Below are 56,773 nucleotides of genomic sequence, written 5' to 3' on the forward strand. Positions count from 1 at the left end.
GACGACCATGCCCTGCGGGACGTGCTGGTGCGCGGGCTGCGTGACGAGGGCTTCGAGACGGTGCCCGCCCGGGACGGAGCCACCGCCCTGCGGCTCGTCGGTGATACCGCGGATGCGGTGGTGTTGGACGTCGGCCTGCCGGATGCGGACGGGCGGGACGTGTGTCAGGCCATGAGGGCACATGGGTTTCTCGGCCCGGTCGTCTTCCTCACCGCCCATCACCGGCTCTGCGACCGTCTGAGCGGTTTCTCCGCCGGTGGTGACGACTACCTCCCCAAGCCGTTTCATCTTTCCGAGCTCACCGCCCGGCTGCGGGCCGCCCTGAAACGTTCTGGCTCTGCCGCGCCCACCGTGGCCGGGGATCTGGTCCTGGATCCGGTGCACCACAGCCTCCGTGCAGGAGGTACCGAGGTGGCGCTGACGCCCACCGAATTCCGGCTGCTGGCCACGCTGATGTCCGGTCTGGGGGCTTTCGTGCGTAGACGGGAGCTGGTGCGGGCCGGGTGGCCGGACGGCGCACAGGTCAGCGACAACACGCTCGACCAGTATCTGAGCCGACTGCGGCGCAAGATCCGTGACGCCGGCAGCGGCCTGACGATCAACACCGCTCGAGGGATCGGACACCGCCTGTCATGAACCCCTCCCGGTCCCGGCTCGCCACGATGGCTGCCCGCTGCTGGCCACGCACCCTGCGCGGCCGGCTGTCGCTGGTGGCGCTCACCACCGCCACGCTGGTCATGGTGATCCTCACCGTCGCCTTCAACGCGATCGTCCGCCAGCACCTCCTGCAGCAGGCGGACGACGAGCTGCGCACCCGGGCGGTCGCGGTGGCTGCGACCGTCGACACCCGCCATGATCCGGTACGCGTGCTGGAGACGGGGGACGACGCGGTCCTCGACACGAACGTGTGGATCTACGCGGGCACACGCGTGCTCGAACACCCCGCCTCCGTCCCCTCCGGTGGAACGGTCGCCCGGGCCGCCGCACGTCTTGCCGCACATGCCGGCCAGGGGTGCGACACCCTCGAATCCGAGGCCCCCATACGTCTGTGTGCCGAGCCTGCGGGGCACACCCGGGAGGGCGCTGTGCCCGTCGCCGTCGTCACCGCCATGGACCTCAGTCCGTACCGTTCCTCGGCAGGCACCCTGCTGATCGCTTCACTGGCCCTGGACGGCACCGTCCTGGTGTGCACCTATGTCCTGACCCGGCTCGCCGTGGGACGTGCCTTGCGGCCCGTGAGGGCGATGACCGACCAGGCCACCCAGTGGAGCGCGGTCGCCTCCGGGGAGCGCTTCGGCGGCACGGGCCGTCCCGTCGAACTCGCGCGGCTCGGCGCCTCCTTGGACGCACTCCTGGACCGTATTCGCGCCGTACTGCGCCACGAACAGCAACTCACCAGGGAGTTGTCCCACGAACTGCGCACCCCCCTGGCGCGGATCACGGCCGAACTCGACTGGTGGCGGGCACGGCCCCGCACAACCGCCGATACCCGCGCAACGCACTCGGTCATCTGCGACGCCGCCGAGTCCATGCGGACCATCTGCGAAACCCTCCTCGACGAGGCACGCGCGACCACACACACCGCTCCAGGCACCACCGACATCATGGGTGTGCTGCGGCGGCTCCCAGACCTGCTCCGCACCCCCGGGGAGGTTCCCGTCACGGTCACCGGCCCGGAGACGCTGGTGGTCGGAGTCCCGGCGGCACTGCTGGAGCGCATGGTGGTCCCGTTGGCCGACAACGCACTGCGCTACGCCCGCTCGTGCGTCGGCATCCGGGCCGCCCAGGAGCCCGAAGGCGTACGGGTGGAGGTCGTCGATGACGGCCCGGGCGTGCCGTCCACGTTCACGGGGCAGCTGTTCCAGCCAGGCAGGCGGGCCGATCCGGCGGACGGACATGGCGGAGCGGGCCTCGGGCTGCCGCTGGCGCGGCGCCTGGCCCGCTCGGCCGGTGGTGAGGTGAGCCATGACCCCGGGCACACGCCCGGGGCGAGGTTCGTGGTCGACCTGCCTGCTGGGTGACCTTCTTCATGGCGGTGGCGGTGGCGGTGGCGGTGGCGATGGCGGTGGCGGTGGCATCGGCGGGCGACGAACCGGCCGCCCCGATCCTCTGCCCACGCTGATCAGGAAGCGTCGGCCAGGGCCTCTTTCCGCGGGACGGTGTTCCTGCGCTCTTGCCTGTGGGCGTATCCCATGAGGCCGATGAGGAGCGCGAGGAGTACGGCGGACGATCCGGCCGTGCCGAGGTCGAGGCCGCCCTTGGCGAGGGGCTTGGTGAGGAAGTCGCCGGCGGTGGCTCCGAGGGGGCGGGTGAGGACGAAGGCGATCCAGAACAGCAGCACGTTCGGTACGGCGGGCACCCGCATCAGGGCGACGAGGACCGCGAGCACGCCCGCGACGAGAAGGGCACCACCGGCGTAGCCGAGGCCGGAGCTGTCGGAGAGGAAATCTCCCATCGAGGTGCCGAGCGTGTTCGACACGAGGATCGCCGCCCAGAAGAGGGCCTCCGCGCGGAAGGTGACGATGTCGCGGATGGCGAACGTCAGCCCGGTGGACTTCCAGAGGATGAAGATGCCGAGCAGTAGCGAGATGAGGATCGCGGCGCCGGTCGGGTATCCGAGCCCCAGGCCCTGCGGCCCCCAGCCCAGCGACGTCGCACCGTCGGTGAGGAACGTGGCGCTGGCGTCCCGGTTCATGAAGTCGGACATCGTGGTGCCAGCCATGCTGGTGGACAGGATGACGGTCCAGTAGAAGAACGGGTTGTAGCGCGTGGACCGGAGCTGTACGCCCAGCGTCACCACGAAGATCAGGAACAGGGCGACGGTGGTGAGGAAGTAGCCGATCTTGAGGGTCTGGGCGAAGAGGTCACCGGCCGTCTCGCCGAGGGTGGTTGCGGCGATCTTCATGATCCAGAAGGCCAGGGTGACCTCCGGGAGTTTCTTCATCACGTACCGGTTGGTGCCTGCGACGTCCAGGCCGGTCAGGACTTCGGACTTCTCCACGGGCGCTCTCTCCTGGTCGGGCAGATGGTGAGGTGTCGTCCCGCACGGGTGCGAGGCATCTCTGTGCTGTAGTACGTGCACTTCGCCCGACGCTCTCAGCCCCACACTGAACGCATCCTGAATGCCGCCCTGCCGCCCCTGCCGCCCTGCCGCCCTGCCGCACTCCGCCAAGCCCCCCCCGGACGGCGGAACCGGCCGCTCGAATACGGCGGCGGAGCCCGCGTCCGGGGACAAAGCCGGTGGTCAGCCTGCCTGTGGGGTGCCCCTCTCCGACTGCGCCACGTCCCGGCGAGTGACCGTCAAGAACACCACCAGGCCCAGGATGACGGCCAGGAACAGCACGCTGGTGATCACGGTGCCCAGGCCGAGTCCGCCGTCGGCGGTCGGCTGGGACAGGTAGTCGCCGATCGACGCGCCCAGCGGTCGGGTCAGGACGTACGCGATCCAGAAGCTCCACACCGCGTCCAGCCCGAGGGTGAAGTGCGCCACCGCGACCGCGGCGATCGCCAGGGCGAACAGGCCGGCGGAGATCCAGTAGCCGAGGTCCATGCGCTCGGCGACCAGATCGCCGGCGGCGGTGCCCAAGGCGAAGGTGAACAGGACGGCGAGCCAGTAGAAGGACTCACGTCGCGTGGTGTCGATGTGGTGGATGGACAGGGTCCGTTCGCTGCGGTACCAGGCGACGAACACCACGGTGAGGACGATCGCGAAGGCGATGGTGCTCGTTTCGAGCGGTACGCCCAGGTTGTCGGTGAGGTTGTCGCTGATCAGCGTGCCCACGATGCTGATCAGTGCCACAGCGAGCCAGTAGATGCCGGGGCGGTAGGCGCGGGTGCGGAACTGCGCCACCAGCACCGCGACGAGCAGCGCGCTCATCAGCAACGACACTCCGGTCAGGCCCAGGCCCAGCTTCTCGTTCAGCAGGTCGGCCGCGGTCTCGCCGACCGTGGTGCACAGGACTTTGATCACCCAGAAGTACGCGGTGACTTCGGGGACCTTGTTCCAGCGGAAGCGAGGGCCGGAGGAGGCGGCGGCGGGGTCGGCGGACGCATACGTCTCGACCGTCACAGGGATATCAGCTGTCATGGCGCCCGACCGTGCCAGCTGAAACCTGAACGCATCCTGAGCGCGTGCGTTCTCGCCCCGCCGGACCGTCCCCGTGCGCCCGAACCATCTCCGTGTGCAGGCTGAACGGCCACGCGCGTCGAGCGAACAACGGCCCTGGTCAGACAAGAGCGAACAACGGCCCTCGTCAGACAAGAGTGACCGCATCCCCGAAACTCACCGGGCCGGGTGCCGCGACTGTGGCCAGGGCGTCGAGTCGGGCGTGATGAGCCTTCGCTATGGCTCGTAGCACCAGGGGGGAATGAGGCAGATCCTGCTGGGCCTCATTGGTCATGACGCACCGCTCGCTGGAGCGCACGAACTCCACGCACAGGGTGCTCCCGATCCGCGCCTTGCACCCGAACCAGTCGTCCTCGACGAACGGTCGGGTACCCGGTGGCGTGCGGATCAGGAGGTTCGGCCGGAAGCGTCGCTCGTCGACCGGAACACCGGGAACGGCCGCGCGAACCCAGTCGAGGGTGGCGGTGGTCAGGACGCTGAGGGGAAGCTGGTCGAAGTGGGATATCGCTTGCTCACGGGCCAGTTCGACGTCGTCCCGGCCAAGGTAGCGGCGAAGGTAGTCAGTTGGATCTGCGACGGCCGCGCCGTGCGGATCCAACAGCTCGGGCTGCTCCGTTCCGTCCGGGTAGCGGGAGCGCAGCTGTAGCAGGCCGGGCATCCGGCGGAATCGCCGGGTGTTCTTCCCCGAGCCGAACTTGCCCTCACCGTCGCGCACCGCGAACAGACGGTCGCCGACCAGACCACGGGCGTCAACGTCTGCCCGCCGTAGCTGTTCACCCCCCGTGGACTTGATCGGATACCGCCATATGCGCTCCACCGTTCCCACCGTGCACATCATTCACCGGATGCTACAAGAGATTCCTGCCCGATTTCGGGCAGGAAATGGGAAGTTGGCGACTCCGGCAGTACAGTGACCGCTCATGATCACTGCCTCCGCGCTGGGGTCCTTCGCGCTGATCGTGGGACTCCTGACCCTCACGCCCGGTCTCGATACCGCCCTCATACTGCGCACCGCTGCCCTGGGTTGCCGCAGACGCGCCTGGGGCGTCGTCCTCGGAATCCAGTCCGGCACCCTCCTCTGGGGTGTGCTCAGCTCGCTCGGCGTCACCGCCGTACTGACCGCCTCCCACCTCGCCTACGCGATACTCCGCTGGGCAGGAGCGGCGTACCTGGTATGGATGGGAAGCCGGATCCTGTTGCCCACCTTGCGCCGACGGTCCAGGGCGGATACCGCCCGGTCCGACGCCGCGGATGAGCCGGATACCCCGGAGGGCGCAGACAGCTTCGCCAGAGGCTGGCGCCGAGGCACCATGACGAACCTGCTCAACCCGAAGGTGGGCGCCTTCTACATGGCTGTGCTGCCGCAGCTCATCCCAGCCGGCGCCCCGCACCTGATGACCGGCACCCTGCTGGCCGGCGTGCACATCCTGCTCGCCACGCTCTGGTCGGGCGTACTGATCGCATTCGCTGGTGCGCTCCGCGGCGCCCTTCGACGCCCCTCGGCACGCCGAATCCTCGATCGGATCAGCGGAACGGCGATCGCCGGCTTCGGCATCCACCTCGCCCTCGACAGCTGAACATCACCGGCTCCAGTGCTCTGGTTGCAGATCGTGATCTTGTTGGGGAGATCCTGGTTGCTGGTGGGGCAGGCGCGAGATTGGCCTTGAAGGGGCGCATCACACATGAAGGCGGCCCCGACGAGTAAAGGCAGGATGAAGCCGTTTCGGAAAGTCAAACTGCGCCTCCGCAGCGGTAGTTGGAGCCGTCCGGCACGTCAGCCGGTGATGAAATACAGCTCTTCCATATGGCTGGTGGCGTCCTCGGTGTGCCGCACGCGCAGCGACGACATGTTCAAGCTGGCGATTCCCCACGGGCCGGCCTCACCCAGAGCCAGGCCGGCGAGCGCCCCCCAGTCGATCTGGTTCGGTTCGTCATCCAGGTCGATGTAGGCGTCAATGTCGTCCAGCATGTCCCTGGTGATCCCGAGGCAGGACAGGACAGCTTCGGGGTCGCCGGTCACGACGAACGGTTCATCCCCGGGCCAACCGGAGGCGTGGAACATGGTGCCGTCCGGAAGCCACACCAGATCTTCGGTGTGCTCGGCACCGCAGTGCACCTCAACACGCCCCACGATCCGGGCATCGGGGAACTTCTCACGCAGTCCCTTCGCCTCAGACAGCAGCGGGTTGCCGTTGCCGTCATCAGCCCAGGCCGGGTCACTCACGGCGAGGACGTCGCCCCACACGCCGGCCTGCACGATGTCCAAGTCGGCGCGTGTCCGAAAGTTCGGCGTACTGGATACAGGGCGCAGGCCGAGGTCTTCCATGACGGCGGCAACGGTGGACAGGGAGCCGGCGAACTCGGCTGCCTGGACAGGATCGTTGGCCGGAAAGTCCGCCACATCGATGGTGAAGGGGGGTTGCAGGACGGTCAGGTTGCAGTGGGCCACGGAGCCCCGGACCATCGTTTCGGCGGGTATGGTCCAGAAACTGTTGTCGGTGGTCATGGGCGCCACCGTAGCGTCGGCTTCCGACAGTCGCCCGGGAAGGGCCGGACACCTGCTGTCTCCCAACTGCCGGTCTTTGGTGCAGCGAACGGCCAGTCGGAGGGGGCGAGTAGGGCTGTGGTTGGGCCCCCGTTTCAGTCCTCACCCCCGCTGACCCGCGCTCACCCCCCGCTCTGCCTCGGTCGCTGCGGTTCTCTGATGTCGTCGAAGCCCCGACGACGATCCCCTGTGGGCCCCGCTTGCCTGGGCCGGGTTGTCAGGTGACGGTGCGGCCGAGGTGGGCGGCCAGACGGTCGAGCGCGGTCGCGTTCTGGGGTACGGGCTGGGGTGGGGCGAAGGAACCGCCTACGGTCCGGGGCAGGCCGGCGTAGATCTCCTGCGCCACCGGAAGGGCTGACGCGGCGATGTCTGGGACGAGGTCCCGCGGCTGCCCGATCGCCTTGGCCAAGTCCCAGCCATGGACCAGCATTTCCATGACCAACTGCTCGACGAGCCGTCGGCCCGGTGCGGGCCCGTACCGCTGATCGAGCATGCCGGGCCGACGGAAGGCGGTGAGCGTGCCCTTCGCGGCGGCCCGGAACGCCTCGATGTGATCGTCGCCCAGGTGATCCGAGGACCCGTCGGACCGGGGTGTGCCCTCCGCCAGGCTGGCCCACATCAGATTTTCCCAGACCAGATGGTCGAGCAGGGCACGCACGTCCCAGCCTGCGCACGGTGTCGGCCGGTCGAGAAGGCTCGGGTCAACAGCGCAGACGAGTGCGCCCACGGCCTGCAGGCGCCGGGCGCGGGCGCCGTCGCTGCGTACCTCGTCAATGGTCCCTGTCTGGGTGGGGAGCCAGGCAGGGACGACGGCCGCGATGACGGGGTCGGCCGCGGGCGAATCCGGCGCGATCCCTTCCTGCATGGCCTCGCGTACTCGCTGCGTCCAGTCGTCGGTGAGCTGCTGTGCGTGCTCGAGCGCGGCGTCGTCGTGTTCGCCGGGGGCGTGCTCGGCCGCGTACCGTGCCATGCGCCGCATCGCGGTGTGCAGGGCGGGATCGGCCACCAGCTCGCTCAGCTCGATCCAGGCGTCGACCTGCTCGTCCGTGGGGTCGTCGGGCAGCTCCGGGGTAGCGGCCAGCAGGCCACGGCGGTAGGTCGGTACATCGAGGTCCGCGAGGGTTCGGGTCACGAACTCGTGGATGATGGTGCGGCGTTCGGCGGCGGACAGTCGGGCGGTTCGGTTCATGAAGGCGAGTCCTTCGGCAGTGGTTGCGCGGCGGGTTGCGGAGCGCAGGACCGCCTGCTGCGTGCGCAGCGTGCGGATCTGTGCCTCCAGCGCGTCCACGTGAACCGCGGCCACCTCCGCCAAGGTGTGCTCGCGGTCGAGTACGTCACGGATTGCCGTCAGGCCGAGCCCGAGGTCCCGCAGTGTCCGTGCCAGCTCCAGGCGGGCCACGGACTCGGCGTCGTAGAGACGGTATCCGGCGGCCGTGCGTCGGGCCGGTGGCACGATTCCCGTATCGGACCAGTGCCGGATGAGCTTCACCGACAGCCCGGCTTTCTGCGCGACCTCTCCGATGCTCCACAGCACCTTTTCGTCGCTCCACAACACCTTTTCGTCGACGTGCATGCGCCCCACCCTCAGCTCTCCCACGATGGGAGAGTCAACCAGCCCGGCTGCTACCCCCTGACTTGCGCCGTCGCGGCCTCATGACACCGACCGCCGGGTGAACGGCCCAGCCGTGCCTGTCCCCATCACGTCGAGTCACGCGTCCAGGCGTGCGCGAATGAGCCTGTCGAGTTGCTGCCATGCCGGGGACGAGGCGTTGACCGTGCCTTGGATGAGGGCGGGGATCTCGGAGGCCGCATCCAGCTGGGGAAGTTCGTCGGGCCCGTAGCGTTCTCGGATGGCCTCGGCGATCCGGTGGGCGAGGTCGTCGATGCGGGGATCGTCGGCATCGAGGTCATACGCCTGGTCGTAGTCGAGGAAGAGTTGGCGCAGCACGGGGTCGGCCAAGGTCTCGGCCTGGTCCTGAAACAGTGTGGCCGCGCGGTCCGGGTGGGTGGCGAACACGAGGATCCACAGGTCACGTTGTAGCTCCACCCATCGAGGGGTGAATCCCCAGCCGGCCAGGTGCTTCAGATGGACATCGACCCCGGTGGGCAGCGGGGCCAGATGCCCGGCGGCGAGCTGGCGCAGGCGCCCTTGCGTTGTCCGCAGGCGACGGACGCGGGCGGTGAGTTCGTCGTCGATCTCGCGCAGCGCCTGTTGGAACTCCTCGTCCGTCGCTGATCGCAGGGCCCGGATACGGGCCAGAGGGACGCCGGCTTCGGCGAGGGTGCGGATCTTGATCAGGTCGATGGCGTCGTTCGCGCCGTATCGCCGGTAGCCGGACGTATCGCGGTCGGGCTCGGGAAGCAGTCCCTTGTCGTGATCAACGCGAATGGTCTTGGTCGACACTCCGATGTACTTGGCCAGCTGCCCGATGGTGATCACCCGGCCATCGTCCCACTTGACCTTTCCCTTGGGGCAGGGTTGCAGCATGGCGTTATGCCGAACCTGAATGTCGATCGGGCCACCCTGCGCGAGCTGGCCGATGAGGGCAACGAGACCGCTCTGGACAAGCTGGCCGACCTCGCCGACGAAGCCGGCGATCTTGAGGAGCTGAATGAGCTGTTGGACGAGGGGTGTATGCGCGCCGGATTGCTGCTCACTCGACGCGCGGTCGCGAACGGTGACCTTCGTGAGCTGCAACGAATCTCCGACGCTGGGTACGACGAGGCCGGGAACCAGCTGCACCGACTGCTGGCCGTACCGGCCGACGGGCACCGCGATTGATACCCCTGAACCGTCCAGGTCAGCGACGCCGGTGCGCCACGCGCCGGCGTCGCTGACGGCTGCCCGGGAGGCCCGGCCGCATGGGTGGCGACGGCGGCACCCTCCTTATGGATCTGTAACAGTCCGGCCGCAAGGAGTCACTTAAACGTTTCTCCAGATTCCTCTTGTGGTGCACTTGGCGCAGATGGGGTCGTTTCATGTACGGGGGAGCGATGACGCATTCGACTGCGTGCTCAGGATGCGGCGGGGACACGATCGCGGGGGCCGCTTTCTGCGGCAACTGCGCTACGGCCGTGGGCACTACAGCCGTGGACAGTACGGCCGTGGACGCCCGGGCGGCGGCCGCGACGGTTCCGGAGCCCGGTCCCTCGCCGGACGCGACGACCGTCTCCATGGCGCCCCCCACTGCACGCGCCGTCGATCCCCGCGTCGATCCCCGCACCGCCGTCCCACGGTGGGGTGACGGCCGGGACGTGACCCGGTACTTGTGCGCGGCCGCGTACCTGGACCGCGAGTACGCCAAATCGCTCATCAAACAGGTCGCAGCCGAACCCCACCTGGGCGTGGCGCCGGCGCCGGCCTGCGACGTTCCGGTGGTGCTCCGCCACGCCTACCTGGCCAACGCCCGCCGCCACAGCCGGGATCTCGTACTCACCGTGCTGTTCCTGCTGGCCTTCGTCTTCACTTTCTGGGTCGGCGACTCCGGGATCACCCTGCTCGTTCTCCTGCTTTCCTGGGTGACGGTGCTGTCCTTCGAGCTCTCGACCAAATACGGCCGCCACTTGCAAAGCCTCCGCCCGGACCGGTTCGATCCCGCGGCAGCGCCCCCGCCGCTCAATGAGGACATCGCGGCGCGTCTGCGCCAGATCGGCGATTACGCCGGCGGGAACACCACGACGTACAGCGGCTATTCACCGTTCATCGGTTATGGGTCCGAACTCAACACCTGGACCTTGACATTCGACGTCACCACATCGGGCCGACCGGGCGTCAAGCCGCAGGAATTCGACGTAACCGATCTCTACACCCATGTTGCCCGGCGACTGAGCACTCTGGTCCTGCCCTGTCTGGAAATCGAGGAACGGCTCTTCGTCGACGGATCAACGCTCCTGGAAGACCCGCGTTTCCTGCCCGATCCCCTCGGCCGGCCCGTCGCCGGGATTCCCTTCGCGCAGCTGGATGCGCTGAAACGGAATCCCGAGGAAGGGGCCCGCCCCTACCTGGCCGTGCACTCCACCGGCTGGCGCGGCGAACTGGTCACCTCGCTGTTCCTGCGCTTCGTCCGCTCGGACTCCAACCTCTCCGTGGAGGGCGTCCAGACGGTGCTGTACCCCCTGCTCGACCGCTACCGGGTCATCGACACCCTCATGCCCCGCCCGCCCCTGCGCGAAATCGTCACCCTGATGACGGAAACGCTGGTCAGTACCTTCTTCGTCCTGTTGGCCTCTCCGGTGCGCGCGGTCACCGGATTCTCGCCCGACTACGGAATGTCCCGACGCCGGCGCCGGCAGTACAAATTGATCACCAGGCTGCGCAGATTCGACTACGGTGCGCTGGTGAGCGTACGCCGCCAGGCCGCGGCCACACATCATCACCGCTACTTCCAGAAGGCCGACAGCGGGCTGGTCCTGAAGACGGTCGAAAAGCGGGCCCTGGACGCCCTCGTCGAATTCGCCGATGCGCGTGACATCAACGTGGGTGAGCTGATCCAGCGTCAGCAGATGATCATCAACAACGGCATCATCGCGGCCACCGGAGCGACGGTGGAATCCAGCTCCGTCGCCTCCGGCGAGAAGTCCCGGATCTCGATGAGCATGCTCAACAAGATCCCGCTACTGAACACCGACTGATGACAGAGAAGGGATGACGCATCACCATGCGGAGTAACGACGGGATCATCGCGACCGGCGGCTCGAACGTCGTCGGCAACGCCGTCGCCAGCGGCCGGAACGCGAAGGCCGAGGTCCGGAACGTGGCCCAGTCAGACGACGGGCGGCAACGGTCGCCCCAGGAGATCGCCGAACTGATCTCCCGGCTGATCGACGAACTCGGCCGGTCCGAGCACCCGGACCGCGCCGACCTGATCGAAGCCGCGGAGGACGCGCGCGAGGAGCTCGCGGCGGAGACGCCGCGTAAGGGCAAGCTGAAGTTGTTCGCCCGGGCGCTCGTGGGCGCGGTGCCGGGGTTCACTGCCCTTGCCTCCCTGGCGGTGACGATCGAAGAGGCGATCCGCGGCCTGTAGACGGCCTATAGACGATCTGTAGTCGGGCCATCACGCGAGCCCGGAGTTCAAAGGGCACGGAAACACCAGACACACGAGACGCACCAGACACACGAGACGTACGAGACGCACGAGACACACGAGAGGCATCGGGGGGAGATGACCATGCCATCCTGCATCCACTGCGGCGCGCACTTCGCGGATTCCAGCGCGGTCCGCTGTCCGAGGTGCGGAATGCCGCACCAGGGCGGTGTGCCGGGTGGCACCGGTCAGCCCGTCGGTACCAGTCACTCAGTCGGTACCAGTCAGCCCGTTGGGACCACCGGGTACGGCTACGTCCGCGTGGGGCCCACCATCCTCCCGCAATGGCTGCTGTGGCTGGTGGCGGCTCTGCTGGTGGCGGGGGGCGTGACGGCCTATGTGCTGCTCCACTCGTCCTCCTCCGAGACCTCGCAGCAGACCGTCGGCACCTTCGCCTCAGCCACTCCCTCGCAGAGCTCGGACCCCTACTCCACACCACCGACGGACCCGTACTCCGTGCCACCGACCGACGTCTACTCGCTGCCGCCCACCGACCTCTACACCCCCACCGCGCCGGAGACCACCGCGTCACCCGTCGGGGACGCGAGCGCGACCGTCCGGGAGTTCTACCAGGCCATCAACGACCGGGCGTTCTCCAAGGCCTGGGAGCTCGGTGGCAAGAACATCGGCGGCTCCTCCTACTCGTCCTGGGTGGCGGGCTACGACACCACGGCGAGCATCTCGCTCACCGCGGTGAACACCGACAGCCCGGGCAAGGCCAGCGCCGTCCTGTACGCGACCCAGCGCGACGGCTCGGTGAAGGTGTTCCGGGGCACCTACACGGTCTCCGACGGCGTCATCGTCAGCGCCGACATCTCGGAGCAGTGAGCGGCCGCCGGCTTCCCCGTCGGACCGCTCGACATCGAATTGCGGAAAACCGCAGTGCGGCCGGGCGGTCAACCGCATGGTGAGCCGTTGGCCCGCTGCCTAGCGTGAGCGGCATGATCGCCATGTCGGCCTTCGCGCCGCTTCTCGCATCCTCTGCCGAACCCGCCGGTGGTATCGCCGGGTGGGCCGTCGACGTCATGGGCGCCCTCGGTGCCGCCGGCGCAGGGGTGACCAACCTCGTTGACACCGTTCTGCCGTTCATTCCCAGTGAGATCGTCCTTCCCGTCGCCGGATTCGCGGCCGGCCAGGGCCGGCTGAGCCTGTGGGCCGTCATCGCCTGGACCACCGTGGGCTCCATCGTCGGCTCATGGATCGTGTACGGGGTGGGTGCCTTCCTGGGCCGCGACCGCACCCGCGCGCTCGCGGCCCGTATCCCCCTCGTCCGTCCGCACGAGATCGACCGGGCCGAGGCGTGGTTCCAACGGCGGGGCCGCGCCGCGGTGTTGCTGGCGCGGATGGTGCCGGTGGTGCGCAGCCTGATCTCCATTCCGGCCGGAATCCAGCGCATGCCGCTGCCGGCCTTCACCGCCCTGACCGCCGCCGGCAGCCTGGTGTGGAACACCGCGTTCGTGCTGTTGGGATACTGGCTGGGCGACAACTGGCGGCTGGTGGAAGAGTACGGGGGAATGGTGTCCAAGGCGGTGGTGGCGCTGGCGGTCCTGGCCGCTGCCCGGTGGTTCCTGGTGCGGCTGCGTCGCCGCCCGAGCGCCCGGCACCGCGCATGAGGCCCGTGCGCACGGTCGCCGGTCTCGTGCTCGGCACGGTCTCGGTGTGTGCCGCCCTCGCCGTCCTGGCCGCGTGGGGCGTGGCGCGGTGCAGCGGCCCGGTGGTCGGTGTGGCCGCTTGGGAACAGCGGCGAGTGGCCGTCCTTCTCGGCGGCGAGCCCGTCTGCCCGGAAGTCATCGAGCCGCGCCGCGCCGCCGCGTATCTGTGGTGCCGCATCCCTGTCGGGCTACTCGGCGGCGGGACGCTGGTGTTGTTGGCCGCGGGTGGCTGGACGGCCGTCGTTGGGCTTTCGCGCTGGCTGACCGGCCATGACGTCGACGGTATGGGCCCCACCTGGCCGATCGTCGGGTACCTCCTGACCGCCGGCCTGCTCCTGCTCTTCCTCGACCTGGCCGGTCTGGCCGCGGTCGTCGAGCTGGAACGACGGCTGGTGCGCCGCTTCCTCGGTCCCGACGAACTGGCTCGGATGCGTCGTCGGATCGACGAACTGACCGCCACGCGTTCGGGGATCGTGGAGGCCGTGGACGCCGAACGGCGCCGCATCGAGCGTGATCTGCACGACGGCCTGCAACAGCGCCTGGTCGTGGTGGCGATGCTGCTCGGACGTGCGCGTCGCAAGGACAGCGCGGAACTGTACCGGCAGGCACAGGCCGAAGCTGAGCAGGCGGTGGAGGAACTGCGTCAGGTGGCATGGCGGGTGTATCCCTCCACGCTGGACGAGTTGGGACTGCGCGAGGCCCTGGCCCAGGACGCCGAACGGTCACCCGTCCCGGTCCACATCAGCGGCGACCTGGTGCGCCGCCCTGCCCCGGCTGTCGAGACCGCCGCCTATTTCGCGGTACGCGAGGCACTCACCAACGCCGCCAAGCACGCCAGTGCCGGTCGAATCGATGTGGAGATCGGCCAGGAGTCCCGCTCGGTGCGCATAACGGTACGGGACGATGGCTGTGGCGGAGCCGACCCCAACGGTCCGGGACTGGCCGGGTTGGCACGCCGAATCCGTGCCCTGGACGGACACCTGAGTGTGGACAGCCCGCCCGGCGGTCCCACACGGGTGGTTGCGGAGCTGCCGTGCGATTGATGATTGCCGAAGACTCGGCGTTGCTGCGCGAGGGCCTGGTCCATCTGTTGGCCGATGAGGGACACGAGGTGTCCGCCGCGGTCGGCGATGCGGACGCGTTGCTGGCCGCGGTCGCCGCCACGCCACCGGACGTTGCCGTCGTGGACGTACGCATGCCGCCCAGTCACACCGACGAGGGCTTGCGGGCCGCGCTGCGGCTGCGGGTCGAACACCCCCGGGTGGGGGTGCTGGTGCTGTCCCAGTACGTCGAGCACAGATACGCCGCGGAGTTGCTGGCAGCGGACACCCGGGGCATGGGCTACCTGCTGAAGGACAGGGTCGCAAGGGTGGAGGAATTCCTGTCCGCACTGGAGCGGGTGAACGAGGGGCAGACCGTGTTCGACCCGGAGGTGGTGCGTCGTATGCTGACCCGCTCACGCCACGCCGACGAACTCGGCCTGCTGACCGACCGTGAACGGGCCGTCCTGGCCCTCATGGCCGAGGGGCACACCAACACCGCGATCGCACAACACCTGTTCGTGTCCAAAAGCGCGGTGGAGAAGTACACCAATGCGGTATTCGACAAGCTGCGACTGCCACGGGACAGCGGCACGAATCGCCGGGTCTTGGCGGTGCTCCGCTTCCTCGGCAGCTAGCGTCCTGTCCGACCCATCGGACAGGACCCAGGACGACGTTTCCTTCGGTGCAGTGACTGTCGCTGTACGGCGGCACCGCCGCCAAGACGGGACCGGTTGAACGGCTGGTGCCGGCGCGAGCTGCGCACGCCGGTCTGCTGTGTGGCGTTGCGAGCAGGGCAAAGGGCCTGGGCAGCACAGGTGTTGGCGCCCGGCCGCAGCCACGGCGAGACATCCACAGCCAACACCAGCCGGTCCCACAACTCCGTAAGCGGCCGGTGCAGTGGCGGGCCGGTACTACGGCAGGATCTCCAGCTGAACCAGGCTTTGGGTGTGGTTGAGGCCGGAGGTGAGGCAGTCCGTGGGCAACTGTTGGGGCAGTGAAGTCACGGTCCGGCGTACGAAGTGGCCCTCGCCACGTCCCTCCATGACCCTGCCCGACTGCAGGACGACCAGGACGCCCGCCACGCGGGCGGTGGTCGCGCCGTCAATAACGATCACTGATCGGCGGCCGTCGGCGTAGCGGACGATTTCCCTGCCGTGCGCGCCGGACAGCGAGACGCAGGATGCCGACGGCGCCTCGGCGTCGAAGGAGCCGGTGGCCGGGACGGCGGGGCCGGGGCCGGTGGTGCAGGTGTAGCGCACGTGCGCGTGGTTGTGGGTCTTCCGGGGCAGGAGGGTGAGCGGCGGGTCATAGCTGCTGTGGGCGTTGCCCGTGCAGTTGACCGCCCCGTCCGCGGCTGTCCTGGCCTGACCGGCCGGCGCGCACACCATCGAGGAGACCACCAGCGCCAGGGACCCCAGCGTCACTGTCATACCGCGCCTGCTCACCACATGCCCCTCCAGTAAGTCATCCGACGTATGTGGACACTTGCGTCCGACGTATATGGGCACTTGGCGGACTACCCCGGTGTTGCATCGGCTGATCCGGCGTCTCGAAGCGCGCCGCCGGCGCGCGCTCGCTCAACAAGCCGTCGCGCACGCCTGTCCTCCCGGGGGGACGCTTGGTATCCGGAAGGTGCCGGGTAGGAAGCGCCGGACGAGTCCTCGTCGAATCAGAGCAGGAACTGAGCTGGAGGAGACCCGAGTGAGCCGTATGACCGCCGCAGCCGCCACTGCTGCCACCGCCGCGAGAGTGCGCGTGTTCGCCATGATGGACTCCGACGGGGATCAGGTCATCACGCGGCACGACTATCTCTCCCGGATCGACCGGACCGTCCTGGCCACAGGTCGCACAGAGGACGACCCGCTCGTCGTCGCCGCCCGCACGGAAGGCATCAAAGCCTGGAGTGCGATGGACGCGAACAACGACGGGAAGCTGACCTTCGACGAGTACAACGCGTGGGTGGGGGCTGACAAGTTCGACAATGTCTGCCGGTTCGCGCTCGGCGCGCTCTTCGACCTCGTCGACGCGGACAGGGACGGCGCCTTGGACAGAGCCGAGTTCACCACGCTGCGTACTGCACTGAACAACCCGCCGGACAACGCCGCCGCCGCGTTCGACGCGCTGGATGCCGACGGCGACGGCCGGGTCGACCGCGACGCGTACCTGGCATCGATCCGCGCCTACATCGTCGGCGACAGCTCCCCGATGGGCGAGGCCCTGTACTAGCCAGGCCGTGCCCTTTTCACCAGACCTCACAGGGAGTTGGCCGACGGACCACCAGGCCGAAGCGTGGCCCGCCACGCATCGCGGGTCGGAGATCCGGCGTCAGGGAACGGGCTGACCGACGTCGGATGGCCAGTTGGGGCGGAAGCGTTCGACGAAGTCCGGGAGCCCGCCGTGGCATCGATGTAGCGATCTGGCGGACCTGCGGGTCAAACGGGTCGGGCCCTATCCGGGGCCGACCCCGTGCCGGTCGCAGGATCCCTGCGGGATGTTCTGACGGCTTGTCACCCGTCATCATCCCTGGGGCGCTGGCCCGTGAGGTCAGGGGGCACACGGCCGGTCATGGCCAGGACTCCTGCCATGACTCCCGCCACGACTCCCGCGTCCGACGGGCTACCGCAGCGGGCGCCCCTGACGGTCCGGGACGGCGGGGGAGTGAGGGCACCACCGAAGATCTCCGCGCTCGCCCGGGATAGTGCTCTCGGGTGGGGAAGGGCGCTGGTCACAGCCGGACGATGACCAGTGCGATGTCGTCGCGGCCGCCGCCGGCCAGGCCGAGGCGGGCCAGGAGGCTGTCGGCCATGCGCTCCGGGGAGAGCTGGCTGGACTGGCTGAGGGCGTCTGTCAGCCGGGCCAGGCCGGTGTCGATGTCTTCGTCGCGGCGTTCGATCAGGCCGTCGGTGTAGAGCACGAGGGCGTCGCCGGGGCTGTAGACGGCCGTTGCCTGGGGACGGGGGACGTGCAGGGCGCGAACCCCCAGGGGTGGGTCGGTGGCCTGGTCCAGCAGCTCGCAGATGCCGTCGGTGTGCACCAGGACCGGGGGCGGGTGGCCGGCGTTGCTGTAGATGATCAGGCAACTCGTGGGGTCGACCAGTGCTTTGACGACGGTGGTGTTCAGCGCGCCCTCGACCGAGCGGGCGTACAGCCCCAGTACCTCCAGCGCCTGGGCCGGCCGTTCCAGGGCGCGGATCGCCGCGCTCAGCGCGCTGCGGAGCATCCCCATGACGGCGGCGGCCTCCAGTCCGTGGCCGACGACGTCGCCCACCGCCACCGAGAAACGGCCGTCGGTCAGGTCTGCCACGTCATACCAGTCACCGCACACGTTCAGCGATCCGGCCGCGGGCAGATAGCGCACAGCGACGTTCTGGTGCCGCGCCAGGTCCGGTGACTGGAGCATGCCCTCCTGCAAGGTGACGGCCACCTGGCGCTCGCGGGAGTGGGCCTGCCGCAGCTCTTCGTTCAGCCGCTGCAGCTCCCGGGCCCGCGCGTACAGCTCGGCCTCCAACGCTTCGCGCTCGGTCAGCTGACCGGTCGGCGGCCGGGCACCGGCGGTGCGGGCCTGGACGAACGCGGTCACGTCCTCCACCCGGTGGATGATCCACACCACCGTGCCGTCCGGGGCGAGAATCGGCGTGTTGATCGGTGACCACCACCGCTCCTCGAAGACCCCCGGCCGACCCATGATGGGGATGTCGTACTTCTGCAGTGCCATCGGGTCGGGCTCGCGGGTGGTCAGGACCCGGTGCAGCGAGGCGCTCAGGTTCCGCACCCCGTCGGCCTCGGGGTCGGCCGGGTTGTCCGGGAAGGCATCGAAGACGTATTCCCCGATCAGGTCCTCCCGCGTCCGGCCGGTCGCGTCGAGGTATGCCTGGTTGACCTCCACGATCACCAGATCCGGCCCCAGCACCAGATACGGGCTCGGCGTGGCGGCGAACAGCGCCGCGTAATCCATCCCTGCCACGGCCACCGTCCCTTCTTCGCCCTCCCCCCGGCACACCCCTGCCCGGTCCTCTCACGCTACGGTCCGTCCCGCTCACCCGCCTGCCAGGACAGCGTCGGCCGCTCTCTTGCGCTCCGACGGCTCTCGGGGGCGGCCGAGCCGGCCCGAGCTCGCCGGCCGGTGGCTCAAGCCCGCGGCGGGGCGCACGGGGCGACGTGGGCAGCCTGTCCTGCGATCCTTGACCGTCACGGAACGCGCATGATCTGCCACAGGCTGTGCCGGTAGGTGTGTCCGGGGGTGAGCAGCTAGGGGCTGGACGTCGGGTGACCTGGGCGCCGTCCTCGGCACCGGATGACAAAGCCTGCCCCCTTCCCACGCCCCCTCAGCCCTTCACCGCTCCGGACGTCAGGCCCTGGACGATGTGCCTGCTGGCGACGGCGAACAGCAGCATCGTGGGCAGGATGGTGAGCACGGCCGCCGCGGACATCGAGCCCCAGTCGATGTTGAAGCTCGAGATGAAGCCGTTCAGGGCCGTGGGGACGGTCTTGTTGCGGTCGCTGTTCATCAGCGTCACCGACAGGAACAGCTCGTTCCAGCAGTTGACGAAGTTGAAGATGAACGCGGCCACGATCGCCGGACGCATCACCGGCAGCAGCACCCGGAACAGTGCCCCGAACCGGGACAGTCCGTCGATCATGGCGGCCTCCTCCAGCGCGTCCGGGATGTTCTCGAAGAAGCCGCGCAGCATCACCGTGCAGAAGGGGATGCACACGGCGATGTAGACGAGGATCAGTCCGAGACGGTTGTCGACCAGCTTCAGGTCGGTCATCAGCAGGTAGAGCGGTCCCAGCGCGATGAACGACGGGATCATCTGGGTGGCCAGGGCGGCCATCAGCAGCGCGGACTTGGTGCGGAACTCGAAACGGGCCAGCACGTACGCCGAGAGCATCGAGATCGCCGTGGCCACCGCGCCCGCCACGGCGGCGACCACCAGGCTGTTGGTGAGGTAGGCCCCGAAGTCGGCCTCGCCGAACAGGCCGCTGTAGTTCTGGAGCGAGAACTGCTCGGGCCAGTAGGCGAGCGGGAAGCGGAAGATGTCGCCCGGCGCCTTGAGCGACGTGACGATGATCCAGTACAGCGGGAAGACGGTGAAGAGCAGCCACAGGCCCAGGAAGCCGAACCTGACGGCCCGGCCGGCCGCGGTCTCCTTTCCGATCACGCCCTCACCCCTTTCTTCTCGCGCGTGGCCATGAGGAAGAACACCGCGAACACCAGCAGCGCGGAGACCACCAGCAGGCCGAGCGCGGAGGCCCTGCCGTAGTCGCCCTGCTGAGTGATCTTGATCATCCAGGTGGTCACGATGTGCGTCTCGTTGTTCGGCCCGCCGCCGGTCATCCCGAAGATCAGGTCGGGGAAATTGAAGATCCAGATCACCCGCAGCAGCACGGTCAGCGCCAGGGTGGTCCGGATGTACGGAATGGTGATCTGGAAGAGCGTGCGCACCTTGCCGGCGCCGTCCAGCGCGGCCGCCTCGTACAGCTCGTCGGGGATCGACTGGAGAGCGGCCAGGATCATGATCGTGAAGAAGGTGACGCCGTACCAGACGTTGGCGACCAGTACCGCCATCATCGCGGTGTCCGGATCCGCCAGCCAGGCGATCGGCTCGTCGATCAGCCCGGCCTTCTGCAGCAGGTCGTTGACCACCCCGAACTCGCTGTTGAACAGCCAGCGGAAGAGGATGCCGATGAGGAATCCGGAGATCGCCCAGGGGAAGAAGACCAGCGCCTGGTAGAGGCCGCGGAAGCGGAAGCGGCGGCGCAGCCACAGGGCGAGCGCGAAGCCGATCACCAGTTGGGGGACGATCGAACCGATCACCCAGACCGCGGTGTTGCCCAGAACGGTCCCCCAGGCAGGATCGGCGAAGACGTCGCGGAAGTTCTTCAGGCCCACCCAGGAGGTGTCGGTCAGGTCGGTCAACTTCCAGTTGCGGAAGGCCATTTGACCGCCCGCGAGCATCGGGTAGTACGTGAAGACCGCCACGAAGACGGCGGCCGGCGCCAGGTAGGCGGCGATCACCAGACCACGCCGTGTGGTGAACTCGCGCCTGCGGCGGCCTCCTCGGGCAGCGCCCCCCTTGTGGGAGACGCTGTCCGGGCCCGGCGTGGCCGCCTTCGTCGGAGTGGACGCGATGGACATGACTACGACTCCTGCTGCCACTTCTCGGTCCAGTACGCGTCCCAGCCCGCCAGCAGCTCCTTGGGCGTCGTCTTGCCGAGGATCATCTTCTGGACGTCGGCGTCGGCCTTCTGCTGCCACTCGGCCCACCACGCGACGCCACGCGGCTGGGTCACCACCAGGTACTTCTCCGGGTGCTCGGTCATGGTGACGTAGCTGGACCACGGGCCGGACCTGTAGAAGGGGTCACTGGCGGCCGACTTGAGGATCGGCACCAGGCTGTTCTTCTTGGTGAACGTCGTCGACGCCTTGCCCTGGGAGAGGAACGTGACCAGGTCGACGGCCTCGGCCTTGTGCTCGCTGCCCTTCGCGACCCCCCACCCGGCGGTGGCCAGCGGCTGCACGGTCTTGCCGCCGGGGCCGGCCACCAGCGGCGCGGTGCTCCACTGACTCTTCGCGATCGCCTTGGACTCCGAGACGGTGGCGATCACCTCGGGGTCCTGGAGCAGGAAGGCCGTGGAGCCGTTGGAGAAGGCCTCGACCATCTCCGGATAGCCCCAGGAGACGGACGACTTGGGGGACGCCTTCCGGAACAGCTTGAGGTAGGTCTCCAGGGCGTCTTCCGCCTCGGGCGCGGAGAAGATCGTACGGCCGCTCTTGAGTTTGTAGCCGTTGGCCGGGTCGACCTGGTCGGCGACGTACGCCTCGATGGCGGCGGTGGCGTTGCTGTTGCCGTTGGCGCCGCCGCGGAAGGCGTAGCCGTAGCGGCGCTTGGCCGGGTCGTTGATCGCGGAGGCCTGCTGCAGCAGTTCCTTCCAGGTGGCGGGCGGTTTGCTGAAGCCGGCCTTCTTGATCAGGTCGGTGCGGTAGAAGAGGCTCAGACCGTAGAAGCCGTACGGGATGAAGTACGTGCGGCCCTTGGCGTCCTTGGAGGCTTTGACGGCGTTGTCCGTCAGGGCCTGCCGGCCCTTCCAGCCGTCGAGGTCCTGCTTCATGTCGTAGAGCCAGCCGTTGTTCGACCAGGGCCCCACGGTGGTGTCCCGCACCTCCAGGACATCGACGCCGCTGCCGGACTGCAGCATCTGCTGGAGCTTCTGGTCGGCCTGCTCGGTGGGCGGGGAGACCAGGTTGACCTTGACCTTGGGGTGCTGCTGCTCGAAGTCGGCTATCAGCTCCTTGAGCACGTCGGTGCGGGCGGGGTTCGTCAGGCTCTCGACCATGTTGAGGGTGACCGTCCCGCTCGCGCCGGGGCTCATGGTGGAACAGCCGGCCAGGATCATCGTGGCGGCCGTACCGAGAGCGAGGGCTGCCGTACTTCTTCCCATCGTGCTTCTCCTCATCGTGCTGACCTCTTCCGTGGGGTTTCTCGGGCCCATTCGGCGAGGACGGGGGCGCATTCCTCGGCGAAGTACTCGTAGTCGGCGGCGGTGTTGTAGACGTGGGCGGACAGGCGCAGATAGCCGACGCCGGCGAAGCTGGTGAACGCCGTTTCCACGTGCAGTTCGCGGGCCACGCGGTCGCGCAGCGCGTCGGCCTCGATCCGGTCGGCCGCGAGGCCGTCCGGCAGTCGCACCAGGCGCATACCGGGCACCGGCATACCGACGTCGACCCGGCAGTCCTCGCCCGTCAGTTCGCCGAAGGCGGCACCGGTCACGGCCGCGCCGTAGTCGGCCAGGTCGTCCATGTAGCGCCGTGCGGTGGGCCAGCCCCAGGTGTCCTCGACCAGGGTGAGAGCCGTCGGGGCGGCCAGCTGGGCGGTGGCGTCGATCGTGCCCTGCTGGTCGAACCGGTCGGGGTACGGATCGCCCGCGCCCCACGAGTCGATCAGCGGGTGGAGGTCGTCGCGCAGCGTGCCGCGGGCGACCAGTGCCGCGGTGCCGCGCGGGGCACAACCCCACTTGTGCAGGTTGCCCGTCCAGAAGTCGTACGTCGCGTCGGCGAGCGGGCTCTCGACGAGTCCGGGCGCATGGGCGCCGTCGACGAGCACGGGGATGCCGCGCCGGCGCGCCTGGGCGCCGATCCGTTCCACCGGCAGTCGGCGCGCGGTCGCCGAGGTGATCTGGTCGACGACGACGAGGTCGGTGGCCTCGCCGAGTTCGGCGACCACGGCCTCATACGCCTCGTCCTCGTCCGCGTCCAGCGGGACCCGGGCGGTGCGGACCCGGCCGCCCCAGCGGCGGGCCAGCCGTTCCGCGCCCATCGTGACCGCGCCGTAGCCGTGGTCGGTGACGAGGACCTCCCCGCCGCGACGGCGGGTGAGGGCGGCGTAGACAACGCTGGCGCCGGCGCTGGCGTTCGGCACCAGGGCGAGGTCGTCGGCCGGTACCCGCAGGAAGGCGGCGAGCTCGGCGCGGGTGGCGGCGAGCCGCTGCGGCAGGGCCGGGAACCACACCACGGGCGAGCGTTCCATCTCCCCGCGCAGCAGTTGCTGCCGCTCCTGCGCCACCAGCGGGACCGCTCCGAAGGAGCCGTGGTTCAGGTGCCTCAGGGCGGGGTCCAGCGACCACGCCCGGTCGGCGGGCCGGCCGTCGGCCAGCAGTAGGGCGCGCGGCGCGGTCGTCACCTCGGTCTCGCTCACATGACTCCCATCCGCCGACAGGGGCGTGCCCTTGGACGTCAGATCATCCGCGGGACACATCTGATGACTCGGCATCCTGGCACGGCTTTTTCGGCGAAGACAAGGGTTATACAGTGAGAGTCATCAGATGTCTTTTGGGTAACGGGTACCAGACATCTGATGACTCACTAGAGTGGCCGCCGGGTGATCGCAGGCCCGCCATGGGAAGAAGAGGGGTTGGATGTCCGCAGTCGAGAAGGCGTTCCACGGCCTACGCCACATGATCGCTACGGGGCGCCTGGGTCCGGGCGAGCGCATCCCGCCCGAAGGCGAGCTCTGTGAGGAGCTGGGCGTCTCACGGGGGTCGCTGCGCGAGGCCGTACGGATGCTCGCCGCCCTGGGCGTCATCGAGCCGCGGCACGGCTCCGGCACGTACGTCTCACAGCTGAGGCCCGAGGATGTGATCGGCAGCCTCTCCCTGACCCTCGAACTCCTCCCGCTGTCCGGCCTGCTGGAGGTCTACGAGATCCGACGCGTCCTCGAGGTCCACGTCGCAGCCCAAGCCGCGGCCCGTTCCACACCGGAGACGGTGCGCACGCTCTTCGCCCTCATCGAGGAGATGGAAGCCACGGACGATCCCACCAAGGCCTCCGAACTCGACCATCGCTTCCACGCGGAGATCGCCCGGGTGGGCGGCAGCCCCACCCTGGTCTCCCTGCTGGCGGTCTTCCGCGCCCGCTCCCGCAAATACCAGGTCTTCACCCTGCCTGAAGGCCCTGAGCTGCGCAGCAAGAGCGACGACGACCATCGCGTCCTGGCCACCGCCATCGCCGACCGCGACCCCGTCGCCGCGGCCGGAGCCGCACAGGCGCACGTCGCGCAGACCGAGCGGTGGCTGCGCGCGTTCATGCCGCCCGTGGAGGAGACCGGCGACCGGGAGTGACCACCACTGCCGTCAGCCCGACCCCGACGCGTACGGATCGCGGTGGCACGCCCGGGAACCGTCACGGCCGCATGGCAGGCGGCTCCCGGCGTCCGACCGTCGGCTACCTGCCGTCCGTGGCGCGTCGCAGCAGCGGGGCGATGCGGTGGGGCACCAGTTCGCGCATGGCCAGGGCCGTCGTCGTGCGCTCGATCCCGGGTACCGCGAGGATCTGTCCCGCGATCCGGTACAGGTCCTCGGCGTCCGCGGCGACGACGCGGACGAGCAGGTCGGTCTCGCCGCTGAGTCCGAAGACCTCCATGACCTCGTCGATGGCCGCCAGGGCCTGGGAGATCTCCGCCAGCTGGTGCTGGTTGACCTGGGCGGTGACGAACGCGGTGAGCGGGTAGCCCAGTGCCGTCGGAGTGATCCGGCGTTCGAAGGAGCCCAGTGCGCCGCCCCGCTCCATCTTCGCCACCCGGGCCTGGACGGTGTTGCGGGACAGCCCCAATTGCTCGGCCAGGGCGACGACGGTGGCCCGTGGATCAGTGGCCAGGGCGAGCAGAATGCGCGCGTCGGTGCCGTCCAGGGTTCGCTCGTTGCTCATGATGCCCACTCGACGTCTCTCGTCCGGCTCGGAATCTGAGCAGAATGCTCAGTCCCAGAAGCACATCTTGTGCAGTTGCCGAGCCATCTGTCTACTGACGCATCACAAAGTCAATCGGCCGGCATGGCGCCGATCGGTGGAGGTGGTCTGTGATGATCTCGAACTCCCGGTTCAGGACGGCTGGCGGCAACGGCTCGGTCCTTGCCGGGGACGAAGAACTCGCCGTGCTGAAAGCGATCGAGCAACGGGTGCTGTGGCTGTCCACCGCGATCATCGACCACGCCAACCGGGTGCGGCCCAATCCCTCGGGGCTGAAGGTCGGCGGACATCAGGCGTCCAGTGCCTCGATGACGTCGATCGCGACGGCGCTGTGGTTCCACGCCCTGACCGCCGACGACCGGGTCTCGGTCAAGCCGCACGCCTCCCCGGTGCTGCATGCGATCAACTACCTGCTGGGCGAGCTGGACGAGTCCTATCTGACCACCCTGCGCGCCTTCGGCGGTCTGCAGAGCTATCCCAGCCGGTCCAAGGACCCCGACCCGGTCGACTACTCGACGGGTTCGGTCGGCATCGGCGCCACCGCCCCTCTGTGGGGTGCCCTCGCACGGCGCTACGTGGACGACCATTTCGGCGCGGCTGGTACGGGACGGCAGTACTCCCTGCTGGGCGACGCGGAGTTGGACGAGGGCGCGGTCTGGGAGGCGATACAGGACCCCATGGTGCCGGGCCTGGGCGAGGTGGTGTGGGTCGTCGACCTCAACCGGCAGTCCCTGGACCGTGTCGTGCCCGGCATCGCCGCGGACAGGTTCCAGGGAATGTTCGCCGCGGCCGGCTGGCAGGTCCTCACCCTCAAATACGGGTGTCTGTTGCAGGAGTTGTTCACCCGACCGGGCGGCGAGGCACTGCGTGCCCGTATCGACGCCATGGGCAATCCCGAATACCAGCGTCTGTTGCGCTGTTCCGCCGGTGAGCTGCGCGAGCGCCTGCCCGGCACCGGCTCCACCGCCGGGCCGATCGCCGACCTCATCGCACCCCTCGACGACGCTTCCCTGCTCGCCGCGCTCCGCAACCTGGGCGGCCATGACATCGGCGCGCTGACGGGCGCGTTCGACGCCGTCGACGACACCCGCCCGACGGTGATCTTCGCGTACACCGTCAAGGGCTACGGGCTGCCCACCGAGGGCCATCCGCAGAACCACTCCTCGCTGCTGACCGCTGATCAGATGCGGGCACTGGCCGCCCGCCTGCGAACCGACCTCGACCGCCCATGGGCTGCGTTCGCCGACGGTTCGCCGGAAGCGGCCCGGTGCGCGGCGGCCGCCAGGCGGCTGCACCGCCCCCGGCAGACGTCGCAGCCGGTCCCGCCCGTCCCCACCGACCTCGCTCGACCGGCACCGACCGGCACCGCCCACACCCAGCAGGCCCTCGGACGGGTACTGCTCGACCTCACCCGGAAGGCGCCGGAGGCGGCGAGCCGGATCGTCACCGTCAGCCCGGACGTCAGCTCCTCCACCAACCTCGGCGGCTGGCTCAACAAGGTCGGTGTGTGGTCGTCGACCGAGCGCCCCGACTGGTTCGCCGACGACGCCGAGACGATCCTGCACTGGCGGGAGCTGCCGACAGGTCAGCACGTGGAGCTGGGCATCGCGGAGACCAACCTGGTCGGCCTGCTCGGTGAGCTGGGTGCTACGTGGAGCCGCTGGGGCCAGCCGCTGCTGCCGATCGGCGTCGTCTACGACCCCTTCGTCACTCGCGCTCTGGAGCCGTGGTCGTTCGGCATCTACGCCGGCGGCCGCTCGATCCTGGTCGGTACGCCGTCCGGCGTCACACTCGCCCCGGAAGGCGGCGCCCACCAGTCGATCATCACCCCCTCACTGGGCATCGAGCAGCCCGGTTGCGTCACCTACGAGCCCGCGTTCGCGATCGACACCGAGTGGTGTCTGCTCGCCGCGCTCGGCAACCTCGGCCGTCCGGACGGGAGTTCGGCCTATCTGCGACTGTCCACACGACCCGTCGACCAGTCCCTGGCCGCCGTCCCCGGCGACCCGGCCGCACGCGAGCGCCGCCGCCGGCACGTGACCGCGGGCGCCTACCGGCTGCGCCAGGAGGAGAGGCCGGTGGTGACCCTGGCCGCGATGGGCGCCCTGGTACCCGAGGCCCTGGCCGCCGCCGACCGGCTGGCCGCCCTCGGCCACCACGCCGACGTGGTGTGCGTGACCAGCCCGGACCTGCTGTTCCGCGCGCTCCAGGCCCGCCGTGGCCGGTCCGAGGACCCGACCTGGATCCTCGACCAGGTCTTCCCCGCCTACCGGGTCACGCCGCTCGTCACCGTGCTGGACGGTCACCCGCACACCCTGGCCTTCCTCAGCACCATCCAGAACACGCCGGTCACCACCCTCGGCGTGACGCGGTTCGGCCAGTGCGGTTCGATCGAGGACGTCTACCGCTACCACGGCATCGACACCGACAGCATCGTCGCCGCCGCGCTGGACCTCGTCGACTGACTGGCGGCCCTGACAGCGGCGGTTGATCACGTCATGCACGGACGGGCCGGGCCGCTCGCCGGACCGGCGAGCCGACGAGGCCGGCGCCGGTGACGAGCGGCCCGCGTTCGGTGCCGCGTATCAGTAGCGGTGGGTGCAGTCGACGCTGTCGGAGCCGTCCGACCTCCACATACCGCACGCCCACGCCTTCACGTTCTTGTCGTTGACCATGACGCTGTAGAAGTGGCCGCTGCCGTAAGTGGTGTACTGCTTGCCCTGGCTGTTCCTGACCTCGATCCTGGAGCCGGACGGGGCGCTGATCCTGAAGCGGCCCCAGGCGGCCCGGCACGAGGGGCTGTAGCGCAGTTCCATGGCCGTGATCGGGCCGCTGCCCTCGGCCACCGTGCGGGCGTCGTTGGCGCAGGTCGTGTGGGCGGGGTTGCGACCGTTGCAGGAGGAGCCGAGACAGCTGGTGGCGGCGGAGGCGGAGGCGGAGGGCGCGGTGACCAGGCCGCCGGCCAGCAGCGCCCCGGCGCTCAGCAGGACGGCTGTGCGGTGCTTCATGGGATGCCTTTCCGGGTCGGGTCGCGGGTCAGGAGCTGGCGGCGGAGGTGCAGGCGGAGCTGCCGCCGCAGTAGGTGATGTCCCAGTGGTTGCTTTCGCGGGGCGTAGACGTTGTCCGCCGAGGAGCGGTAACGCGCCGCGCCGTCACCCCGGTTGGAGATGTGGGTGAAGCTGCTGGTGATGTAGTTGCTGATGCAGGTTTTCGGGGCGATGTCGGTCTTGTAGCCGTGGTAGTGGCTGTACGTGCCCGAGGCGTGTCCCACCTCGGTGCCGCCCGTGACGTTGATCGCGCAGCCGCTGGCGCGCTTGAGGGTCTTGAGACCGTCGACGGTGGCCTGGTTGATCTGTTCGAACGACGTGCAGCTGGGGTTGGAACGGGTGGTGCAGTTGCCGCTGGAGGACCAGGTGACCCCGGCCGCGCGCAGCTGGGAGGCGGCGGCCGACTGGGAGAGCTTGGTGACGGCGAACGCGTTGCCGGGCAGGGCGAGCACGGCGGCGGCACCGAGGGCCCCGGCGGTGAGGCCGAGACGGCGCATGCTGCGGATGGTGGGCATGGCGAATTCTCCTTTGTTGGTTGTTGGTTGCTGCTTGTTGGTTGTGGTCCGGTGCCGGTCCGAGAGCCGCGGTTGGCGGGGCCGGCAGGGACCGGGCACACCGGCCGGGTGACCTGGGTGGGCTTCAGCGCGGACGGCCGCACGCTGGCCTCCGCCGGCGAGGACCACAGCGTCCTGCTGTGGGACCTGACCGATCCCGCTCGACCGGCCCCCTGGGGCAAGGCGCTCACCGCGGGCCACACCGAAGCGATGGAGACGGCCGCGTACCGCCCGGACGGGCAGCTCCTGGCCACAGCGGGACCGGACGGCACGATCGAGTTCACGCCCCTCGGACTCGCCCAGGCGATCCGGCGGATCTGCGCCAGCACCGCCGGTCAACTCACCCCGGCGCAATGGCGGGAATACGTACCGGAACTTCCCTACGCCCAGCCATGCCGCGCCTGAGGGGATCGCCCACACCTCGCCGCCGTCGTCACCCCCGCCCCTCGCTCCCGACGCCGGGCCGGCAGCTCCGGTGCCGGACGGGGCGACGGGCCGGTCAGACCCCGCTCACGCAACCCCGTCGGGTCTTCCTCGCCCTCACACAGTGACTAGGGTGCTGGGGCGAGCAAGAAGTGAAGGGTCCCATTCCGTGAACACACGTTACGAAGCCCACCTGCGCCAGGCTGGGCGGTGGTGGAACGTCGACATTCCTGAACTGGCTCTCTACAGCCAGGGGCGCACTCTGGGGGAGGCCGAAGCTCGCGCCCGCGACCTCGTTGCGGGGGCACTCCAGGTGCCGGCTGACGACATCTGCGTGGATCTGGTCATCCCGGAGGCGGCAGGCCCACTGCGGCGCGTCCGACACGCTCGCGACGAACTGATGACGGCCATCGCCGCAGAGCAGCAAGCGTTGGCCGAAGCCGTCCATGTCCTCGTCACACAGCTCGGTCTGAGCCAGCGGGACGCGAGCCGGATGCTGGGCATTCCGCAGGAGCACGTCTCCCGAATCCTTGGCGGCCAACTCTGACTGATGGGGCGCGACTTGCAGCCACCATCGAGGTGTTCCCGGGACCCGGCACCCATCCCTCGGCGATTCACCGACCGCGGAATACGACCTGACGCTACGTCTTGGGGCTTCCGTGCCCCTTCTTACCCGCGGCCTTTTCCTTGGTGGTCGGGGGAGTCGGCGAGTGGTCGGGGAAGTCGGCGGTGCGCTGTCTGCAGAGCCTTGCTGAAGCTGTCGGCCACCTGTTTCGCCGTGGGACGCTCCGAAGGTTCCTTCGCCGGCATGGCCAAGATTCCAGGGCACACCGGGCGAACCGTCACACACTCGCTTCACCGGCGTCCGGCGTCCGGCGACAGGCCTTGGCTAGCCGAACCAGCCTCGAAAGGACTGCTTGCCCTCCTCCTCCGCGTCGGAGTTCCGCCGCGCCACCACCGCCAACAACCGCTCGACCGAGCGCTGCCACACAGCGGCCCGCGTCGGCTCTCCAGCCTGCGCCCACGACGGAACGTAACGCTTGCGCCGCCGGGGCCGGTACGGAGGGCGGTCCGGGGCGTCGGCCGCCGCGCCGAAGAAGTCCCCGCCCTTGCGCTTGAAGCCGTCCGTGCCCCACGCCTGCCGCTGGCGCTGCTCGGCCGGCGCCTTCTGCAGGTGCGGAATGTGCTTGGCGCAGTGGATGTACGCCTCCTCCACCGCGATCTCGACCCACAGCTGCGCTCGGCGCCCAGGCACCGGGTCGACCGGCAGCTCGGGGTGGGCGCGGCGCATTTCCTCGTCGGAAACGATCCGGGCCCGCCCATTGACATGCAGGCCGATCCGGTCCTTCAGGAAGTCGATCATCAGGACACCGACGTGGGGGTTCTCCTCGATGTTGCCGAGGCTGGCGAGCACGCCGTTGCCCCGGTACTCGGGGTAGACCAGCGTCCTGTCGTCGAGGACCTGGAGGAAGCCGGGCGGACCGGCCCGGAAGGTGCTGTCGCACTCACCGTGCCGGTCGGAGGTGGCCACGAAGCACATCTCCTGGCGCGCCACGAACTCCCGCATCCTGGTGTTGAGCCGGTCCAGGACCTGCTCGTCGTAGAACTTGTCGGCGCGTGCGGTGGTGCCCAGGCGCTCCTGGAGTTCATGCTCGCCATCGCTGCCGGGCCGGGCCCCGCAGTCCGCAGCGGCCATCGGGTCCACCGTGGGCATCCGGCCTGCCGCGGATATCTGATCCGGCACGCCCGCCTGGTCCTCTTCCCTGAGCGCCGCCTGAACGCCACCGACTGTCTCGGCGTTCACTTGCCTGTTCACGTCCGCATCTCCTCCGTTCCCTGATCCCGTGCCGCGACGGGGCTCTTCGATGGGAGTCGTGCCGTATGCGGTGGGCCGGTACGCCAATCCCCACCAGGTGTCGACGCCACTGCGGATCAGGCCGGGGGGGACCCGACAGATTTAGGCGTCGTACCTCGATGGGGCGGCGGGCGCACGGTGACGGTCGCGCCGGTGATGCGCAGCTCGTCGGAGACAATCTCGGCGTGCCAGCGGGCCGGCGCGCGCCGCCGATCCTCGCCGGCCGCGTCGATCATGATCTGCGACATCGCGGTGTACGCCCGCACCGAGGCAGCCTCGTTCTCCTCGCTCCAGGTGTTCGTCGCACAGCGGGGGAGGGCGCGAGGAAGTACTGGCCGACGGCCGGGTAGTGCGCAGGCCGGGTCCCGTAGTCGCGGTGGCCGCGACCGATGTCGGTGAGGTACTCGGTCAGGACGCCGGCCCCGCGCATCGCTGGTCAGAGGCGGCGCACCCGCCCGGCGATCAGATGTCCGGCGAGGAGATAGATCACGGCAGGCAGACCGTAATTGAGGGCCACCCGCAGGCCTTCGGTGTTCATGGTGAAGATGTCCTGCGCCCACCAGGAGAGCGAGTCGGCCACGCTCTTCACGAACTGGACGAAGACGTTGCCCTGGTTCGCTTGGAGCAGGTAGAACACGATCCACAAAGCCAAGAACGCGGCGGCTATGTCGGCAATCGTGTGGATGATCAGGGCTGTCCGCTGTGTGCCGGCCCGGCCGCCGTTGTGTCGATCATCTGCGGGCATGGCTTCGAACCTGTGGCTCATGGGAGTCGCAATCTGACGCTCGCAGCGCCTCGGCGGCAGGGGGGCCGATCACGGCCAGGGAGGCCACCCCCCACAGGAGTCACCCTGACCGTGATCGCGTACGGGGACGACCACTCGCACCCGTATGCAGTTCTGCGCCGCAGGGGGCTGCCGCGTTACTCGGCCAAGCGATACGTCCGATACGCAAGGACATATGCGTTCTTCCAGGCATCTGCTCCTGTGCGAGTAACGATTGATCAACCGGTGACGCAGAAGAAGTAGCCGACTGGTCATCGGCCCATGCGGATCCGACGGTTCCCCCGTGCCGGCGGATACGCCACCCGGCGCGGGTGGCGCTACTCCCCTCTGGAGCCCCCACCCGCGCCGGCCACACCCTTCGCGAGCAATTGACAGTGCGTGTCCAGAGCTCTCCCTGCGGTTCGCGCGTCCGCCACGCGCCGTACGGTGCCGCGCCCGCCGCTGACGCCGCTGACAGCTCGGTGCACCGCACCATCCGCGATCTGAACGGTGCCGCGGTCAGCTCGTCGAGCAGGACCACGGGACCGTATCTGGCAGCTGATCCACGGCGGCGTCGCAGGTCAGATCTTGGTGGGCGAGGCATCGGGGCGCTGTTCGGCCACCAGCCGGTAGCGTCCCCGGTGGCTGCGGACCAGCCCGACGGTGGGGTGCGGGAAGTGGGTTCCGAGCAGGAGGGCGTCGGTGTCCAGTGCAGCGACGGTCAGCTTTACCGGGCTGCTGGAGCTTCACCGTGGCTGAGGTTCGGCTCTGGCTCTGGTCATGACCCGCTCTCGCGCTCCGGTCGGCGGAGCCTGTGGAACGAGACGTACTGGTGGTGCATCAGGTCGTAGAAGGAGTCGAAGCGTTCCGGTCCCATGCCTGACCACGAGGCGAGCCAGTATCCGGCCCATTCGCCGCGCTCATCGACGTCCTCGGGGTCGAGGAGCATGACCGCGGCGTCGCCGTCGAGCGAGAGGCGCAGGGAACGGGCGAGGATGTCGCCCTCAGGCTCTTCGTCTTCGTCCTCGTCGGCGAACTCGGTGTCGCTGTAAGCATCGATCCAGCTGGAGCCCTCGTCGGTATCGGCCAGCCAGGCGAGCTCGGAGGTGCCCGCGAGCCGGTAAATGAAATTCCCCGCGTCCCGCCACCCGTTGGTGGTCAGCAGGAACTCGCGGAGCGAGGGCGGCAACGTCCGGCCCAGGCGTGCCTCGGCTGCCACGACCTCGTCCGCACTCGCCGGGTCGAACCCGAGCCAGCCGTCCCGTACGACGTTGTCATGCAAGGGTGCGTCCCGCTCGGGTTCGTGCCCGACGATCCACTCCGCACTCCAGAGTTTCAGGAACGGTCGCCACTCTTCGTGGTCCATGACTGCCCTTTCGCGTCGCATACATGGCCGAACATCACTGCGCCAACGACACCACACTGGTCTGACATCGACTGCTGACCGCTTTACCGCTTGACCGCCTGGTGTGCCTCGGCGGCACGGCTGCAACGCTGCGGGTCAAGTCACCCCGCCACCGTGCTCCCGTCCCCAAGAAGCACGGCTCCGCCGTCCGCACCGCACCGAGGCCTACCTCTTCGGCGAGTTCGCCCCCTATGGCCGCTTCCGCCGCATCGAGGAAACGACGCTCATGCCGGGCGGATCGCGGCCATCAAGGGCACGTCTGAACGCGACGATCGTCCCTCTAGAGCCGGAAGGAATCGGCCAGGGTGTTGATCTGCGTGGTGAGCAAGGTCGACGCGTGGTGCCCCATCCCGGCGTAATGGCCGGAGACCTCCAGGCCGACCGTGCCGTGCAACTGCGACCAGGCCAGCACCGTACCGGCGAGGGCGGTGCCGGCCGCCTTGCCGTGCGGCGGCAGCCCGGTGTGCTGCGCCACCCAGTCGGCGACGCCGTCGTCCTTGCGTACCCACACGTCCATTTCGGCGACGACCGGCCGTAGCGGCTCGGCGGGCACACCCGCGGCGAACACCTTCAGGAACGGCCCCAGGACGGCCCGCGCGCGCTGGAGCGTGTCGGGCGGAGCCGCGTAACCGGGGAGCGGCGTCCCCTGGATCAGGAGATAGCGGTGCGGCTGTGCGACGGCCCAGCTCCGGTAGGCGCCGGCGAGGGCGTGCAGGGTGGCCCGCGCGTCCCGGGCGGAGGCGTCGTCGGCCTGCGCGATGGCCTGCGCCACGTCGTCGTAGGCGTCCCGGATCAGTTCGCCCAGCAGATCGTCCCGGCCTGCGAAGTAGCGGTAGAGGGCCGGCCCGGACAGTCCCATCTCCTTGGCGATCCGGGTGAGTGCCACGGCCTGGACGCCGCCCTCGGCGAGCTGCTGCAGCGCGGCCGCCTTGATCTCCGCACGGTTTTGCTCGCGGTAGCGCGCCCGGGGGCTTCGTACCTCGTCGGCCATGTTCTCCTCCTGCGCCGCGGGGCGGCGGACGGCGTAAGTGAGTGGGCTTCGCTCATCGTAACCGTCACTTCAGTTGCGATGATGGATCGCTCCAGTTATGGTCTCTAACAGAAGTGAGATTGGGAAGCGAAAGCCCGCCCCCATCACCCGCCGATCCGATCCACCCACCACCCCGCAGCGAAGGAATCGCCATGTCTGTTGCAGCACGCCGTCTCCATGCCGTTCTGGGTGCCGGCCCGGCCGGCACCACGCTCGCCGCCGAGCTCGCCCGCCGGGGTCATGCCGTACGGCTGGTGAGCCGCTCGGTGCCGGAAGGCGCCCCCGAGGGCGTGCAGTGCCGTGCCGCCGATGTGAGCACGCACGACGGGGCGCTGGCCGCCGTCGAGGGCGCCGATGTCGTGTACCACTGCGTGAACGTCGCCTATCACCTGCAGGTCGAGGTCATGCCCCGGGTCCAGCAGGCGGTGCTGGCCGCCGTCGAGGCCACCGGGGCACGGCTGGTCGTCCTGGACACGTTGTATCCGTACGGCCCGACGCGCGGTGAGGTGATGACGGAGGACACTCCCTGGCGGGCGACGAGCCGTAAGGGCGTGATGCGGGCGCAGCTGGACGAGGCATATCTCGCCGCTCACCGTGCGGGGCGGGCCCGTGTCGTCCTCGGCCGGTCCGCCGACTTCGTCGGCCCCGGCGTGCTCAACTCCACGCTCGGCGGCGCGGTGTTCCCGCCCGCACTGACCGGCGGCGAGGTCCTGGCGCTGGGCGACATCGACCTCCCGCACAGCTACACGGCCATCCAGGATGTGGCGAAGGGACTGGCCGCCCTCGGCGAAGACCCGGAAGGCGACGGCCGGGTGTGGCATCTGCCCACCGCGCCCGCCCGTACCACCCGCGAGATCCACTCGATGATCGAGGAGCGGGTGGGCCGCCCGCTGCGGCGGGTGCTGCTCACCGAGCCCCGCCCCTTCGGGCCGTTCGATGCGACCTTCATGGATGAGTACGCGGAGATGTTCTACCAGCACACCGAGCCGCAGATCGTGGACTCCTCGGCATTCGAGCGGTCCTTCGGCCACCGTCCGGCGCCGCTGGAAGCGACGGTCGACGCCACACTCGGCTGGTACCGCACGCTGTTGGCCGGCGCGCAGAACTGACCTGCCGCACCGAGCCGGTGGCGTCCCTGGAGCGGCCGGCCCGTCCCACGCACGCCGGGGCCGACGCGGAGTGCGCCGGCCCCCGCGGCAATTCCGGCAGCGGTCGGGAGGCGCTGGGCGGCGTCGCCGACCAGGCGGTCACGGACAGCGCCGCTCCGCCGACGTCGTTGTCGAACGGTACGAGCGTACGGTGGGGCACCGGTCACGGGGACTGCTGAAGGCCCAGTCTCGTAACCCACTCCCGGCTGCCTCTCGGCTATCCGAGGAGTTTGACCCAGAACTCCCGCAGCGTATCGCGGAGTTCATCGTGGAAGAGCCGGTAGACGGTGTCGCCGTCTTCGCGGTCGGTGATCAGGTAAGCGGCCAGTCGGGTGGCGAGGAGCCAGGCTATGTCACTGTCGGTGAACGTTCGGTACGGGTCGCTCGCCACGGCGTTGGTGACGGCGGGCCAGACATCACGCCACGGCAGCCCCCGGCCGTACGCGAAGGCCACCGCGCGGAGCAGATTGACGGCGCGACGCCTTTCGTCGGGGTCCGGCAGGATGACGCGCAGGTCGTCGCGGAAGACTCCGAGCACCCCTTCGCTGACGGTCGCCAGCCAGTGCGGGTCCTGCGGGTCGACGGTGACGTGGCGGTGAGCCAGGGAGGCGGCAGCGACCCGGGTGATCAGGAACGACTTTCCCGCGTGCTGCGCCAGGACCTCGGCGACCGCTCTGGCAGTGTCCGGGCGCTCGGCGTAAGGGGAGTCGGGGAGGCTTTGGAGGAGCTCAGCAGCGTACGAAGCCACGTCCTCCTGCCGCCACCAGGGCTGCTCGTCCACGCGGATGCGGTGTGCGGCCAGTTCCGTCTCCGCCCGGTCAGCCAATTCAGGGACCTGCAGGGCAGGGAAGGGGAAAGCGGCCGGAGCCGTCAGCCGCGGCTCGTGCGGGCTCCAGTAGGAGGCGACGCCCCCGGAGCCTCCACTGGAGCGGACGCCCAGCAACAGTCGCACCCTGCTGAAATGGCCGTCGCCCTCCCCGAGTTGTGTCAGTACGTCCAAGAGCAAGCCCTGCGGGTCACTCGCCTCGTCCAGTGCGTCGATGACGAGGGTCACCGTCTTTTCCCGCTCGGCCAGCCACGACTGCCATGCGCCGATCCACTCCTGGAGGGTCGGCACCGGACGCCAGCTCCTGGGGGTCGGAACCCGCAGCGCCCGGCAGATTTGGGAGATCACCTCATCTGGGCGTTTGCCGGTCGCCAGGACAGCGACGTCGACCGCCCCCGGGGGCGGGATGAGGTCGGACGGGATAGCGGCGACCTGGTCACGGTACTGCTCGATGAAGACCGGGTCGCTCAAGGTCACCAGACGGGCCAGGGCAGCGGATTTGCCGGACCCCGCACCGCCCGTGACAAGGACCACGCCCGGTTCTCCGACAGCGGCATCGATCAGTTCACGCATGAGCTGGTCCCGGCCCGTGAACAGCCAGCCTGGATCGCCGGCCTCCACCACCCCGCGCGAGCGCGGCCCCCAGTGCGTGAGCAGATCCTGCTGGGGCAGGGCAAGGTCGCGACGTCGAGAGTCCACCGGCGCCGGAGCCCGATAATGCGGGTTCGGCAGGCAGGCATGCTTCCGGCTCAGCGGCGAGCCCGCCAGATGGGCCAGCCGTTGGTCCCCCAGCCTGTTCTGTATCTCGTCGACGAACGTGGCAACTTCAAGAAACGCGTCAACGCCGTACTTCTGGCCGACATCGGATGCCAATTCCTCGAGAAAGCCGTTGATGGCCTCGGTCAGTGCACTGGTGACGACCTTCTGGGACTTGGTGGCGCTGGCCAGGACGAGCCAGTTCGGAGGGAGTTCCTCGTCGAACCTCCCGGTCTCCACGACGGTTTGTCCGGCGTAGCACAGATCGAAGATGAGAAGCAGATGCTTGATATCCGTCTCGGTCAGCCATCCGGCGAGATCTGCGGTGCGCAGCGCGGTGGACCGGATGCGGTCCCATTCGGTCGCCTGAAGTACCAGCCAATGGTTGTCGTGCTTGATCTCGCCGTGGCCGGTGACGTAAACGACCGCTGCGTCGTTCGCGGTCCAACGACGGGCATACGGCGGGTTCTGCAGGGCGGAGCGGATGGCATTCTCATCAGGGTTCTCGGCGAGATGCTGGTTCAGGGGTACGAACCGCCGGTCCCCGAGCTGCTCGGAGCACAGCCAGTCACGCAGAAGACTCACCTCCTTCTCGACATCGAGCGCCCACCACCTGGGGTCTTCATATGCGGAGGTGGCTATCGCCACGAAGTGGCGCCGTAGAACATCGCCGCCCGTCAATGCATTCGTCATGGCGCCAGCCCCGGGAGTGCATCGAGTACGGCCTTGCCGGCTTCCCGCTTGCTCAGGTAGCGGACAACCTGGTGCGCCTTGTCCTCGTTGTCCACGTGCCGGTCGGTCACTCCTGGCCACAAAGGCCGCAGGTCACCGGCGCAGGCGACCGGGTCCCGCTTGTCGCGGATGTTCGTCCACGCCGCAACATTCGCTGGCAGACCATCAGCAGCCCCGTAGCCCGCATCGGGCATTTGGCTGCGGACCATGCGCAGGCCCAGCGGCGATCCCAAAGTGAGCAGCAGGGCAAGTGGGTGGCCGGGATTTTGCCGGACGTATTCGAAGGCGACGACAGATCCCAGCGAGTGCCCGATCAGCACGTGGCATTGGGAGGTCATTTTCGCGCGGACCTTGGCATCCGTCTCTGCCTTGAGAGCGTTGTCCCGGAGGTAACGACGAACCTGACGAAGTTCCCCGAGATACAACACACCGGCACTCGCTCCGAAGCGTCGATCCACCACGCGCAGCACCGTCAGCAGAGCGCTGGGCGCCCCGTCGGCGATCCCCTTGGCGGCCTTGGTTTCCGCCTCCGCTGCCGCGAACTCCTCCTCGCCGGCCACGTCGGCGACTGCCGCGGAAAGGTCCGCCAGCTCTTCGTCCTCGAGATCGCTCAGCAGGCCGGCCGCCCCTTCAGCAGCGCCTTTGGTGGCCGGCTCGACATTCATGTTCCGCAGGAACAGATCACCGTAGAAGGCAATATCCAGAGGCGGTTCCCCCACCTCGCTGCCATGCGCGAAATACAGGCCGTCTCGCAGAGCTGGGCTCCACTGGCCTTTCAGCTGATGGGGCCCGAGCTGCTGCTGGGCTATCCCGTGCACCCCCACGATGCTCGTGCTTACCGACACGATTCTTCACTCTTCTCCGCTGGACAGGGAAACGACCGCCAGTCCGTCGCCGGCGATGACCGCAACGGGCCGGCCGTTGACTTCGGCGATGCGCACGCCGGTGACCGGGCTGGGAACTCGCAACGGTGGCCCGAGAGGACGGGCGGCGGAGAGGTCCCACAGCCGGACCGTGGCATCGTGACTCCCGGTGACGGCGACCGCGCGACCGCCGGGGAGGACGGCGGCGGCCACCGCGTTGATGCCCTCACCATGGCCGGTCATGGGTTCCCCGACAGGCCGTCCGGTGGGAATGTCCCAGAGCCGGACGGCGGCGTCGCGACCGCCGGTGACGGCGACGGCGCGCCCATCAGGCAGTACGACGGTCGTGAGGGCGAAGGCGTCACCGTGGGTGAGTATCTTGCCCAAGCGCCGCCCACTTGGCAGTTCCCAGACTCCGGCGTTCGTTTGACCGCAGGTGACAGCCACCGTGCGGCCGTCGGGCAGCACCATGGCCGCCACGGGGTTGGCGCCGCCACCGGGCGGTGCGAAGGGGCCGCTGATGAGCCGGCCCGTGGACAAGTCCCGGATGTGCACGCCGGACCGGCTGCCGATGACCGCCACGCTGCTGCCGTCGGGCAACGTGGTCGTCGTGATCGAGTCGACGCCGGCAGTGTCACCGAGGGAGATCGGCAGGATTGCGGCGCTGGGTAGTTGCCAGACGCGCAGAACGTCGGTGTACCGCATGTCGTCCCAAGCACCGGCGAGCACCACCGCACGGCCGTCGGGCAATACAGCGGTCGCGATCGCGCGCGTCGCACTGCCCGATGCCGCATGCCAGTCAACGAGGGGCCGGCCCGTCCCGAGCTCCCGGATACGCAGCGTGTCGTCCCAGCCATCCGCCACGACGACGGTGCGACCATCCGGCAACCGCGCCGTCGCCACCGCGGAGACCGGGACACTCCGATCCATGAGGACCGGCCCGGGAGACTGCGCCAGCGCCAGATCCCACACCCGGATCTTTCCGACCTCACCACCGGTGACGGCGACGGCGCGGCCGTCGGGCAATCCCACAGTCGCCACGGCCACCAGAGCGCCGGCATGGCTGATGAAGGGATCGACCAGGACACGGCCGGTGGCCAGATCCCGGATCGTCAGCCGGTTCCAGTCGCTCGTCACGGCGACCGCACGGCCGTCGAGCAGTTTCGCAGTGGCCACCTGGCTGACACTCACCTCCTCGCCGGTCGGTGCGTCGGCCACCACCTCCCCGGTCGCCACGTTCCAGACGCGGACCCGGTCCCGGCCGCTTGTCACCACCACCGACCGGCCATCCGGCAGCGTTCCCGCCGCCATGCCGTGCACCGGGCCCATGTCTGGTACGAGGTACTCATCGACGAGCTGACGTTGCAGGTCCCATACGCTCAGGCCGCGCCGTCCACCGCCGACAGCAACGATGCGGCCGTCGGGAAGGGCGGCGGTAGTTACCGCAAGGACCCTGCCGAGGCCGGTGGCCAGCGTGTCGATGAGCCTGCCGGTGCTCATGTCCCAGACCCGCAGTACGGAGCCGCGGTGACTGGTGACGGCGACCGTACTGCCGTCCTCCAGGGTGGCGGCAGCAACCGATGTCGCGTTGGCCAGGCCGCGGTGGGGCTTGCCCACAGGCCGACCCGAAACCAGGTCCCACATCCGGACCGTACGGTCATCACTCCCGGTGACCGCGACCACTCGCCCATCGAGGAGAGCGGCCGTCGCCACTGCGAGCACAGCGCCGCCGTCCCCCCGCATGCATCTGCCGACCATGTCTCCGGTGTCCAGATCCCACGCCCTCAGCACACCATCCGCGTCACCGGTCACGGCGACGACCCGGCCATCGGGCAGCATCGCCGTCGACACCGCACCCACAGGGGCTGTCTGACTTGCGAGAACCTCCCCTACACCCAGCTTCCACCGCGCCCAACGAGGCGACCAGAACCGCTGCTCGGCGGTGGGCTCCAGTGGGAACCCGGCACACGCCGCCCAGAGGGCAAGTGCGCTGGCATTCGCTTCGGGCGAGTCCCAGTCCCAGGCATGGGCCACCCGGCGCCACAGTCTCGCCAGGCTCTCGGCCCGGCCCCGCAATCCCGTTTCCTTCTCGGCCCCGAGCACGGTGCGCGCTCTCAGACGGCCCGCATCGACATAGGGCAGGAATTCCTCGGACACGAACCGTTCGTCAAGTACCCCACCGGCCGCAGCGTGCTCTACGACATGACGTCGTACGTAGGCGGGAGGCGGATACCAGCTGTCGCCCACCCGACGTGCGGCGGTGAGCCGCGCGAGTCCTTCCGCGATCCGCGCCTCGACCTCGCGCGGGTCTTCGGCGGCCTGGTACCGCGCCGTCTCACGCTCGCAGATGGACTCCCCATGGAAGGTGCTCATCAGCACCACCGCAAACTTTTCGCCCCATGTACTCCTTCATCAACGCTACGTCCAATCGAACTCGTGCTTCAACTCCCATGGCCTGGTGCGTACTCACTGATCCATCCCCCTGGTGGCTGAGGTGGCGCTTCGCACACCACCGTCAGTGACTGGATCTGAACATGCCAAGAGCACCACCAGGGCACGAAGCACGCCTACTGCTGGGTGACCGTGCCGACACCCGGTCAGGACAAGAACCCTTCAAATGGCCACGCCCGGCACGTGCTTCGGCTGGAATGAGTCGGTGGCATACAAGAGAAGGGGACGCGCCGTTCGCGCCGCGCGCGCCGCAGTCCTCTCGCTACCAGGCATTTTCCTCGTTGTCGCAATGTATTCGTTGCTCGCCGAGACGCTGCTGAGGGGGAGCAAGGTCGCGGCTGGACTGCTGATGGTCGAGACACTGGCCATCCGCGCCACCATCTTTCTGGCCCTCTGCGTGCGGCGGTCTTCGTCCAGGCAGACATGGTGGCCTGTGACCTCACCGACGCTGACCTGCGCCATGCCGACCTGACCGAGTCAGATCTGCAGCAAGCAACCTTGAACGGTGGGAAGTTGTCGGGTGCGCGATTGGTGAGCACCGACTTGTCCGATGCGGACTTGACGGGTGTCGGAGCGGAGGAGGAGCCGGTGCGCCTCGATGGAAGCTGCCTCAATCAAGCGTGCCTCAGCGGTGCCGTATTGAGGAACGCCAGCCTCATCGGGGCGAAGCTGCGGCACGCCGACCTTACCGACGCCGACCTGACAGGCGCCGACCTGACAGGCGCCGATCTGACCAGAGCCGACCTTCGCACGGCGCGGGGATTGACAGCGGACCAGTTGCTCGCTGCCGGTTCCGTCGGCAAGGCACGACTGGACCCGACGCTCCGCGCGGCCTGCCGGCGCAGCACACATGGGACCGGACCTGCGGCTCGTGGCCCAGTCGGCCAAGAAGTACAGCCCTGACCGCGGTGTCCATCGGTATCGCGGACGGCCGGGACAAGATACCCGGGCCCATCAGCTGCTGCGCCAGCCGGTGCCGCGGCCTGCTCAGGCTGGACGAACACGCATCCGGGCGGGGGCGGCTGGTCCCCAAGCGGGTCACGCCTCGAAGGCCAGGCCTGGCCAGGCCAAGCCAGGCCAAGCCAGGCCGGTGCCGGTGCCGGTGGGACAGCCGTCGAGCAGCTGGGGGCTGATCTCTTCGGACCCGCGCGGTATCCACCCGCAGGTGGTGAGCGAGATACGTAGATCCGCGGACCCCGCGAAGGACTTACTTAGCGGTTCTGCAGGTTGACTCGTCTTCACCTTCATTCGCACACCGCGAGGTTTATAGCGTTCCTGCCAAGTGCCGGAGGTTGCCGTCGAGAAGGGGGAACGGCGTGCGCGTACGTACGTTCGTATCTGTTGTGTCCGCCGGTCTGATGGTCGGCAGTCTGGCTCTGGCGACCGGGGCGCCGGCGAGCGCGGCGCCTCAGGCAAGTTGCCAGTCGTACAGCATCTCCACCAGCGGGGGGTACGTTCACTACAACGAGTGCAACACCGGTTCGGGCACTACCGAACAGGGCTACGTGCGGGACATGGACGCCGATGGCCAGTGCGCGTACGTCTACACGACCCTCAACGGGAGCGGCACCATCCGCGACCAAGCCAAGGCGTGCCCCAAGGGTACGGAGACCTATTTCAGCTGGAACTACCCCGGCTACGCGCCCGTGCAGGTGCAGGTGTACCTCAGGGAGGCCTGAGCCAGTAGCACTGTGATGCATATCGCCGGCAGCCATGAGACCCCTTGTGTGGCTGTGCCGGCTGTACTGCTCTCGGATTTCGGCTTGTCGCCGCGATGCCTCGACGAGGGCCCGGCCCGGCTCGTGGAAGTCCACCAGGTCTCCGCATCGACCCGGTTCCACGGAGACCGCAACCTGTACCTGACTGGCGGATCGCTCATCCCGGGATCGATCGGCGCTGTTTGTAGGGTCGTTGAGAGGTTGTGGCGACCTGGGGGATTTCTTAGTCCACTTGGCCCCAACCGATGACGGAGTCGGCGTTTACTCCACGCCGTCATGTTTCCATGCCGACGGAGGTGTTCGTATGACTGCCGAAGGCCGACAGCAGGACCATGACCCGCACGCGGGTGCGCCGCGTCGACGTGTTTTGGCCGCGGCCGCCCTGGCTCCGATGCTGGCCGGGGCACCGTCACCCGCTCGTGCCTTGCCCACCGGCACGGCCGAGGTGACCAGCCGCAGGCTGATCAAGCCCGTTCGCACTACCCGGTCGCATTGGAAGAGCGTGGCCAAGACGCTGGGCCGGGTGGGCGATATGAAGCGAAATGTGATGTACCATACGGCCTTCCCGCGCCGGGACCTGCGGGTCCACTCCCGCCACATCGCCGTCAAACCGGCCCTTGCCCTCGGCTCGCACGTGTCCTTCGTCCGTTACGCAGACAAGAGCACGATGGTGATGGGCGATGTGGTGGTCACCGAGCACGAACTTCAGCCGTTCACGGATGCTCTGTACGAGCACAAGATCGGGCTGACCGCGATCCACAAGCATCTCCTTTCCCAGAGTCCCCATATCTGGTGGGTCCATGTCCATGCGCACAGTCACCACCCAGTGGCCGTGGCCCGCGGTCTGCGCGCAGCGTTCAACCGCACCGGCACCCCGCCCCCGCTGCCGCACCCCCAGCGACAGCCCGTCGCCCTGGACACCAATGGCATCGATGCCGCGCTGGGTGCCAAGGGTTCCGTCGACGACGGCATCTACAAGTGCATCTTCGTCCGCCGCGAGACCATCACCGACGGCAATCTGGTACTTCCTCCGGGACTGGGATCGACCAGCGCGTTCAACTTCCAGCCGCTCGGCGACGGTCGGGCCGCGATCAGTGGCGACTGCGCCATGATCGCCAAGGAAGTCCAGCACGTTCTCGTCGCCCTGCGGCGTGCCGGGGCCGAGCTCGTTGAGCTGCACAACCACGGCTTGACGGACGAACCTCGCTTGTTCTTCGTCCACTTCTGGGCCGTCGGCGACGGCGTCAGGCTCGCCCGGGCTCTGCGCCCGGCGGTGGACGCGACCAACGTCGAGCCGGCCGGCTGACCACGGCGCGGGCAGCAGGCAGCAGGCACCAGGCATCGTCGAGTGCGTCGACGTTGGTGCCGAGGAAGTCGGACGTGACCGCGGCCGACTCGCCTCCGTGGCCCAGTGTGTGGAATGCGTCGCTGTGCGCAGCGTTGGTGCCGGTCGCTGGAGGTTGGGCGCCTGGGTTGCGCTACGACTCGAGATCTGGCATTCGCCGTGACGGACTCGAATGTGGGCACACCGGTGGTCTCCCTGCCGGCCTTCGACCCGGTGGTCCACCGCGCCGAGCCGTCGTCGCTCGCGGGTGTGCGCGGGGTGCGGCTTCCGCCGTTCGGGAAGGCCGCCGCGTACCTGACGGTCCGGCCGGTAGGACGTCTGCCGGAGGGCGCCGAGTACCGATTCGAAGTGCAGCAACACTTCACCGTGGGACAGCAGCAGAGGACTCCGCTCTTCGGAGGAGGCACGTACGTGGTGAGTGTGAGCGGCCAGCCGCAAAGCCCCCATCCCGTCTTCGCCCCGTCACACGACCCGGATACCGACCCCGAAGAACGGGAACGGATCGAGCGCGAGGCAGAGGAACAGCGCTTGGACGTCCTTCCCCCATGGACACACGAGGCGGTCAAGCGGGCTCGTGCCGAGACTCCCGAGGCCGAGGCCGAGGCCGAGGACGACGATGGGTGACGGCATGCAGCAAGGCAACGGCTGACCGGCGCCAGACCAACGGTGGACACCAGGCAAGGTGGACACGCTCGCTGCCGCGCCGAGCGTTGAATCCCCGGTTTCGCCCACCGGGGATTCACCTCACCGCGTGGTCCAGCGTTGGTTCGCATTGCCGGTGCAGTGGTGGACCTCGACGGTGGTGCCGTCCTTGTTTGCTTCAGGGACGTTGTCTCCCGTCACGGCGAGGCACAGGCCACCCTGCGACAACGCCGTGATGGTGTCGTCGGGACGGAGCCGCCACTTCTGACCTGCGCTGCCGTCGCAGGGCTGGATCACCACCAACGTACCTGAGGCGAGACGGCCGTTCAGGGCGCCCAGGCACTGGGTGCCGCCGTAGGCACGCAGGTCGCCGTTGGAAGTGAAGGACCACCGCTGGTTGCCGCCGCCGTTGCAGGACCAGATCTCGATCTTGGTGCCGGGGGAGGTCTGGTTGTTCCAGGCGTCCAGGCAGCGACCCGACGACAGGGAGACGAGCTCATTCGCCGGCCCCGTGGCGGGGGGCCGCGGGCTCACCCGGTAGAGCACGGTGCCGCCGGCCGGAACGGAGGCGCTGATGGTGCCGTCGGTGCTGACGTGGCTGGTGTGCGCCCACAGGTCGTTGAGGTGGTAGCCGTTGCTGTTCGGCGGGAGGCCGGCGGCCGTCGCGGTGGTGGAGATGACGGCCTGGGAGGACGTTTCGTTGAACAGGGCCACGGCGACATCGCCGTTGGCCAGGGGGCGACGCAGCACGTTCAGGCCGTTCTCGGTGGTGACCGCAGTGCCCTGTTCACCACGGCTGTCCTGATTGACAGCGATGACGTCCTTGTTGAGGTAGACGCTCAGGTCCTGATCGCTGATGGGGAAACCGGAACTGCCGGCGGCCGCGGGGGTACGCAGGTCGGCACCCGAGATCAGTGGGGCCGCGAGCACTGCGGCGACCGACAGCTCGGACTTCTCCTGGTCGTACGTCAGACGCTTGTTGGGATCCTGGGAACCCGCCGAGAAGGCGTAGTTGCCGGTCCCCAGCATGTCGATGTCGTTCCATCCGCCGGGACCGGCCCACTTCGCCTTGTCCAAGTCGGTGTGGATGAGTCGTTTGAGGCCGTCGAAGGAGGCGTCCCGGTCCCCGTCGATGCGCCACATGTGGGCCACGCTCTTGCCCCACTCCCAGGGGGACTCGCCCTGGGCTGCGGGCTGGAGCGAGAGGCTGAAGACGATCGGCCGGCCGGTTCGTTTGAGGGCGTCACGCATGATGCCGTCGCGGGTCTCCAGCGGCAGCCTTTCGTCGCCGGGCCGCTGGGAGGGGTCGCTGGCCGTGCAGTTGTCGTACTTGAGGAAGTCCACGCCCCACGAGGCGAAGGTGTCCGCGTCCTGCTGCTCATGGCCGAGGCTTCCGGGGAAGCCCTGACACGTGTGGTACGTCGGACTCTCGTAGACACCGAACTTCAGGCCCTTGCCGTGCACATAGGTGGCGAGTTCCGCCAGGCCGTGCGGGTACTTCTGCGCGTCAGGGACGAGGCGGCCTCCGGAGTCGCGGGACCGTTCCATCCAGCAGTCATCGATGGTGAGGTACTGGTAGCCGGCGTCGCGCATACCGCTGGCTGCCATGAAGTCGGCCGTGTCCTTGACGATGTGCTCGGTTGCGTTGCAGCCGAAGGTGTTCCAGCTGTTCCAGCCCATCGGTGGGGTCAGGGCCAGCTGGTCGTCCAGGGCTTGGGCGGGGCCTGCGGTGAGCAGGGGGAGGCCGAGCAGAGAGAGCATGAGGGATACGGCGAACAGCAGACGGGAGAGCACACGCATGGGGGCCTCCAGCGGGGAGTCGAGGGTCCGGGTGGGTTCCGGCTGGTGAGTCGGGCACCCGGGTGCGTTTCCAGCGGCGGGAGCAGCACGGCCAGGAGGACCGTTCCGCTGCGGACCTCAGCTCTGTGCGAAGCCGTTGCGGTGGGCTTCACCACGGGTGCCCGTGCTGTGAGGGTTGATGAACACGCTCATGTCCTGAGTGGCCGTCACCTTCGGCGGGGTGGCCGTGTCCACCTCGGCCCAGGGGGGTTCGTCGGTGGAGTAGTCGGTGCGGCGAATCCGATGTCTGATGCGGTGCGCGGGCAAGCGAACCAAAAACAACATAAACAGTCAATGCCGGTAGGTAACCAAAATGTTGGCCGCGTCAGGTCGCACACGATGAAACAATTCTCAACGCCTGGGCTGCGCGACGGGTTCAGCCAGACCGTGCCGAAGGCGAAAGCGTGCCTAACGCCACTACGAGACGCCCGGGCGTAGGGAACACGCGCGGCCTTCGACCCGCCTCACGCCGGTGAACGGAGCACAGCCGGCTCTCCGACTTCCGGGTGAAGCGGGTCCGAGGTGCCCGGATCGTCCCCGGGCGGTGTACGTCAGAGCTTGCGGCACAGCAGGGCGTCCGGCGTCCCGCCCTTGGCCCACGCGTGGGTGAAGGCCATTCCCGCCGCGTACTCGTCGGTTCGGCACTGGCCCTTGTACGTGCCCTGCGCGAACTCCCCGCCCGGGCCCCCGGCCGGGCGGTCGTCGCTCCGGTCGAACCAGACCGTACGGCCGGCCGTGCTGAGTGCCCTGCTCGCCTCGGCACACAGCACGCCCGAGACCGCCTGGCCGCGCACGCTGTAGCCGATCATGAACTGGCCGAGCCCGCACTGGTACTTGGTGTAGCCACGCGCCCAGTCGCCCTGTTGGACATGGCGTTCGTCGTGCACGACGCTCAGCACCGGGTCGGTCCCGGCGAGCCCGGCGGCTCCGGCGTCGGTGCACAGGCCACGCCCGTCGCGGTGTGCCAGACCGATGAGGCGCTGTCCGTCGGGGCAGACCCCCTTGCGTGCCCCCGGGTCCCAGTCCGCTTGCGTCCGTACCCGCGCCGACTGGACCGCGTCGGCGTGGTCGAGGTTCAGCATGTCCCAGGTGTCGGGGACGGCGATCTGCCCCGTCTTCTGCGGCGCGGTCACCAGACGCTTCCAGTCGGCCGAGCGCCAGTCACCGCCGTCCAGGATGCCGGAACGGCGTCCGGCCGTATCGAAGTTGATCAGCGGCCAGGTTCCGTGGCCGGCCCATCCGACCAGGGGCCAGAAGGCGAAGTCGGTGTCCTGGTCGATCAGGTGGTCCACGAAATTGCCGAACCAGGCTCGCGCCTGCGGGTTCGTCTCATCCCTGCCGATGCCGAACTCGCTGATCCACAGAGGCGCGGTGTAGTGGCGCCCGGCCTCGGTGACGTAGAACGCCTGGCGCTGCAGGGTCGCGAACAGATCCTCGCGGGAGAGTTCCTGGTAGCGCGGGTCGTGGGTCTCGCCCGTTCCGGTCGCGCCGGTGTGGTTCGGTCCGGTGTAGCCGTAGAAATGCGCCGAGTACACCAGCTTGTTCGAGGCGACGAGGGTGTGCGACAGCGTGCGTACCGGTTCGAGCGTCGGCCGCCAGTGGAACAGTCCATCGGCCGGGATTCCTTGCCAGTTGATGCCCTCGACGACGACCAGCAGATCGGGATTGGCCTCCGTGAGCAGACGGTCGCCGAGGTGCTGGGAGGCGGCCCACCAGTCGTGGTTGTCGCCCCAGTTCCAGTTGGCGTCGTCGGTGACGGTCCGGCGGACCTCGTTGTAGAGGTCGGCCCCGACGACGCGCTTGTTGTCCTTGTAGCGGCGGGCGAGCGAGATCCAGTCGTCCTCCCACTGAGCGGTGGACTGACTGGTGTTCCAGCGTTCGTTGCCGTCCAGGCCGCAGCAGAAACGCGACGTGTTGGTGTGGTTGTTGAGCACCACCGCGAAGCCCTCCGAGGTGGTCGCGGCGACCACCGCGTCGAGGACCTGGAGCGGGGTCCTGCCGCGTAGTTGCGGGTTGGCGGCGACGGATGAGTCCGGGACGGGGCGCTGGTCGTGCAGCATCTCGTTCGAGAACGGCAGCCGGATGCTGTTGATGCCGAGTTCGTGGAATCCGGCGAGGATCTTGGGTATCGGAGCGCGGTCCAGGCCGAGCGGCATCTGGTCGGACTTCTCGCCGTCGTGGTGGTTCGCCGGGTCGGCGATGTCTCCGGATCCGTTCCAAGAACCCTGGGCACCATGCCAGTTGGCCGATTTGAGCTTGAAGCGATTGCCGTCGGCGTCGACGATGTAGCGACCCCGGGTGCTGAGCGGCGGACGCCACGAATCGACGAGGGCCTTCGGCTCGCCGACCGCCGTGGGTCCGGGGTGCGGGGCCGCCGTCGACGCGGCCGTTCCGGGCGCGCCGAGCGCTCCGAGTAACAGCGCCCCGACGAGCACCGCCCGCAGCACAGGTCTTCTTCTCATAGGGTCCCTCCGAGGTACGTGGGCCGGAGCGTGGGCACGGACTCGCCGAACGCCGCGGACCGATGGACAGATACGTGAACGGGTGGCGCGTGGTGGAGCGGTGGCGCTGCCCCGGCTCGGGAAGGCGCCGGGGTGGTGCGGCACGGGACCGAGTGGCACGGATCGGCCCCGGACATGGGGCTCCGCCAATAATTTCCGCGCCGCGCGAAGTCCGCCAGCCCTTGAGGGCGCGAGTCGCACGACCGGCATGGCGCGATGTCGGCAACGCCGGTTCGCCGTCAGAGCCAGCCGTTGCGGCGGAAGGCCCGGTACAGCAGTCCTGCTCCCAGCGCCATCACGGCGAGCGCGCAGGGGTAGCCGTAGCGCCAGTCCAGTTCGGGCATGTGGGTGAAGTTCATGCCGTAGATCCCGGCGACCATGGTGGGGATGGCGAAGATCGCCGCCCACGCGCTGATACGACGCATGTCGTCGTTCTGCCAGGTGCCCACCTTCGCCAGATGGGCGTCCAGGACGGAAGCGAGCAAGTCATCCAGGGCGCGGACTTCGGTGTCGGTGCGCGTCAGGTGGTCCGTGACGTCACGGAAGTACGGCGCGACCTGCCGAGGCCAGTCATCCCGCGCCGTGGTGAAGGGCTGCATCACCGGGACGAGCGGCTGGATGGCGTCGCGGAACTCCACCACCTCGCGTTTGAGGGAATAGATCCGCTCGGTCAGGTCCTCGCGGGCGGGTGAGAACAGGCACCGCTCCAACTCCGTCAGGTCCGTGCGTACTTGGGCTGCGGCCTCGGCGTAGGCGTCGACGATCACATCGGTCACCGCGTGCAGGACGCCCGCCGGCCCGAGCCGTGCCATCTCCGGCTGCTGCGAGAACCGGCGCGCAGCCTCCACCGTGGGATCGTCCGCGCCGTGACGTACGGTCAGCGCGAAGGACGGGCCGAGGAAGATCATCACTTCGCCGGTTTCCACATCCGCGGTCCGTTCGACGAACCACAGGGTCTTCACGGCGACCGCCAGAACGTCGCCGTAGCGCTCCTGTTTCGGTCGCTGGTGGGCCTGGACCGCGTCCTCGATGGCCAGCGGATGCAGCTTCAGGTACTCGCCTAGCCGCTGCAGTTCCTCCTGGCGGGGTTCGTCCATGCGGATCCAGGCGAACTCATCCGGTTTCAGCCCAGCCACACGGTCCAAGGTGGCCTGACAACCCCCGTCCTGCTGCCGGCAGTCGATCAGCTCGCCTTCACCCGTCCGCTCCCGGTAAATCACACACTCCATACCTTCTCGGATGCTTCCGCCGCCGCATTCCATGCTCATGCGTTTCGAACGCAGCGTCCTTCCCGCCCGTCCGCACCTGGCCGTCACCCGGCGCTGTGACCGCCGCTGCTGGACCGCTGCGCGGACCAGTCACCTGCACCACACACCACAAAGGCGAAACCCATTACATGGCTATGACATACCCGACTTGAGACATGGTCATCGGCCAAGTAGGTTCGCCGTGAACCGAGTTCACCTACAGCTACGGACCGGCGTCCCTTCGCCGGAAGGAGGGACGTCCCATGGGTTCCCACGCCCGCCCGAACCGCATACACCGCACCGGAGTGCGGATCGCGATGGTCGCACTTGTCGGTGCCGCCCTGCCGATCAGCGCCGGCGGCCTCGCCGAGGCGGCCACCCCCGGCGCCACGCACTCCGCGGAAGAGAACGACCAGCAGGGCGGCGCGGCCACCACAACGGCCGGCCAGCAGCAGGCCGCGCGGCGGCAGTTCCCGTCCGACCAGGCGGCACGGCACGCAGTCCAGGACACGGCAGCCGATGCGCAGAACGCGATGGTTCGGGCCGCTCCCCAGATCAACGCCGACCACGCCTTCCTGCTGGACGCCCGCGACGGCAGCCAGGAGCGGGAGCTGTGGGCTGGGGCCAAGGCGGACGAGAGCGTATCGATGGCCAGCACCACCAAGATCATGACTGCCCTCGTGGTGCTCAAGCACCCGGAGTGGCTGAGCCGGCAGATCACGGTGCAGCAGGAGTACCGGGACTACGTCCAGAAGGTCGGCGGCAGCACCGCCGACCTTCAGACCGGCGACACGCTGACCGTCGAGCAGCTGCTGCACGCCATGCTGATCCCGTCCGGCGACGACGCCGCGATGGCCCTGGCCGACCACCTCGGCTCCGGGGACACCGCGGACATGCGGATCGCCGACTTCGTGAACCAGATGAACACCGAGGCGCAACAACTCGGCCTGACCGGCACGCACTTCGACAGCTTCGACGGCATCTCGCACGGCAACAACCACAGCACCGCCCGCGATCTGGCCAGGCTCGGCCAGCGCGCCATGCTGCAGCCGGTGTTCGCCGACATCGTGAAGAACAAGCAGTTCAAGACCGAGGCTCCGGCGGCCAACGGTCGCACCCGGTACTACACCTGGATCAACACCAACAAGCTGCTGAGCACCTACGACGGTGCCCTGGGCATCAAGACGGGCAGCGGCCCGGAGGCCGGGTACGCCCTCGTCTTCGCCGCCGAGCGGGACAACCGCACCCTGGTCGGCGCGATCCTCAAGGACGACGAGGGCCGCTTCGACGACGCCACCAAGATGCTCGACTGGGGCTTCGCCCACTGAACAGACAGTGCCCCCGGCGCTGAACGCTCACCGCGTGCGGCGCCGCCGGCCCCTGCCCCGGGCCCACGGCACACCCACCGCGCAGGCCTCGCTGCTGGGGGAGCCGGGTGTCAGGTGGGTGTGCCACTCGCCCTACGTGTGCCGGCCGCCGACCAGAGATCCGTACGCCGCGTCGCCCCCCGTCAGGGCCGTGCTCAGGGCGCTGCGTCGATGGATGCCCAACTTCCGGTAGCTGTGCGTCAGATGGGTCTCCACGGTACGGCGGGCCAGATGGAGCAGATCCGCGATCTCCGCGTTGGTGCGTCCCCCCGCGGCCAGTTCGGCGATACGGCGCTCGCTGTCGGTGAGCGAGGCGGCACCGGTGCGCGTCGCCCGACGGCGCGCGCCGCCCGCCCGCAGCGCCTCCTCCGTCAGGTCCCGCAGCCGTATGGCGCCCAGGCGTTCGGCGAGCCCGGCCGCCTCCCGCAGGATGTCACGGGCCCGGGACGACTCGCCCGACGCGGTCAACTGACGGCCCAGGGCCAGCAGCGCCGCCACGATCTCCGGACCTGCCGGGCCGCCACGCAGCAGCCGTACCGCCTCCTGAGTCAGGTCCAGACCCCGGCGCCCGCCGGTCGCGGTGCCGAGGACACGCAGTGCCCGGCCCACCGTACGGGGCGTGTTCCACACCCGGGCCAGGCGCAGCTCCTCCTCGGCCAGGGCGAGCGCCTCCCGCGGGACGCCCAGGGCCAGGTGGCACTCGGCGGCGGCCGTGCGCCATGGGGTGACGACCGGACTGAACATCTCCCGGGCCGACTGGCGGCGCCCGCACTCCAGGAAGTCGTGCAGGGCTCCCGCCAGGTCACCGTTCGCGGCGCGGAGCTCACCGCGCGCGTACAGGAACTTGTTCAACTCCCAGGAGTCCGGCGCCGTCCGCAGGTCGAAGGCCGCGGCCAGGCGCTCGGCCTCGGCGACGCGGCCCGTCTCCACGAGTGCCGTCAGCGCGTGGGCATGGGCATTGGTCGGGGTCGCGGCGGCGGGCGGCGGGTCGGCCAGCAGGCGCGTGTAGTCGCCCCGTGCCGCGACGATGTCCATACGGATGTTGAGCAGCGCCTCGTACATGGGGTGCAGGACGTCGGGGCGCTGCCCGGCCAGACCGCGCTCCACCAGTTGTTCGGCCTCGTCGAGTTCGTCGGCCCACTGAGCGACCGCGGCGACCGTCCCCAGAAGGTACGGCTCGGACAGCGGATCGGCCGGTTCCGCCAGCAGACCGCGCAGGCGCAGCATCGCCTCCTTCGCCGAGCTCAGACCTGCCGCCACCGCGTATTTCACCAGGTACGCGTGACCGGCCGTGCTGATCGACTCCGGCGAGCGCTCGGCCACCTCGGCCAGCTTCTTGTACGCCTCCTGCCGCACCAGCTGTTCGTTGTCGGACAGCTGCAGAAACGCCTGCCGCAGAATGCGCACCAGGTCGGGATGGTCGGCGAGCGCGTCGTACAGCGAGCGCAGCACCTCGACGCCCGCGAGGGTCCTGCCACGGCCGGTCAGCGCCGTCCCCAGGGCGACCGCGGCGCGCACCCGCTCCTGCGGCGGCCCCGGCAGCTGCAGCGCCTCGGTGAGCCTCAGGATCGCGGCCGAGGAGCCGGGCACCGCGTACTCCAGTGAGCCCAGTTCGGTCAGCAGGCGTTGTCTGCCCTCATCGGAGAGGGGTTCGTCCAGGGCGCGGCGCAGGAAAGCCATCGCGTCCTCGATGTGCCCCGCACGCAACGCCAGTGAAGCGGCGTCCTGAAGCACCGGCAGCGCCCAGGGCGCGTCCACCACGTCGGTGAGCAGCAGTTGACGGGCGACAAGCTCGCTGGAGACACCGTGATGCAGCATCGCCTCGGCGGTCGACCGGTGCGCGGCGCGCCGCCGGGCCGCGGGCACGCCGGTGAGCATCTCGTCCCGCAGCAGCGGATGGGCGTAGCGGGCGCGGCCCATGCCGTCGGGGCGCAGCAGTCCGAGGCCGGTCATCGCGGTGATCCAGCCCGCGACCCGGGCCGGGTCGGCGCCGGAGAGTTCGGCGAGGAGTGAGGGGACGTGGAGGACGCGGAACCCCGCGCTGCGGGCGGGCCCGTGGTCCCAGCCCTCGTCCAGGATCGCCAGCGTCCGCGCCACCTCCGCGGTACCCGGCCCGGCGCAGTCCAGCCACCACTGCACGGCCGCCGAAAACGCTCCCGGGTACAGGGCGGCCGAGGTGTCCGGCACGACCGGGTGCCCGCCGTCGGAGAGGTCGTCCAGCAGGGCACGCAGCAGGAGGGGATTGCCCGCGCTGGCCCGTACGCAGTCCTCGATCCAGGAGTCGTCGGCGTCGGGGAAGACCGAACGGACGACGTCCACCGCGGAGTTGTCGGACAGCCGGGTCAGGGTGTGCGCGGTGACCAGGGCGGGGGAGAGGCTGTGGGCCAGGCCCTGGGCGGGCGGGTCGACGTCGTACTGGCTGCGCTCGGTGGCCGCCAGGACGATCGGCAACCGGTCCAGGAGCCGGGCGGACTCCACCAGCCAGCGGCGGGACGCCGGGTCAGCCAGGTGCGCATCGTCCACGGTGATCAGCAGCGGCGACTGCTCGGCGTACGAACGCAGCACCCGTCGCAGCCCGGCGCCGGTCGCCCGTTCATCGCCGTCCCATGACGGATCGGCGAACTCGGTTACCGAACAGAAGAGTTGACGGACCGCGGCGAAGGGGAACGCGGAGTCGCCGGCGGAGCAGCGGGCGCGCAGCACCTGCATACCGCGGGCGGCGGCGTTCTCGGCGGCGGCCTCCAGGACCGTGGTGCGGCCCGTGCCGGTGGCACCGCGCAGCAGGACCAGTCGTCCGGTGCCCGCATGAGCGCGCTCGGTCGCGGTGGCCAGCAGCCGGGCCGCTTCCCGTAGTGCACATGCCGGTCGGGACATCCCTGCCTCCTTGTGTGGACGTCAGTGTCCTCACTCACGAGGACGCAGTGCGCCGGACATCGGTGGCGTGACCCACACCGTGAGAAGAACCACCGTGGTCCCGCACCTGTGCGACGGAACCGGGATGTCGCTTTTGCCATCGCGTTCCCACTGTCGTGGTTCCGGCCGGCCGATCTCGTGGTCCGTGTTGTGGTGCTCCACGATTGCGCTGGTCACGAGCGTCACATGAAGGTAAACAGCCTCCGCCCGCCTCTGATCCCACAGAAGTGGCGGGGTCGTGGACAGGAGGCAGGTTGCTCAACTCAATCCGGATGACACAGCCCGGCACGGCGGACGGCACCGCCGTGCCGCCGGCTCGGGTTCCCGCGCCGGTGCAGCATCCACGCCTGGTGACACGACGTCAGCCGGCATGCTGCTTACGTCTGTCGTACCTCATGACGGCGTGGCAGCAGCGCCCTGAGGACGAACACCGACCCCCCTCCGCCGTGTTGGCCGGTCTGATTCCCGGAGAGGTGCTTCCCGCCACCGAACTGCTCGACGCTCTCGGCGCCCTGGGCTCACCGGTCAACGTGACAGCAGCCTTCGGCGCCTTCCTGGCCGACGCCGGACGGTGGGCCGCCGCCTTCTTGCTCTCGTCACGTCCCGGTGCCGGCCCCCAAGTGCCGCACCCGCCCCGCCGCCTGGAGTTGGACCCACCGGGAGCTAAACACGGCACCGAGCCGATGGCGGAGATCGTCATATGTGTGTCCTTGCTGCCAAAAGACACGGCGGGCCATGATGATCAGGTGACACAACGGCGCGTCGTCTTCCTTGTCTATCCGCGGTTTCAGGTGCTGGACCTGGCGGGACCGCATGAGGTGTTCGCGCAGACGGAACGGTGGGTGCCCGAGGATGAGGGCTATGCCGTGGAGATCGTCGCGGGCCGGGCCGGAGCGGTGCGGGCCTGTCACGGAATCGACATCGCGGCCGGCAGTGGCGTCCAGCAGTGTGAGGGACCGCTGGACACGTTGGTGGTCGTCGGTGGACCGGGCGATCGGGAGGCGGTGGACGATGAAGAGCTTGTCGGCTGGGTGAGGGCGGCGGCCGGCCGGGCCCGGCGGGTCGCTTCCGTGTGTACGGGCGCGTTCCTGCTCGCGCGGGCCGGGCTGCTCGACGGACGGCGCGCGGTGACGCACTGGGCGGCCTGCGAGCGGCTGGCTCACGAGCACCCGGACGTCACGGTCACTCCGGACCAGATCTTCGTACACGACGGGGCGGTGTGGACCTCCGCCGGAATCACGGCGGGGATGGACCTGGCGCTCGCCATGGTCGAGGAGGACCACGGGCCCGAGGTCTCCCGGGCCGTCGCGCGGATGCTGGTGATGTTCGTCCAACGCCCCGGCGGCCAAGCGCAGTTCAGTACCCAACTCGCCGCGCAGCGGCCCACGCGTAAGCCGCTGCGGGACGTTCAGGCATGGGTCACCGACCACCTCGCTGAGGACCTGACCGTCCGGGTGCTGGCCGAACGGGCCGGTATGAGCGAGCGCAACTTCACCCGGGTCTTCCGCGCCGAGACCGGACTGACCCCGGCCGCCTACGTGGAGACCGTCCGCATCGAGGCCGCCCGGGCGCTACTGGAGACGACGGACACCACCATCGAGGCGATCGCCCGAGCCTGCGGCTTCGGCTTCGCCGAGACCCTGCACCGCCGCTTCAAGCGCACCCTGGGCGTCACACCGGGGCAGTACCGGCACCACTTCTCCAGGTCAGGGTGAAGGAGCGCCTGGGCCTGGCCGTCGCGGTGTGAAGCCCGAGCGCCACCGGCACGTCTCCTTGGGCGCCTTCGGGCAGTGCGGGTTGTGGAGCACCGTTGGCCCTCCGCCGACCCGGACGCCGACCTGGTCCTGGGACTGCCACTTCCACGGCCGGACCTGGCACGAACAACACATGGAGCGCACGTTCCGGGTCAGCGACGCGGCACACCACGACCTCGATCTCATCCTGCCGTGCACACGGCCCCCTTTCTTCCCTTTCCCCGTCCCGATACACCGCTGATCGGAGCAGTCTTGATGAACGACACCACCTCGGCAGAGTTCTCCCCGCCCCGGAACGCAATGGCGGGTGGGCATCCATGGGACGGCAAGTCGAAGGCGGCCGAAGAGGCGCCGGGGCCGGCCCCGGCTGAGCCCTTGGCGGTGTTCGGCGACGCAGTCAACGGCTACGGCTGAGGAGCCAGGTCGGTATGAGTCCCGTTCCACTTTGCAAGCCGGACCACACAGCCTGGCTGATCTCACAGAAGCAGGTTATGCATGGCAGTTTCAGGTTACGACGGCAGCGGCGTAGCGGCAGCTCCTTTTCGGGTGCTCGGGCCGCTTGAGGTGAGCGGCGAGCTGGGGGCCGTCTCCGTGGCACCGGGGCGTCAAGAGATCGTCCTCGGGGCGCTGGTGCTCGAACTGAACCGGGTGGTGGAGACGACCCGTCTGGTGGATGTCCTCTGGGCTCACGATCCGCCGAAGACCGCACGCGCCCAAGTGCAGATCTGCATCTCCCGGCTCCGCAAGGCGCTGTCGGACGGGGGAGTTGACGCCACCATCGAGACCCGAGCCGGCGGGTACGTCCTGAGGGCGCCGGAGGATGCGACCGATGTCGGCAACTTCCGTCGCCTGGTAACAGAGGCGCATGCGCTGGCCCGTGATGGTCTGAAGATGCCTGCGG

General features: G+C 69.0%; 50 protein-coding genes and 2 pseudogenes (2 of these 52 cut by a window edge). 25 read left to right on the top strand and 27 right to left on the bottom strand.

The window, feature by feature from the left end; translation table 11 throughout:
- Together ACFV1J_RS02030 and ACFV1J_RS02035 are read left to right on the top strand one after the other, a co-directional pair.
- Positions 1–636, top strand: the 3' portion of a protein-coding gene (locus ACFV1J_RS02030) for a response regulator transcription factor (protein ID WP_385855249.1). 27 nt of this gene lie to the left of the window's left edge; the window shows 636 of its 663 coding nt (coding positions 28–663); its start codon lies off the left edge, out of view; it ends in the stop codon at positions 634–636.
- Complete coding sequence (locus ACFV1J_RS02035; RefSeq protein ID WP_385855250.1) at positions 633–2,021, top strand: sensor histidine kinase; 1,389 nt, start codon at positions 633–635, stop codon at positions 2,019–2,021. The genes ACFV1J_RS02030 and ACFV1J_RS02035 overlap by 4 nt, the downstream gene beginning before the upstream one ends.
- A gap of 101 nt (positions 2,022–2,122) precedes the next feature.
- On the opposite strand, the gene ACFV1J_RS02040 is transcribed toward ACFV1J_RS02035, so the two are convergent.
- The 3 genes from ACFV1J_RS02040 to ACFV1J_RS02050 all read right to left on the bottom strand — a co-directional run bounded on the left by ACFV1J_RS02040 (position 2,123) and on the right by ACFV1J_RS02050 (position 4,943).
- Complete coding sequence (locus ACFV1J_RS02040; protein WP_385855251.1) at positions 2,123–3,001, bottom strand: hypothetical protein; 879 nt, start codon at positions 2,999–3,001, stop codon at positions 2,123–2,125.
- A gap of 243 nt (positions 3,002–3,244) precedes the next feature.
- Positions 3,245–4,087: a hypothetical protein gene (locus ACFV1J_RS02045; protein ID WP_385855252.1), complete on the bottom strand. Its 843-nt coding sequence runs from the start codon at positions 4,085–4,087 to the stop codon at positions 3,245–3,247.
- A 166-nt stretch (positions 4,088–4,253) separates the two neighbouring features.
- Positions 4,254–4,943, bottom strand: coding sequence for an MOSC domain-containing protein (locus ACFV1J_RS02050; protein ID WP_385855253.1), 690 nt, complete (start codon positions 4,941–4,943; stop codon positions 4,254–4,256).
- Positions 4,944–5,046: 103 nt separating this feature from the next.
- On the opposite strand from ACFV1J_RS02050, the gene ACFV1J_RS02055 reads away from it, so the two are divergent.
- Complete coding sequence (locus ACFV1J_RS02055; protein WP_385855254.1) at positions 5,047–5,703, top strand: LysE family translocator; 657 nt, start codon at positions 5,047–5,049, stop codon at positions 5,701–5,703.
- A gap of 197 nt (positions 5,704–5,900) precedes the next feature.
- Here ACFV1J_RS02055 and ACFV1J_RS02060 read toward each other — a convergent pair whose 3' ends face one another.
- The 3 genes from ACFV1J_RS02060 to ACFV1J_RS02070 form a co-directional block, all read right to left on the bottom strand.
- A complete protein-coding gene (locus ACFV1J_RS02060) occupies positions 5,901–6,632 on the bottom strand; it encodes a DUF6333 family protein (RefSeq protein ID WP_385855255.1) in 732 nt (243 codons plus the stop codon).
- Positions 6,633–6,888: 256 nt separating this feature from the next.
- Complete coding sequence (locus ACFV1J_RS02065) at positions 6,889–8,244, bottom strand: TIGR03086 family metal-binding protein (protein WP_385855256.1); 1,356 nt, start codon at positions 8,242–8,244, stop codon at positions 6,889–6,891.
- Positions 8,245–8,379: 135 nt separating this feature from the next.
- Complete coding sequence (locus ACFV1J_RS02070; RefSeq protein WP_385855257.1) at positions 8,380–9,111, bottom strand: MerR family transcriptional regulator; 732 nt, start codon at positions 9,109–9,111, stop codon at positions 8,380–8,382.
- A gap of 54 nt (positions 9,112–9,165) precedes the next feature.
- Between ACFV1J_RS02070 and ACFV1J_RS02075 the strand changes: the two genes are divergently transcribed.
- The 7 genes from ACFV1J_RS02075 to ACFV1J_RS02105 all read left to right on the top strand — a co-directional run bounded on the left by ACFV1J_RS02075 (position 9,166) and on the right by ACFV1J_RS02105 (position 15,085).
- Entirely contained in the window at positions 9,166–9,453 is a 288-nt protein-coding gene (locus tag ACFV1J_RS02075) for a hypothetical protein (RefSeq protein ID WP_385855258.1), read from the top strand.
- A gap of 293 nt (positions 9,454–9,746) precedes the next feature.
- A complete protein-coding gene (locus ACFV1J_RS02080) occupies positions 9,747–11,303 on the top strand; it encodes a zinc ribbon domain-containing protein (RefSeq protein WP_385855259.1) in 1,557 nt (518 codons plus the stop codon).
- Between the two features lie 26 nt (positions 11,304–11,329).
- Positions 11,330–11,695 carry a hypothetical protein gene (locus ACFV1J_RS02085; RefSeq protein ID WP_385855260.1) on the top strand — a complete coding sequence of 122 codons (366 nt, stop codon included), beginning with the start codon at positions 11,330–11,332 and terminating at the stop codon, positions 11,693–11,695.
- Positions 11,696–12,016: 321 nt separating this feature from the next.
- Positions 12,017–12,583: a hypothetical protein gene (locus ACFV1J_RS02090; protein WP_385855261.1), complete on the top strand. Its 567-nt coding sequence runs from the start codon at positions 12,017–12,019 to the stop codon at positions 12,581–12,583.
- 113 nt (positions 12,584–12,696) lie between these two features.
- Entirely contained in the window at positions 12,697–13,368 is a 672-nt protein-coding gene (locus ACFV1J_RS02095; protein WP_385855262.1) for a DedA family protein, read from the top strand.
- On the top strand, positions 13,365–14,450 hold the full coding sequence (locus tag ACFV1J_RS02100; protein ID WP_385855263.1) for a sensor histidine kinase: 1,086 nt from the start codon (positions 13,365–13,367) through the stop codon (positions 14,448–14,450). Before ACFV1J_RS02095 ends, ACFV1J_RS02100 begins: the two co-directional genes overlap by 4 nt.
- A complete protein-coding gene (locus tag ACFV1J_RS02105) occupies positions 14,450–15,085 on the top strand; it encodes a response regulator (protein ID WP_385855428.1) in 636 nt (211 codons plus the stop codon). Before ACFV1J_RS02100 ends, ACFV1J_RS02105 begins: the two co-directional genes overlap by 1 nt.
- Before the next feature lie 276 nt (positions 15,086–15,361).
- On the opposite strand, the gene ACFV1J_RS02110 is transcribed toward ACFV1J_RS02105, so the two are convergent.
- Positions 15,362–15,880 carry a hypothetical protein gene (locus tag ACFV1J_RS02110; RefSeq protein WP_385855264.1) on the bottom strand — a complete coding sequence of 173 codons (519 nt, stop codon included), beginning with the start codon at positions 15,878–15,880 and terminating at the stop codon, positions 15,362–15,364.
- 280 nt (positions 15,881–16,160) lie between these two features.
- On the opposite strand from ACFV1J_RS02110, the gene ACFV1J_RS02115 reads away from it, so the two are divergent.
- The gene (locus ACFV1J_RS02115) at positions 16,161–16,676 is read left to right on the top strand and encodes an EF-hand domain-containing protein (RefSeq protein ID WP_385855429.1); all 516 of its coding nucleotides are present in this window, start codon (positions 16,161–16,163) and stop codon (positions 16,674–16,676) included.
- Between the two features lie 499 nt (positions 16,677–17,175).
- Here ACFV1J_RS02115 and ACFV1J_RS02120 read toward each other — a convergent pair whose 3' ends face one another.
- The 5 genes from ACFV1J_RS02120 to ACFV1J_RS02140 form a co-directional block, all read right to left on the bottom strand.
- The gene (locus ACFV1J_RS02120; RefSeq protein ID WP_385855430.1) at positions 17,176–18,405 is read right to left on the bottom strand and encodes a PP2C family protein-serine/threonine phosphatase; all 1,230 of its coding nucleotides are present in this window, start codon (positions 18,403–18,405) and stop codon (positions 17,176–17,178) included.
- 370 nt (positions 18,406–18,775) lie between these two features.
- Positions 18,776–19,612, bottom strand: a complete 837-nt coding sequence (locus ACFV1J_RS02125; RefSeq protein WP_385855265.1) for a carbohydrate ABC transporter permease — start codon at positions 19,610–19,612, stop codon at positions 18,776–18,778.
- Entirely contained in the window at positions 19,609–20,589 is a 981-nt protein-coding gene (locus tag ACFV1J_RS02130; protein WP_385855266.1) for a carbohydrate ABC transporter permease, read from the bottom strand. Before ACFV1J_RS02130 ends, ACFV1J_RS02125 begins: the two co-directional genes overlap by 4 nt.
- A 2-nt stretch (positions 20,590–20,591) precedes the next feature.
- Positions 20,592–21,893, bottom strand: a complete 1,302-nt coding sequence (locus ACFV1J_RS02135) for an ABC transporter substrate-binding protein (protein ID WP_385855267.1) — start codon at positions 21,891–21,893, stop codon at positions 20,592–20,594.
- An 11-nt stretch (positions 21,894–21,904) separates the two neighbouring features.
- A complete protein-coding gene (locus ACFV1J_RS02140) occupies positions 21,905–23,146 on the bottom strand; it encodes an aminotransferase class V-fold PLP-dependent enzyme (protein WP_385855268.1) in 1,242 nt (413 codons plus the stop codon).
- Positions 23,147–23,366: 220 nt separating this feature from the next.
- On the opposite strand from ACFV1J_RS02140, the gene ACFV1J_RS02145 reads away from it, so the two are divergent.
- Complete coding sequence (locus tag ACFV1J_RS02145) at positions 23,367–24,068, top strand: FadR/GntR family transcriptional regulator (protein ID WP_385855269.1); 702 nt, start codon at positions 23,367–23,369, stop codon at positions 24,066–24,068.
- A 103-nt stretch (positions 24,069–24,171) separates the two neighbouring features.
- Here the strand turns inward: ACFV1J_RS02145 and ACFV1J_RS02150 are convergent, their stop codons facing one another.
- Positions 24,172–24,654 (bottom strand): Lrp/AsnC family transcriptional regulator, encoded by a 483-nt coding sequence (locus tag ACFV1J_RS02150; protein WP_385855270.1) that lies wholly within the window; start codon positions 24,652–24,654, stop codon positions 24,172–24,174.
- Positions 24,655–24,806: 152 nt separating this feature from the next.
- Here ACFV1J_RS02150 and ACFV1J_RS02155 point away from each other — a divergent pair, with 152 nt between their 5' ends.
- Positions 24,807–27,158: a pyruvate dehydrogenase gene (locus ACFV1J_RS02155; protein WP_385855271.1), complete on the top strand. Its 2,352-nt coding sequence runs from the start codon at positions 24,807–24,809 to the stop codon at positions 27,156–27,158.
- Positions 27,159–27,278: 120 nt separating this feature from the next.
- Here ACFV1J_RS02155 and ACFV1J_RS02160 read toward each other — a convergent pair whose 3' ends face one another.
- Together ACFV1J_RS02160 and ACFV1J_RS02165 are read right to left on the bottom strand one after the other, a co-directional pair.
- Positions 27,279–27,701, bottom strand: coding sequence for a DUF2690 domain-containing protein (locus ACFV1J_RS02160; protein ID WP_385855272.1), 423 nt, complete (start codon positions 27,699–27,701; stop codon positions 27,279–27,281).
- Positions 27,702–27,729: 28 nt separating this feature from the next.
- Positions 27,730–28,255 (bottom strand): annotated as a pseudogene (locus tag ACFV1J_RS02165) (hypothetical protein).
- Positions 28,256–28,306: 51 nt separating this feature from the next.
- Between ACFV1J_RS02165 and ACFV1J_RS02170 the strand changes: the two are divergent.
- Positions 28,307–28,699, top strand: a complete 393-nt coding sequence (locus ACFV1J_RS02170) for a WD40 repeat domain-containing protein (protein ID WP_385855273.1) — start codon at positions 28,307–28,309, stop codon at positions 28,697–28,699.
- 187 nt (positions 28,700–28,886) lie between these two features.
- Complete coding sequence (locus ACFV1J_RS02175; protein ID WP_385855274.1) at positions 28,887–29,264, top strand: hypothetical protein; 378 nt, start codon at positions 28,887–28,889, stop codon at positions 29,262–29,264.
- A gap of 342 nt (positions 29,265–29,606) precedes the next feature.
- On the opposite strand, the gene ACFV1J_RS02180 is transcribed toward ACFV1J_RS02175, so the two are convergent.
- The 5 genes and pseudogenes from ACFV1J_RS02180 to ACFV1J_RS02200 form a co-directional block, all read right to left on the bottom strand.
- Positions 29,607–30,413, bottom strand: a complete 807-nt coding sequence (locus tag ACFV1J_RS02180; RefSeq protein WP_385855431.1) for a pyridoxamine 5'-phosphate oxidase family protein — start codon at positions 30,411–30,413, stop codon at positions 29,607–29,609.
- Between the two features lie 287 nt (positions 30,414–30,700).
- A pseudogene (locus ACFV1J_RS02185) lies at positions 30,701–30,987 on the bottom strand (flavohemoprotein); the annotation flags it as partial.
- A 21-nt stretch (positions 30,988–31,008) separates the two neighbouring features.
- Positions 31,009–31,317, bottom strand: a complete 309-nt coding sequence (locus ACFV1J_RS02190; protein ID WP_385855275.1) for a hypothetical protein — start codon at positions 31,315–31,317, stop codon at positions 31,009–31,011.
- A gap of 796 nt (positions 31,318–32,113) precedes the next feature.
- The gene (locus ACFV1J_RS02195) at positions 32,114–32,701 is read right to left on the bottom strand and encodes an SMI1/KNR4 family protein (RefSeq protein ID WP_385855276.1); all 588 of its coding nucleotides are present in this window, start codon (positions 32,699–32,701) and stop codon (positions 32,114–32,116) included.
- Between the two features lie 319 nt (positions 32,702–33,020).
- Positions 33,021–33,731, bottom strand: coding sequence for a TetR/AcrR family transcriptional regulator (locus ACFV1J_RS02200; protein ID WP_385855277.1), 711 nt, complete (start codon positions 33,729–33,731; stop codon positions 33,021–33,023).
- A gap of 191 nt (positions 33,732–33,922) precedes the next feature.
- Here ACFV1J_RS02200 and ACFV1J_RS02205 point away from each other — a divergent pair, with 191 nt between their 5' ends.
- Positions 33,923–34,879, top strand: coding sequence for an NAD-dependent epimerase/dehydratase family protein (locus tag ACFV1J_RS02205; protein ID WP_385855278.1), 957 nt, complete (start codon positions 33,923–33,925; stop codon positions 34,877–34,879).
- A gap of 256 nt (positions 34,880–35,135) precedes the next feature.
- On the opposite strand, the gene ACFV1J_RS02210 is transcribed toward ACFV1J_RS02205, so the two are convergent.
- Genes ACFV1J_RS02210 through ACFV1J_RS02220 form a run of 3 tightly spaced genes read right to left on the bottom strand, consistent with a single transcriptional unit; the run spans position 35,136 to position 40,468 of the window.
- Complete coding sequence (locus ACFV1J_RS02210; protein WP_385855279.1) at positions 35,136–37,193, bottom strand: AAA family ATPase; 2,058 nt, start codon at positions 37,191–37,193, stop codon at positions 35,136–35,138.
- The gene (locus tag ACFV1J_RS02215) at positions 37,190–38,077 is read right to left on the bottom strand and encodes a hypothetical protein (RefSeq protein WP_385855280.1); all 888 of its coding nucleotides are present in this window, start codon (positions 38,075–38,077) and stop codon (positions 37,190–37,192) included. Before ACFV1J_RS02215 ends, ACFV1J_RS02210 begins: the two co-directional genes overlap by 4 nt.
- 6 nt (positions 38,078–38,083) lie before the next feature.
- Entirely contained in the window at positions 38,084–40,468 is a 2,385-nt protein-coding gene (locus ACFV1J_RS02220) for a WD40 repeat domain-containing protein (RefSeq protein WP_385855281.1), read from the bottom strand.
- A 244-nt stretch (positions 40,469–40,712) separates the two neighbouring features.
- Here ACFV1J_RS02220 and ACFV1J_RS02225 point away from each other — a divergent pair, with 244 nt between their 5' ends.
- The 5 genes from ACFV1J_RS02225 (at position 40,713) to ACFV1J_RS02245 (ending at position 44,233) form a co-directional block, all read left to right on the top strand.
- Positions 40,713–41,018 carry a hypothetical protein gene (locus ACFV1J_RS02225; RefSeq protein ID WP_385855440.1) on the top strand — a complete coding sequence of 102 codons (306 nt, stop codon included), beginning with the start codon at positions 40,713–40,715 and terminating at the stop codon, positions 41,016–41,018.
- Positions 40,970–41,449: a pentapeptide repeat-containing protein gene (locus ACFV1J_RS02230; protein WP_385855282.1), complete on the top strand. Its 480-nt coding sequence runs from the start codon at positions 40,970–40,972 to the stop codon at positions 41,447–41,449. The genes ACFV1J_RS02225 and ACFV1J_RS02230 overlap by 49 nt, the downstream gene beginning before the upstream one ends.
- A gap of 413 nt (positions 41,450–41,862) precedes the next feature.
- A complete protein-coding gene (locus ACFV1J_RS02235) occupies positions 41,863–42,225 on the top strand; it encodes a hypothetical protein (protein WP_385855283.1) in 363 nt (120 codons plus the stop codon).
- Between the two features lie 430 nt (positions 42,226–42,655).
- Positions 42,656–43,570 carry a DUF1259 domain-containing protein gene (locus tag ACFV1J_RS02240; protein ID WP_385855432.1) on the top strand — a complete coding sequence of 305 codons (915 nt, stop codon included), beginning with the start codon at positions 42,656–42,658 and terminating at the stop codon, positions 43,568–43,570.
- Positions 43,571–43,768: 198 nt separating this feature from the next.
- On the top strand, positions 43,769–44,233 hold the full coding sequence (locus ACFV1J_RS02245) for a hypothetical protein (protein ID WP_385855284.1): 465 nt from the start codon (positions 43,769–43,771) through the stop codon (positions 44,231–44,233).
- Between the two features lie 120 nt (positions 44,234–44,353).
- Here the strand turns inward: ACFV1J_RS02245 and ACFV1J_RS02250 are convergent, their stop codons facing one another.
- The 3 genes from ACFV1J_RS02250 to ACFV1J_RS02260 form a co-directional block, all read right to left on the bottom strand.
- On the bottom strand, positions 44,354–46,051 hold the full coding sequence (locus ACFV1J_RS02250) for a glycoside hydrolase family 27 protein (protein WP_385855285.1): 1,698 nt from the start codon (positions 46,049–46,051) through the stop codon (positions 44,354–44,356).
- Between the two features lie 590 nt (positions 46,052–46,641).
- Positions 46,642–48,552 (bottom strand): glycoside hydrolase family 5 protein, encoded by a 1,911-nt coding sequence (locus ACFV1J_RS02255; RefSeq protein WP_385855286.1) that lies wholly within the window; start codon positions 48,550–48,552, stop codon positions 46,642–46,644.
- Positions 48,553–48,830: 278 nt separating this feature from the next.
- A complete protein-coding gene (locus tag ACFV1J_RS02260) occupies positions 48,831–49,727 on the bottom strand; it encodes a magnesium and cobalt transport protein CorA (RefSeq protein ID WP_385855287.1) in 897 nt (298 codons plus the stop codon).
- Between the two features lie 374 nt (positions 49,728–50,101).
- On the opposite strand from ACFV1J_RS02260, the gene ACFV1J_RS02265 reads away from it, so the two are divergent.
- Entirely contained in the window at positions 50,102–51,166 is a 1,065-nt protein-coding gene (locus ACFV1J_RS02265; RefSeq protein WP_385855288.1) for a D-alanyl-D-alanine carboxypeptidase family protein, read from the top strand.
- Between the two features lie 132 nt (positions 51,167–51,298).
- Here ACFV1J_RS02265 and ACFV1J_RS02270 read toward each other — a convergent pair whose 3' ends face one another.
- A complete protein-coding gene (locus ACFV1J_RS02270; RefSeq protein WP_385855289.1) occupies positions 51,299–54,079 on the bottom strand; it encodes an AAA family ATPase in 2,781 nt (926 codons plus the stop codon).
- A gap of 785 nt (positions 54,080–54,864) precedes the next feature.
- On the opposite strand from ACFV1J_RS02270, the gene ACFV1J_RS02275 reads away from it, so the two are divergent.
- The 3 genes from ACFV1J_RS02275 to ACFV1J_RS02285 form a co-directional block, all read left to right on the top strand.
- Complete coding sequence (locus tag ACFV1J_RS02275) at positions 54,865–55,833, top strand: GlxA family transcriptional regulator (RefSeq protein WP_385855290.1); 969 nt, start codon at positions 54,865–54,867, stop codon at positions 55,831–55,833.
- Positions 55,834–56,127: 294 nt separating this feature from the next.
- Positions 56,128–56,286, top strand: a complete 159-nt coding sequence (locus ACFV1J_RS02280) for a hypothetical protein (RefSeq protein WP_385855291.1) — start codon at positions 56,128–56,130, stop codon at positions 56,284–56,286.
- 81 nt (positions 56,287–56,367) lie between these two features.
- A protein-coding gene (locus ACFV1J_RS02285; RefSeq protein WP_385855292.1) for a BTAD domain-containing putative transcriptional regulator crosses the window boundary here: on the top strand, positions 56,368–56,773 show its 5' end (the start). Its footprint extends 2,516 nt past the window's final position; 406 of the gene's 2,922 nt are visible here — the first part of the coding sequence; its start codon is at positions 56,368–56,370; the stop codon falls past the right edge of the window.

Origin of the sequence: Streptomyces sp. NPDC059649, from assembly GCF_042734445.1 — a bacterium.
Lineage (GTDB): Bacteria > Actinomycetota > Actinomycetes > Streptomycetales > Streptomycetaceae > Streptomyces.

What these genes read in the sequence shown, in the direction of transcription:
- ACFV1J_RS02110 (WP_385855264.1), bottom strand. Translation starts at nt 15,880, where the DNA reads ATGACAGTGACGCTGGGGTCCCTGGCGCTGGTGGTCTCCTCGATGGTG.
- ACFV1J_RS02280 (WP_385855291.1), top strand. Translation starts at nt 56,128, where the DNA reads ATGAACGACACCACCTCGGCAGAGTTCTCCCCGCCCCGGAACGCAATG.
- ACFV1J_RS02105 (WP_385855428.1), top strand. Translation starts at nt 14,450, where the DNA reads ATGATTGCCGAAGACTCGGCGTTGCTGCGCGAGGGCCTGGTCCATCTG.
- ACFV1J_RS02045 (WP_385855252.1), bottom strand. Translation starts at nt 4,087, where the DNA reads ATGACAGCTGATATCCCTGTGACGGTCGAGACGTATGCGTCCGCCGAC.
- ACFV1J_RS02155 (WP_385855271.1), top strand. Translation starts at nt 24,807, where the DNA reads ATGATCTCGAACTCCCGGTTCAGGACGGCTGGCGGCAACGGCTCGGTC.
- ACFV1J_RS02135 (WP_385855267.1), bottom strand. Translation starts at nt 21,893, where the DNA reads ATGGGAAGAAGTACGGCAGCCCTCGCTCTCGGTACGGCCGCCACGATG.
- ACFV1J_RS02180 (WP_385855431.1), bottom strand. Translation starts at nt 30,413, where the DNA reads ATGGCCGCTGCGGACTGCGGGGCCCGGCCCGGCAGCGATGGCGAGCAT.
- ACFV1J_RS02085 (WP_385855260.1), top strand. Translation starts at nt 11,330, where the DNA reads ATGCGGAGTAACGACGGGATCATCGCGACCGGCGGCTCGAACGTCGTC.
- ACFV1J_RS02120 (WP_385855430.1), bottom strand. Translation starts at nt 18,405, where the DNA reads ATGGATTACGCGGCGCTGTTCGCCGCCACGCCGAGCCCGTATCTGGTG.
- ACFV1J_RS02195 (WP_385855276.1), bottom strand. Translation starts at nt 32,701, where the DNA reads ATGGACCACGAAGAGTGGCGACCGTTCCTGAAACTCTGGAGTGCGGAG.
- ACFV1J_RS02160 (WP_385855272.1), bottom strand. Translation starts at nt 27,701, where the DNA reads ATGAAGCACCGCACAGCCGTCCTGCTGAGCGCCGGGGCGCTGCTGGCC.
- ACFV1J_RS02060 (WP_385855255.1), bottom strand. Translation starts at nt 6,632, where the DNA reads ATGACCACCGACAACAGTTTCTGGACCATACCCGCCGAAACGATGGTC.
- ACFV1J_RS02240 (WP_385855432.1), top strand. Translation starts at nt 42,656, where the DNA reads ATGCTGGCCGGGGCACCGTCACCCGCTCGTGCCTTGCCCACCGGCACG.
- ACFV1J_RS02220 (WP_385855281.1), bottom strand. Translation starts at nt 40,468, where the DNA reads ATGAGCACCTTCCATGGGGAGTCCATCTGCGAGCGTGAGACGGCGCGG.
- ACFV1J_RS02210 (WP_385855279.1), bottom strand. Translation starts at nt 37,193, where the DNA reads ATGACGAATGCATTGACGGGCGGCGATGTTCTACGGCGCCACTTCGTG.
- ACFV1J_RS02150 (WP_385855270.1), bottom strand. Translation starts at nt 24,654, where the DNA reads ATGAGCAACGAGCGAACCCTGGACGGCACCGACGCGCGCATTCTGCTC.
- ACFV1J_RS02115 (WP_385855429.1), top strand. Translation starts at nt 16,161, where the DNA reads ATGACCGCCGCAGCCGCCACTGCTGCCACCGCCGCGAGAGTGCGCGTG.
- ACFV1J_RS02225 (WP_385855440.1), top strand. Translation starts at nt 40,713, where the DNA reads ATGGCCACGCCCGGCACGTGCTTCGGCTGGAATGAGTCGGTGGCATAC.
- ACFV1J_RS02095 (WP_385855262.1), top strand. Translation starts at nt 12,697, where the DNA reads ATGATCGCCATGTCGGCCTTCGCGCCGCTTCTCGCATCCTCTGCCGAA.
- ACFV1J_RS02035 (WP_385855250.1), top strand. Translation starts at nt 633, where the DNA reads ATGAACCCCTCCCGGTCCCGGCTCGCCACGATGGCTGCCCGCTGCTGG.
- ACFV1J_RS02055 (WP_385855254.1), top strand. Translation starts at nt 5,047, where the DNA reads ATGATCACTGCCTCCGCGCTGGGGTCCTTCGCGCTGATCGTGGGACTC.
- ACFV1J_RS02130 (WP_385855266.1), bottom strand. Translation starts at nt 20,589, where the DNA reads ATGTCCATCGCGTCCACTCCGACGAAGGCGGCCACGCCGGGCCCGGAC.
- ACFV1J_RS02230 (WP_385855282.1), top strand. Translation starts at nt 40,970, where the DNA reads ATGGTGGCCTGTGACCTCACCGACGCTGACCTGCGCCATGCCGACCTG.
- ACFV1J_RS02255 (WP_385855286.1), bottom strand. Translation starts at nt 48,552, where the DNA reads ATGAGAAGAAGACCTGTGCTGCGGGCGGTGCTCGTCGGGGCGCTGTTA.
- ACFV1J_RS02190 (WP_385855275.1), bottom strand. Translation starts at nt 31,317, where the DNA reads ATGCCCGCAGATGATCGACACAACGGCGGCCGGGCCGGCACACAGCGG.
- ACFV1J_RS02145 (WP_385855269.1), top strand. Translation starts at nt 23,367, where the DNA reads ATGTCCGCAGTCGAGAAGGCGTTCCACGGCCTACGCCACATGATCGCT.
- ACFV1J_RS02205 (WP_385855278.1), top strand. Translation starts at nt 33,923, where the DNA reads ATGTCTGTTGCAGCACGCCGTCTCCATGCCGTTCTGGGTGCCGGCCCG.
- ACFV1J_RS02265 (WP_385855288.1), top strand. Translation starts at nt 50,102, where the DNA reads ATGGGTTCCCACGCCCGCCCGAACCGCATACACCGCACCGGAGTGCGG.
- ACFV1J_RS02075 (WP_385855258.1), top strand. Translation starts at nt 9,166, where the DNA reads ATGCCGAACCTGAATGTCGATCGGGCCACCCTGCGCGAGCTGGCCGAT.
- ACFV1J_RS02270 (WP_385855289.1), bottom strand. Translation starts at nt 54,079, where the DNA reads ATGTCCCGACCGGCATGTGCACTACGGGAAGCGGCCCGGCTGCTGGCC.
- ACFV1J_RS02200 (WP_385855277.1), bottom strand. Translation starts at nt 33,731, where the DNA reads ATGGCCGACGAGGTACGAAGCCCCCGGGCGCGCTACCGCGAGCAAAAC.
- ACFV1J_RS02250 (WP_385855285.1), bottom strand. Translation starts at nt 46,051, where the DNA reads ATGCGTGTGCTCTCCCGTCTGCTGTTCGCCGTATCCCTCATGCTCTCT.
- ACFV1J_RS02100 (WP_385855263.1), top strand. Translation starts at nt 13,365, where the DNA reads ATGAGGCCCGTGCGCACGGTCGCCGGTCTCGTGCTCGGCACGGTCTCG.
- ACFV1J_RS02065 (WP_385855256.1), bottom strand. Translation starts at nt 8,244, where the DNA reads ATGCACGTCGACGAAAAGGTGTTGTGGAGCGACGAAAAGGTGCTGTGG.